The following is a 57,671-nucleotide window of genomic DNA, read 5'->3' as shown; positions in this document are numbered from 1 at the left end:
GCACTTGAAAACATGGATCCCGGGTCAAGCCCGGGATGACATTTACTGGCGCCCGGGATGACATTTACTGGCGCACGGGATGACATTAGGGAGTTGTCACCCCGCACAACAACTGTCACCCCGGCCCCCGAGCCGGGGTCCACTTCTTAGCCCTTGCGAAGCACATTTGTCACCCCGGACTCGAGCCGGGGTCCATTCTTTAGCCCTCGCGAAGCGCACTCGAAGTCATGGATCCCGGGTCAAGCCCGGGATGACATTTACTGGCGCCCGGGATGACATTTAATGGCGCACGGGATGACATTAGGGAGTTGTCACCCCGCACAACAACTGTCACCCCGGACTCGATCCGGGGTCCACTCTTTAGCCCTTGCGAAGCACATATGTCACCCCGGCCCCGATCCGGGGTCCATTCTTTAGCTCATGCTCACGCGCACGGCTTGGTCGACGAGGAGGTCTACTGAGCCGTTGCGGTCGAGGTCGAAGGCGGCGTAGTCGGTGGTGCTGGTTTGCACAGGCGTTGTGCCTTGTGTGAACAGTTCCAGCGTGTCGCCTGCGTTGCCTTTGACTTGCAGGGCTTGGCCGTTGGCGTTGGCTTGTTGCAGGACGTCGGTCAGCGACAGGCGCAGCGTGTTGTCGCCGGTGCCGGTCAGGTCCACTTGCGTCACTGTGGCGGAGGCGTTGTTCGCCACAAAGCGGCTCAGATCGACCACGGTGTCGGCCGCCTTGAAGCTCAGCACGCCGCCGTTGGCTTGCACCAGATCAGCCGCTTGCGAGGCCTCGTAGGCGAACGCCGCATCGGCCACCAGCATGTCGCTGCCATTGGCCAGCTGTGCGCTGCTGTGGCCCGACTCGGTCACGCCCGTCGCAGGCGTGCGCGCCACGCCATCGCTGCTCAGCTTGATCGAGCTGATGCCCATTTCGGCCAGATGCTTGACCTCGCCCGCATCGGTCACGCCGTTTTGGTTGGCGTCTTGCCAGACGGCCATCTCGCCGAACTGCGCATCCTTGGCATCGAGCACGCCGTCGTGGTTGCTGTCGAACTGCGCGGCCAGGCCTTGCAAGTCGGTCTCGCCGGCGTGGCGGGCAAAGGCGAACTGGCTGGTGCTGCGCACCGAGCCGTCGCCGTACACGTCGTGCACCAGCAAGCCGTCTTTCGAGCCCACCCAGGCGGTCGTGTCCAGAATGCCGTCGCTGTTCAAGTCCATCTTGATTTGGCTGTAGCCGATCTGCCCGTCGTGGTTCAGGTCCAGCGCAACCGGGGTCACGGTGGCATTGAAGGCAGCAGATGTCGCACTCACAGTGCCGGCGCCGTCGGTGGACTTGGCGGTGAAGCTGTGCGTGCCTGCGGCCAGGTTCAGGCCGTTGACCGTCCAGGTGCCATCGGCCGCCACGGTGGTCGAGCCGACCACGGTGGTGGTGCCGTTGTCGTACAGCTGGATCAGCGAGCCCGCTGTGCCGGTACCCGAAACCGAGTTGATCGGGTTCTTGGCAACACCGAAGTAAGTACGGTCAATCATCACGTTCGTGCCACCCCCTTCATACGCCAGCGCCAGACGGTACTGACCTGTGGGCAAGTCGCTGAGGAAATTCGTTTGGTAATTCACGAACGCATCCCCATAAGCCTGCGTGTCAGTGCGAGAGTTCAAGCGAATGGCTTCACCATAGGCGCTGGCATTTCTTTCGATTCGGCCAGGGCCTGAATACCAAGGGGTCACATCCGCTTGTTGGACACCGTTGGCATCCAACAAAACCCATTTGATCTGTGTGGCGTAAGAAAGAGTAGGAAGGGTTGGGTCAATGTTCTGGGCTCCAGCGTGGGCGTCAAAGGAGAACGTGTAGGCCTGCCCCTTGGTCAAGGTCATCAGGTTTTTACTGGCCATCTCGATCTTGCTACCCGGACCCGTTGGGTTTTGGGCATCAAACATGCCGCCTTCTTGCCCATAAGCCAAATTAATCCCGTAAATGGGGTTGACCGTCTTGGGGCCGGTGGTCAAATTACTGTCGCTCGTCAAGCCGTTAGGGCCGACATGGTCAATGTAAAAGGCGAAATCGGGGCTGGTGGCGGTATCCGATGCCGCGGTTTGCGACAAAAAGTTGCCGCTCGTCAAGGCTCCCGAAGCCACAGCATTGCCTTTGGAGTCGGTGACGCCTGTGATGGCTGGCGCTGCTTCCACCCCGTCGTACACCACATTGGTGGTGGCCGATGTGGTGCCCGAGGCCGTCACCAGTTTGGCTGTGTAGGTCCAGTTTGCGGTGTGCGCGGTGGTGTCGGTGAGGGTCCAGTTGGTGCCTGACACAGTGGCATTTCCGATCAGCACGCCATCGGCATACACCTCCACACGGTCGCCGCTCGACAAGGCGGTGGCAATGGTACCGGTGACGGTGCGGCCTGCTGCACCGTTGCTGGTGATGAAGTCACCGGCTGTGCCTGTGTCCAGCGTCATGCTGCTGATGGCTACGCCGTTGGATGAAACGGCCGTCTGTGTGTTACCGCCCACCAAGACCTGGGCCTTGGTGGTGCTGTGGTCAAACACTTGGTACGCCACACCACCGATGGTGACGGTGCCCTTGTCCTGCCATTCGCCAGGCAAGGTGCCGGTGTTGCTGCCCAAGGCGTCACTGGCCAGATGGCTCAGTTTGAGCTTGTCGGTAGCGGTGCCCTGCACCACAAACTGCACTTTGCCAGCGCTGGCTGTGTTGCTGCTGCTGAAGCTGTAGCCCGCCAAATCGGTGGCGCCCAGCGACAGCACATCGTTGGCCGACATCGTCAATGTGGACTGGCCTTGCATCTGGAAGATTTCGACTTCCTGTATGTTCTTGACCGTCTGGTTGCCGGTGATGGCGGTCAGGTCCAGCGTGGTGCCGGCTTGCAGCTTGAGGGTGTCCACACCCGAGCCACCGTTGATGCTGCCGCCAGCGGCCAACTGGGCCTGCACCGTGCTCACTTGGGCCGTGATCACATCGTCGCCACCGAGCCCCGACATCGCGCCGCCGTTGTAGGTCATGGCATCAACGCCTGACGTGCCCACCACGCCCAGTGGGGTGTTTGCCGTCAGTGTGTTGGTGTTACCCGGTGTCAAGCCCAAATTGCTGATGGTATAGGCCGTGGACACGCCAGCTGAAATTTCCATGCGGGCGGCCAATTGGCCGTTCAGGAAAGTCCCCGAATTGAACGTGTAGACCTGCGGTGATGTGTTGTTGATCGTCAACAACGAAGCAAAAAAGCCGTTTTGCGTCATCCCCAACAGATCGCCATTGGCATCGTAGAACCTGATCTGAGTTTTGTCAGCCGATGATTGAAGATCGGGTAACTGAGAGAATGTGATGGACACACTGGACATGCCGCCATCTTTGAAGAAGACGCGGAAGGTTTCATAACCAGGGCCGGAGTTGACGGCTTTGCCCGGATAGAAGTTCAAGGCTGTATTGGTCATGTTGCTTTGGGAAAAGGCCCATCCGCCCTCTTCTTCCAGCCTCACTGCGGCCAGCATGTTGCCCGCCGTGTTGACCTGACCCGCCGCCAACTTGAACAAGTTGGAGTTCGGGCTGATGTTGCCCAGCGCGTCGCGCTGCACCGCTGCAAAGGTGTGCGCACCAGAGGCCAGGGTCAGGCCGGTGATGGACCAAGCGCCGCCTGCAGCCACGGTGGCCGAGCCGATCAGGTTGGTGCTGCTGTTGTCGTACACATAGACCACATCGCCCGCCGTTCCTGTGCCGCTCACGGTGGTGATGACTTTGGCCGATGCGACGGTACCCGAACCATCGGTGATGGCCGTGGCCACACCAGATTCCGTCACCGAGCTGATCACTGCTGCGGTCTCGGTGTTGTCCAGCGTGATGCCCTGGCTGGCTTGCGGGCCCATGCCGCCGGCCACGTCCACTACCTTGGCGGTGTAGGTCCAGTTGGCGCTGTAGGCCGCAGGGTCAGTGATGGTCCACTGCGTGCCGCTGACGGTGGCGTTGCCGATTTCCACACCGTTGGCGTAGATCTTGAGCACATCGTTGGCGCCCAAAGGTGCGCTCACAGCGCCAGAGATCAAGCGACCGGCGCTGGCGTCGGCGGTGGTCCAGTCGGCGTTTGCACCGGCGATGCCGCTGTCCTTGGTCATGCTGGTGAAGGTGACGGTCTGTGCAGGTGGCGCTGAGTCGATGACCATAGGCTGGGTGTCGGTGCCGCGTGCGCCGTAAGAGGCGACGGCTGTGACGCCGTCGGTGGCCACGATGGTGGCTTTGATGACGTAGTTGCCGTCGGCCAAGGCTGCGGCTGCGGTGTCGTCCCATGTCCAGGTGGTGCTGCCCGCTGCAGGGCTGACTGCGTTGGAGCGCAGCAGGGTTGTGCCATTGGCCGCATAGATCTGCACCAACACTTTTTCGCCGGTGGCCAAGGCCTGAGGCAAGGTGCCGTTGTAGACGAGGGTGTTGTCGTTGGTGATGAAGTCACCCGCAGTGCCCGAGTCGGTGCTGATGGATGCGATGTCCAGTTGGCCTGCACCCAAAATTTTGACGGTGTAGGTGTTGGACGTGGCGACCACAGCGCTACCGGACGATTCGATCTTGGCCACGTAGGGGTGGGTGCCTACCGCCGCTGGCGTGGGTGACTCGAATGTCCAGGTCTTGGTGGCGGGGTCGACGATGGCATCGCCCAGATAAACCGTGCCCGTGGCATCGTAAATCTTGATGACTTCGCCCGCGTTGAGCGTGGTGGCGTAGGTGCCCGAGATCTTGTGCGTGGTGTCCGCCGTGGTGCCCAGGTGCGGCACGATCTCGTTGCTGGCGGCGGTCATGCTCAGATCGTCGATGAACCAGCGGTCGGCGTTGATCGTTCGGAACTCGAACGATGTGGCCGTGATGCCTGGTGGCAAGGTGACGTTGAGCATGTCGAGCTTGGTCGTGGAGTTCAGCGTCAGGAAGTCAACGCGGTGAACCACATTGCCATCGGCATCGCGGAACACAACCTGGGGGTAAGCCCATTGCGTGGGTGACGAGCCATAGGCGCTGTTGTTCAGACCAAAGGTCTTCATCGAGATGGACGTGAATGGACCCGCTGTGGAGGTGAAGTTGTACAGACGCGAGTCATTACCGCCGCCGCCTTCGTTGGCATCCAGACCCAGTTGCAGCTTGGCATCGGTGCCCAGCATGTTGTCCACAGCGTTGTTGTACGTGTTGTTGGTGGGCGCGGTGGCACCGCTGCGCAAGTACAACTCGTTGACCGGCACGAAGCTTTGGTTGGCTTGCCAGGAGTTCCAGATGTCTTCGGTGGTGATTTCCCATGCGCCGGTGGTGATCTTGGTGGCGGCGGTGTTGATCGCGGTGGTCGAGGTGTAGGTCGGTGGCGATGTGGCGTTGAGCAAGTTGGCCGACACGGTGCTGGTGCCGCCATTGAACTCTTCGCTATACACTGCGCCTGCACCGGTGTTCTCCACCTTGGTGATGACCACGGATTGGGTGGCGTTGACGTTGGCACTGGGGGTCACGGTGGCGCCACCGGCCACCAGCACTTGCGCGTCGGTGGTGCTGTGGTTGTACACGCTGTAGGTGGTGCTGCCAATGGTGGCGGTGCCCGCAGCGGACCAGGTACCGGCCAAGCCGGTGTTGCCCAGCATGCCGTTGGTGGTGACAGCGTCGGTGGTCAGTGGGGTCAGCACCAGGTTGTCGGTGCTGGTGGCGTCCACCACCAGCTGCACCTTGCCGCTGCTGCCGGCAAAGCTGTAGCCGGTCATGGTGGTGGCGTTGGCGCCGCCCAGGCTGAGCACGTCGTTGGCCGACAAGGTCAGGGTGGAGGTGCCTTGCAGTTTGAAGACCTCGACCTGTTGGATCGGTTGCACGGTCTGGTTGACCGTCAAGGCGTTCAGGTTGAGGGTGGTGCCTGCGTTCAAGACCAGGGTGTCCACGCCTGCGCCGCCGTCGATGTAGCTGCCACCGGTGGCCAGCAGCGACTGCAAGTTGGCGCCTGCGGCCGCCCCCAGGAAGTCGTTGCCGCCCAATGCGTCCATGGGGCCACCGTTGTAGGCGATGGGGGCTGCGCTGGTGCCGTCTGCGCTTTCGGTGAAGCCAGGGCGGGAGCCAGGCACCAAGCTGCCGTTGTTGGCTGTGGTGGCCGCAAAGCTGACGTTGTCCAGCGCAAAGTCACCGCCACTGCCCCAACCCATCGCCCCCAGTGTGAGGTCGATCTGACCGGTGCTGGTGGCCGTGTAGTTGATGGTGACCGAGCCGGTGCTTCTGTTTTGCGTGGCCATGACCTGTTGGCCATCGATCAAGGCACGGATGAAGGTGGTCTGTGCTGGGGAATACTGGCCGACAGCCGTGTTCCAGTAGTCAAACGAGAACTGGTAGGTCTGGCCCTTGACCACATCGACCTGCGAGCCCCAGAGGACACCCAACTGGCCCACGCCACCGTAGCTGTCAAAGCTGCCGTAGTAAATCTTGCCACTGGCCAGACTCAGGAAGGTGTTGTAACCCTTTTCATATTCTTCAAAGGCAACGCTGGTGTCAGGGGCGTAGGTTTTTTGGCTCCAGGTGTCGGTGCCATTCCAAGTGGTGGCGGCTGACTGCGTCAAGGTGGCCAACACGGTTTGGGGGTTGTTGTTGAGGTCGTAAGCGATCGGCTTGTCGAGCACTGCAAAACCAAAGCGCTGACGCACGTAGTTGAAGCTCGACGCGGCGGTCAACAAGGTCATGTCGGTGGCAAAACCCGTGTTGCCACCCGAGTCGAAGTTGCCGTTGAAGCCACCGCTGGCGGTGGTGGTCACGTTCCACAGGTTGGACAGGCTGCTTTCGTTGCCATGCACGTCGACCTGCTTGGCCGAGAAGGTGTTGGCCTTTGGCAAGACGCCAAAGCCAGAGACTTCCCAGTTGCCGTTGGCGTCGGCCATGGCACTGCCCACCAAGTTGGTGCTGGTGTTGTCGTACAGGTAGACCATGGCGTTGGCCGAGGCGGTGCCGCTGACCTGCTGGATCGGGTTGACCGTGCTGCCGTTGTTGGCGATGGTGGTTGCGCCAGCGGCTTCGGAGTCGAACACGCCGGTGATGACCGGAGCGGCTTCGGCGAAGTCGGTGGTGACAACTTGCGTGGCCAGAACGCCGCTGCTGTTGGTGCTGGTGTTGACCACTTTGGCTGTGTAAGTCCAGTTGGCGCTGGCGTTGTAGCCATTCAGGTCGGTGATATCCCAGGCTTGGCCCACCACGCGGGCGCTGCCGATTTCGGTCCCGTTGGCGTAGACCTTGACCACCTCGTTGGTGCCCAAGGCGGCGCTGATCGTGCCCGAGACCAAGCGGCCTGCGCTGGCATCCGACGTGAGCCAGTTATCGTTGTCGCCGACGACGACGGTGCCGGAGTCCTTGGTCATGGAACTGAAAGCCACCGTCTTGGTGATGACGTCGGCGATCACGATGTCGAAGGTGTCGCTGACGCTCAGGCCGCCAGCGTCGGTGCGGGTGACGGTGACGCTGGTGGTGCCCGCTGCGGTGGGCGTGCCGCTGAAGGTGCCGGTGGCGGCGTTGAAGGTGATGCCCGCTGGCAATGGCGATGCGGTGTAGGTGGCCGTCTCGCCGTTGGCGGTGCTGTCCACGTCGGCAAAGTTGCCCGCAACGCTGAAGCTGTTGATGGCGGTGCCGACCAACAAGCCTGTTTTGTCGGGCTCTGCCACCACCAAGGTGGGTGCGTCGTTGGCGCCTTGGATGGTGACCACCAGGTTGGCTGTTTTGGGGCCGGTGCCGTCATTGGCGGTGTAGGTGAACACCTCTGACAAGGTGTTGCTGGCCGTGCGCAGGCCTTGCACGGTGGCGTTGGCGTTGTCAACCGCGTAGCTGTAGCTGCCGTCTGCGCCCATGCGCAAAGTGCCGTACTGGCCGGTGATGGTGGTGCCCGTGCTGCTGGTGGTGCTTGCCGTCACGGCGGTGGCGCTGGCGTTGCTGATCAATTGCACGGCCGTGACCGTGGGCGATGCGCCCTGGTCGTTGCCGAGCACGTTGCCCGACGGGTTGGTGCCCGCGGTGGCGTTGACCGTGCCTCCGGCTTCAATGGCATTGGCGATGTCGTTGCTCAGGGCCAGGGCCAAGGCGGCTGGCGGGTCGATGTTCATGGTCACGTCCACATCGACCAGCACCTGTGCTTGGGTGGTGCTGTGGTTGTAGACCTTGTAGACCACGCTGTTGATGGTGACTTGGCCTTTGTAGTCCCAGAAGCCTTCCAGACCGGTGTTGCCTTGCGCGCCTGCGGTGGTCACGCCGTCAACGGCCAGTTTGTTCAGGTTGAGGGTGTCGCCCGATGCGCCGTGGATGACCATCTGCACCTTGTCCGCGCTGCTGGTGGTGCCTGTGGGCGTGACTGCTGTGGCGCCGCTGCCGATGGCGGTTTGCGTGGTGGCCGCAAAGCTGTAAGGCGCCATGGTGCTGGTGTTGCTGGCACTGGACGAACCGGTGTTGGTGGCCCCCAGAGACAGCACGTCGTTGGCCGTCATCGACAGGATCGAGTTGTTGCCCTGCATGGTGATGACTTCGACCTGCTCGATCGAGCGCACCGTTTGGTTGGTGGTCAGCGTGCCCAGGTTGAGCGTGGTGCCTGCGGCCAATTCCAAGGTATCCAAGCCAGCGCCGCCTTTGATCATGCCGCCTGCGGCCAAGATGGCTTGCAAGCCAGCGCTGGATGCCGTGATGGTGTCATCACCGGCCAAGGCATCCAGAACGCCTGATGTGTAAGTCATGGCTTCTGTGCTGCCGGTGCCACTCACGGTGGCCGTTGCATCGTCAGCGGCACTCAGCGTCACCAATCGGTTGGCCGACATGGGGCCGGTGTTGCTGGCTGCACCGACCACTTGGGCGGTGTAGGTCCAGTTGGCGCTGTAGCCACCCAGGTCGGTGATTTCCCACTTGGTGCCGTTGACGACGGCGTTGCCGACGAGCACGCCGTTGGCATACACCTTGACGACTTCGCCGGTGGCCAGTGGGGCGCTGATGTCGCCCGAGACGAGTCGGCCTGCCGAGGCGTCGTTGGTGGTCCAGTCGGCGTTGGCGGTGGTGCCGCTGTCCTTGGTCATGCTGCTGAAGCTGACGGTGGTGGCGATCACAGGCAAGGTGGTGACGATGTCGAAGGTGTCGGTGACCGACAGGCCACCCGCATCGGTGCGCGTGACGGTGACGGTGGTGGTGCCCGCTGCTGTGGGCGTGCCGCTGAAGGTGCCGGTGGCGGCATTGAAGCTGAGCCAGCCGGGCAGTGCTGTGCCGCCCACGGTGGCGGTGTAGGTGGCGGTTTCGCCGTTGGCGGTGCTGTCCACATCGGCAAAGTTGTTGGCAATGCTGAACGGGGTCAGCGCATTGCCGACCGTGGCGGTTTTGTCCGCTTCTTGGACCACCACGGTGGGGGCGTCGTTGGCGCCTTGAATGGTCACGGCCAAGCTGGCGGTTTTGCTGCCAGAGCTGTCGGTGGCGGTGTAGGTGAAAACTTCGGTCAGCGTGTTGCTGGTGGTGCGCAGGGCCTGGACGTTGGCATTGGCGTTGTCTACGGTGTAGACATAGCTGCCGTCGGCGCCTATTTTGAGGGTGCCGTACTGCCCGGTGATGGGTGTGCCGCTGGTGCTGTTGGTGCCCGCGTTGACGGCCGTGGCGGTGCTGGCGCTGAGCAGTTGAATGCCGGTCACGGTGGGGCTTGTGCCGGTGTCATTGCCCAGCACGCTGCCAGTGGGGTTGGTGCCTGCCGTGCCGTTGACGATGCCCGACGCTTCCAGCGCGGTGGTGGTGTCGTTGGTCAAATTCAATGCCGTCACCACGGCGGTGTTGACGCTCAGGGTGACGATGTTGTTGGTCTCCACCACATGGCCCGATACGCTGTCTGCGCTCGCGTTGTAGGTGTCCAGGTTTTGGTTGTTGGCGCCATCGTGGAACTTGCCGGCGGCCACGGCAATGGTGGCGGGGGTGGTGCTGTTGGTGGCGGGCGTGAAGACGGCGGTGTAGATGTCTTCGCCTGCGGCGTTGACGCCCACATGGTTGAGCGCACTTAGGTTGCCACCTGTGACCACAACATCACCCGTGCTGCCGTTCCATGCAAAGTCGCTGGTGGCCTCGCTCACCGTGAAGGTGATGGTGGCGGTCTGGCCGGTGGTCAGGCTGGCTTGGTTGCTGTTGATGGCAATTGTGGGCGGTGTGGCGTCCACCACGGGGTTGACGATGATGTCAAAGGTGTCGGTTGCGGTCAGGCCTGCGGCATCGGTGCGGGTGACGGTGATGCCGGTGGTGCCCGCTGTGGTGGGCGTGCCGCTGAAGGTGCCGGTGGCGGCGTCAAAGGTCACGCCACTGGGCAAAGCCGAGGTGGTGTAAGTGGCCGTCTCACCGTTGCCTGTGCTGTCCACGTCGGCAAAGTTGCCCAGGATGCTGAAGGGCGTGAGCGCGTTGCCCGCGGTGACGGTTTTGTCGGCTTCTGCAATGACGAGCGTGGGCGCGTCGTTGGCGCCCTGCACGGTCACGACCAGGTTGGCCGTCTTGGTGCCCGATGCATCGGCAGCGGTGTAGGTGAACACGTCGGTCAGCGTGTTGGCCGTGGTGCGCAAGGCCTGCACGGTGGCGTTGTCGTTGTTGACGGTGTAGACGTAGCTGCCGTCGGCGCCCATGACCAAGGTGCCGTATTGGCCGGCGATGGATGTACCACCCGTGCCGCCGGTGCTGCCCGCTGTGACCGCCGTGGCGGTGGTGTCGCTGATTTTCTGGATGCCGGTCACAGTGGGTGTGGCACCCGTGTCATTGCCCAGCACGCCGCTGGTGGCCGCGATGGCGGGGTTGGTGCCTGCTGTGCCGTTGGCGGTGCCGCCCGCTTCCACGGCGGTGGCGGTGTCGTTGCTCAGGGCCAGGCTGGCGCTCACACGGGTGTCAAACGCAAAGCTCTGGATGTTGTTGCCGTCATTCACATAGCCCGATGCAGGGCTGGACACGTAGGTGTCTTTGTTCAGGTTGCCTGCGGTGTCGCTGAACTTGTCAAACGTCACGCCCACGGTGGCGGTGCCGTTGCTGCCCGCGGTGGGTGTGAAGGTGGCGGTGTAGTGGGTGGCGTCCACCTTGGTCCAGTTGCTCAGGGTGCCGCCGGTCACGTCCACATTGGCCGCTGCAAAGTCGGGGCTGGCTTCGCTGAGCGTGAAGGTGATCACCTCGCTGGTGGTGACGGTGCCCGAGCCTGCACGGGTGACGGCCACGGTGATGGCAGTGGTGTCCAGCGCTGCGCTGTCGCTCACTGTGGCGGTGCCCACGTTGCCTGCGATGTCGGTCAGCTTGGCGGTCACGGTTTGCGTGGCGCCTTCGGCCGGCTTGGCAAATGTGGCCTCCACGAAGCCCGCGGCCACCATGGCCGCAGTCAAGGTGATGGGGGTGCTGGTCGTGCCGTCGCTGAGCGTGATGACCATGCCGGGTTTGGCCAGCGTCGGGTCAAAGGTGGCGCGGCTGGTGAAGGTGGTGGCTGCGCCGAGTTCGGTCGTGTTGACGAACGCGTTGTTGTTGGCATCGGTGGTGATGCTCACAGCCAGGTTGATCTCGGCGGGTGTGCCCACCGAGGTGTCGATGACCACGGGCTGGATGTCGTAGCCGCCGTTGGTGCCGTTGACCGGCGCGGCGGTGTTGATGGCCGTGGTGCCGGTGGCGCTGACGATTGTTGCTTTGAGGATGTACGTGCCGGGGTTGCGCGAGGCGTCTGTCCAGGTCCAGGCGCCGGTGCTGTTGGGCGTGGCAAAGGCGGTGGTGACCGAGCCGGTGAGCGGGTCGGTGAATTCGAGCATGACGCGGTCACCCAGACCGGGCACCCAGCCGGTCACGGTGCCGGCGTAGCTCAGGGTTTGGTCGTTGGTGATGAAGTCACTGCTGCTGATGCCACTGTCGGTGGTGGCCGAGACGATGTCGATGGTCGCCGTGCTGTTGTTGACCGCTGGCACGTCAATGGCGCCGTTGATGCTGATGACAATCGTCTGGGTGCTGGTCAGCCCTGCCGCGTCTTTGACGGTGTAGGTGAAGGTGTCGGTCAGCGGTGTGCTGGTGGGCAGCAGGGCCTCGACGGCGGCATCGCTTTGGTTGACGGTGTAGCTGTAGCTGCCGTCGGTGCCGATCTTGAGCGTGCCGTGCGCGCCGGTGATGCCGGTGGTGTCGGCGGCGGCGTTGGCCGCCGTGACAGGGCTGGGGGTACCTGCGATGCCCGCCATGATGGCGCTGACGGCTTTGGTGTCGCCCAGGTCCACGTCGGTGTCGTTGGTGAGCACATTGCCGGTGGGGTTGACGCCCGGTGTGCCGTTGGCCACGCCACCGGCTTCGGTGGCGCTGGCCACATCGGCCACCGCCACAGGGGCGTCGTTGGCGCCTTGCACGGTGACCACCAGGTTGGCGGTCTTGGCTCCTGTGCCGTCGTTGGCGGTGTAGGTGAAGACTTCTGTCAGCGTGTTGGTGCTGCCTTTGAGGCTTTGCACCGTCGCGTTGTTGTTGTCGATGGTGTAGATGTAGCTGCCGTCTGCGCCCATGACCAGGGTGCCGTACTGGCCCGTGATGGACGTGCCGGTGCTGCTGGTGGTGTTGGCACTGACCGTTGTGGCAGTGGTGTCGGTGATCTTCTGGACACCTGTCACCTTCGGTGTGGCGCCCACATCGTTGGTGAGCACGCTGCCGCTGGCGTTGTTGCCCACGGTGCCGTTGGCAGTGCCACCGGCTTCCAGGGCGGAGGCGCTGTCGTTGGCCAGCACCAGTGCAGCAGCCACAGTGGTGGTGTTGACGCTCAAGGTGACGATGTTGTTGGTCTCCACCAGGTGGCCCGAGACGTTGTCGGCGGTGGCGTTGTAGGTGTCCAGGTTTTGGTTGCCCGAGGCGTCACGGAACTTGCCTGCGGCCACGGCGATGGTGGCGGGGGTGGTGCTGTTGGCGGCGGGTGTGAAGACGGCGGTGTAGATGTCTTCGCCTGCGGCGTTGACGCCGACGTGGGTGAGTGTGCCCAGCGCGCCGCCGGTGACGGCGATGTCGGTGTTGTCGAAGTCGGTGGTCGCTTCGCTCACGGTGAAGGTGATCGTGGCGGTCTGGCCAGTGGTCAGGCTGGCTTGGTTGCTGCTGATGGCGATCTTGGGCGGTGTGGTGTCCACCGCGGGGTTGACCGTGATCAGGAAGGTGTCGGTGGCGGTCAGGCCCAGCGCGTCGGTGCGGGTGACGTCCACGCTGGTGGTGCCTGCTGTGGGCGGTGTGCCGGTGAAGAGGCCTGTGGCTGGGTTGAAGGTCAACCAGCTGGGCCAAGTGCCGCCGCCGGTGATGGCGGCGCTGTAGGTGGCGGTTTCGCCGTTGGCGCCACTGTCCACATCGGCAAAGTTGTTGATGACGCTGAACGGTGTGAGTGCAATGCCTACAGTGCCTGTCTTGTCGGCCTCTGCAATGACAACGGTGGGCGCATCGTTGGCGCCTTGCACGGTGACGACCAGATTGGCGGTTTTGTTGCCGGATGCGTCGCTGGCGGTGTAGGTGAAGACGTCGGTGACGGTGTTGGCCGAGGTGCGCAGGGCTTGCACGGCGGCGTCGGTGTTGTTGACGGTGTAGGTGTAGCTGCCGTCAGCGCCGATCTTGAGCGTGCCGTATTGGCCCACGATGGACGTGCCGGTGCCGCTGGTGGTGCCTGCCGTGACGGGGCTGGCTGTGCTGTCACTGATTTTTTGGATGCCGGTGACGGTGGGGCTGGTGCCGGTGTCGTTGCTGAGCACGCCGCTGGCCGCTGCCATGGTGGGGTTGGTGCCTGCGGTGGCGCCGCCCGTGGCGCTGTAGGCGCCGCCTGCTTCGAGGGCGGTGGCTTTGTCGCTGGTGAGGTTCAGGGTCGAAGCGACGGTGCTGGTGTTGACCGTCAGGGTGACGATGTTGTTGGTCTCGACGATGTGACCGGTGACGTTGTCGGCGGTGGCGTTGTAGGTGTCCAGGTTTTGGTTGCCCGAGGCGTCACGGAACTTGCCTGCGGCCACGGCGATGGTGGCGGGGGTAGTGCTGTTGGCGGCGGGTGTGAAGACGGCGGTGTAGATGTCTTCGCCTGCGGCGTTGACGCCGACGTGGGTGAGTGTGCCCAGCGCGCCGCCGGTGACGGCGATGTCGGTGTTGTCGAAGTCGGTGGTCGCTTCGCTCACGGTGAAGGTGATGGTGGCGGTCTGGCCAGTGGTCAGGCTGGCTTGGTTGCTGCTGATGGCGATCTTGGGCGCGGTCAGGTCGGTGCCGTTGTTGGTGATGAAGTCAACGGTGTTGTTGGCATCGGCGCCGTCTTGGTTGTAGTTGACGGCGGCATCGCTGAAGGCGTTGCTGTCGACGTGTACGCTGCCGGTGCTTTGACCGCCTGCGGTGGCAGTGTAGGTAGCGGTGTAGGTGGTGGCGTTGACGCGGGTCCAGTTGCTCAGGCTGCCACCGGTGGTGGTGACATCACTTTGCACGAAGTCGGTGCTGGCTTCACTGAGGGTGAAGGTGATGGTGGCGGTTTGACCGGCTGCCAGCGTGGTTTTGTCCGCGGAGATGGCGATCTTGGGTGGTGTGGTGTCGACGCTGTTGGTGGCGTCGATGGGCAGCACGACCTGGTTGTTGGTTTCGACGATGTGGCCCGTGACGGTGTCGGCGGTGGCGTTGTAGGTGTCGAGGTTGTTGTTGCCTGCGGTGTCTGCAAACTTGCCGGCGGCCACGCCGATGCTGCCCGTGCCGGCGCTGCCGGTGGCGGGTGTGTAGGTGGCGGTGTATTGGGTGTACACGCCGGTGGCGGTTTTGCTGCTTTCGACCGGGACCAGGTTGCTCATGCTGCCGTTGGTGGCGTCGATGTCGCTCAGGGTGAAGCTGCTGGTGGCCACGCCTTCGCTGAAGGTGAAGACGATGGCTTCGCCTGCGCTGCCGACGTTGCCGGTGCCTGTGCGACTGACGATGACGGTCGGTGGTGCGCTGTCCACACTGCCGGTGGTGGTGAGCTGGACCCAGTTGTTGGTCTCAGCGGTGGTGCTTGAGACGGCGGTGGTGCCGGTGGCGCTGCCTTTGTAGGTGTCGGCGTTGAAGTTGCCGGCGGCGTCGCTGAAGGTGGTTTCGGCCACGCCAATCAGCACGTTGCCTGCGTTGGCGCCTGCGGTGTAGGTGGCGGTGTATTGGGTGCCGTTGCTGCCGGGGACGGCTTGCAGGTTGGTGACGGTGCCGCCACCGCTGATGACGGTGATGTCAGACAGGGTGAAGTCGGTGGACGCCTCGGACAGGATGAAGCTGAGGGTGCCCGTTTGGCCCGATGCCAGCGAGGTTTTGTCGATGCTGACCTGGATGTTGGGTTTGTCGTTGTCAACGGTGTTGGTGTTGCGGGTGTCGTAGGCGACGCTGACGCTGTTGTTGACCTCGGTGGTGGCGCCTGTGGGTGCGGGGCTCAGGTAGGTGTCTTGGTTGAGGTTGCCTGCGTTGTCGGCAAATTTACCGCTGGCCACGCCGATATTGGCGGTGCCGTTGGTGCCTGCTGTCGGCGTGAAGACAGCGGTGTATTGGGTGTAGCCGGTGGATGCGGTGCCGCTGGTGGGCACGGCGGCAAAGCCGGTGATGGTGCCGCTGCCACCAAAGACGACGATGTCGTTGGCGTCAAAGGTGGTGCTGGCCTCGCTGAGGGTGAAGACCAGGGTTTCTTTGCCGTTGGCGTCGAGTGTGGTGGTGGCGCTGTTGGTGCGCGCCACGACGATGGTGGGCGGGGTCTTGTCGACCAGTCCTGGGTTGATGTTGGGGTCCACGCCGTAGTCCTGCACGGCCTTGGCCACGGTGCCACCGGTGCCGGTGACGGTGCCGTCCACGGCAGTGTCGCTGTCGGCGATCAAGCTGGCTGCGGGCACGGGGATGCTGTAGCTGCCGTCGGCAGCGGCGGTGCCCGAGTAGGTGACGCCCGCCACAGTGAGCTTGACCACGTCGCCAGCGGAGAACTTGCCGGTGACGCGGCCGGTGATGGCGATGCTGCCCGTCGATTCGCTGCTGCCGATGATGTTGTCAGCGGTGACGGGGTCGATGGCGAGCGCGGTCTGGGTGACGGCGTTGGTGGTCTCGAGTGTGTAGTCCTGCGCAGCCGTGGCGTATTGGCCTGCGGTGCCGGTGACCGAACCTTCGATCTTGGTGTCGCTGTCGGCCTTGATGTCGGCCATGGGCACAACCGTGCTGTAGGTGCCGTCGGCCAGAACGGTGGCGTAGAACGGTTTGTCGTTCAGGCGCAAGGTGACCAGATCGCCCGCAGCAAAAGTGCCTGTGACCTTGCCGGTGACGGTGTAGGTGGTGGCGCCGGATTCGGCCAAGGTGACAACGTTGTCGCCGGTGATGGGGTCAATGGTCAGCGCGGTCTTCAGGCTGGCGGGGGGCTGGGGCGCTGGGACGGGCGTGATGCTGCCGGTCCACAGGTTGTTGGCATCGGCGCCGTCTTTGTTGAGGTTGCCTGCGGCGTCGGCGAACTTGTCGCTGGCGATGCTGACCGTGGCGGTGCTGGCGGTCGTGGTGCCAGGGGTGGCCGTGAAAGTGGCGGTGTAGACCTTGGGGTCGATCGCGCTTTGCTGCAGGGCACTGAGGGTGCCGCCGGCCACCACGAAGTCGCCGCCAGTAAGGTCGTTGCTGGCTTCGCTCAGGGTGAAGGTGAGCGTGGTGCTTTGGCCTGCGGCCAAGGTGTTGGTGGTGCCGGTGATGGCCACGGTGGGTGGCGTGGTGTCGATGGTGAACGGCGTGATGTTGGTCGGTGTGGTGACGCCGTTGGTGGTGACGTTGAGCACCGGGGTGTAGGTGCCGTCGGGCAGGTTGGTCGGCTGCGTGAAAGTCCAGCTGCCGTCAGGGGCCACGGTGACGGGGTAGGTCTGGCCGTTGATGGTGACGGTGGCCGTGGAGCCTGCGGGCACTTTGCCGGTCAGCTCGGGGGTGGCGTCGTTGGTTTTGTGGTCGTTGGGCGTGCCGGTGCTGTTGTCGCTGGCCGCTGAGAGCTGGCCGCTGACTGTGGCGTTGGTGGTCAGCGTGACGCTGTTGTTGGCCTCGTAAGTGGCGCCTGCAGGTGCCGGGCTGATGAGCGTGTCTTTGTTGAAGTTGGCTGCCGCATCAGAAAACTTGTCACTGGCCACACCGATGGTGGCCAGAGCGTTCGCGCTGGTGCCTGTTGGCGTGAAGACGGCGGTGTAGACCTTGGGGTCGGTGGCGCTTTGCACCAGGTTGCTCAGGGTGCCACCGGCAACGGTGATGTCTCCGTTGCTGAAGTCGCTGACGACTTCACTGAGGGTGAAGGTGATGTTGGCGGTTTGGCCGCTGGCCAGACTGCTGCTGCCGCTGGTGACGATGACCGTGGGCGGTGTGGTGTCGATGGTGAACGGCGTGATGGGCGTGGTGGTGGTCACGCCGTTGGTGGTGACGTTCAGCTGCGGCGTGTAGGTGCCGTCGGGCAAGTTGGTCGGGTTGGTGAATGACCAAGTGCCATCGGGGTTGACGGTCACGGGGTAAGTCTGGCCGTTGATGGTGACGGTGGCGGTGGAGCCGCTGGGCACTTTGCCGTTCAGGGTGGGCGTGGTGTCGTTGGTGGTGTTGTCACCCACCACACCGCTGTCGTTGGGGGCGATGGCTGTGAGCGCGCCGGTGATGGTGGCGTTGGTCTTGAAGCTGACGGTGTTGTTGGCTTCTGCGCCGTCGGTGTTGCGGTTGGCAGCGGCGTCGGCGAATTTGTCGCTGGCCACGCTGACGGTGGCGCTGGTGCCGGTGCTGGACGGTGTGAACGTGGCGGTGTAGACCTTGGGGTCGGTGGCGCTTTGCTGGAAGTTGGACAAGGTGCCGCCGGTGACGGCGACGTCGTCAGCGGTGAAGTCGGTGCTTTTTTCGCTGAGCGTGAAGGTGATCGTGGCGGTCTCGCCCGTGGCCAATGCAGACGCGTTGCTGATGACGGCCACCGTGGGGGGCGTGGTGTCGATGGTGAAGGGCGTGATGTTGGTGGGCGTGGTCACGCCGCCGGTGGTGACGTTGAGCACCGGGTAATAAGTGCCGTCAGGCAAGTTGGTCGGTTGCGTGAAGGACCAGGTGCCGTCGGGGTTGACGGTGACCGGGTAGGTCTGTCCGTTGATGGTGACCGTGGCGCTTGAACCCGTTGGCACTTTGCCGCTCAAGCTCGGGGTGTTGTCGTTGGTGGTGTTGTCACCGACCACACCGCTGTCGTTGGGTGCGGTGGGTGTGAGTGCGCCGGTGCTGGTGTTGTTGGGGTTGATGTTGGGGTCCACGCCGTAGTCCTGCACGGCCTTGGCCACGGTGCCACCGGTGCCGGTGACAGTGCCGTCCACCTGGGTATCGCTGTCGGCCAGCAAACTCGCTGCGGGCACGGGGATGCTGTAGCTGCCGTCGGCGGCGGCTGTGCCGCTGTAGGTGACGCCAGCCACCGTGAGCTTGACCACATCGCCTGCAGAGAACTTGCCGGTGACCTTGCCGGTCAAGGCGATGTTGCCGGTGGACTCGGTGCTGCCCATGATGTTGTCGGCCGTGACCGGGTCGATGGACAGCGCCGTTTGGGTGGCCACGTTGCCAGATTCGACGGTGTAGTCCTGCGCTGCCGTAGCGGGGTCGCCGCCAGTTGGGGTGATGCTGCCTTCGATCTTGGTGTCGGGGTCGGCCTTGAGGTCAGCCATGCTGACCAGGGTGCTGTAGGTGCCGTCTGCGCTGACCACCGCTGGGTAGGTTTTGCCATTGAGCGAAAGGAAGACCACATCGCCAGCGGCGAAGGCGCCGGTGACTTTGCCGGTGACGGTGTAGGTGGTGGCACCCGACTCGTTGGCCAGCAGCACGTTGTCTGCGGCAATCGGGTCAATCGTCAGCGCAGTCTTCAGGCTGGCCGGTGGCGCGGGGTTGACGTTCGCGTCCACACCGTAGTCTTGGATGGCCTTGGCCAGCGTGCCGCCCGTGCCGGTGACGGTGCCGTCCACGCGGGTGTCTGCGTCTGCCTTCAGATCGGCCGCAGGCACAGCGATGCTGTAGCTGCCGTCGGCTGTAACCTGACCGGTGAAGGTCTTGTTGTTGACCGTGAGGGTGACGGTGTCGCCAGCAGAGAACTTGCCGGTGACTTTGCCGGTGATGGCGATGCTGCCTGTGCCCTCAGCGCTGTTGATGATGTTGTCGGCCGTGACCGGATCGATGGACAGCGCCGTTTGGGTGGCCACATTGCCCGATTCAACCGTGTAGTCCTGCGCAGCCGTGGCGGGGTCCCCACCGGTGGGCGTGATGCTGCCTTCGATCTTGGTGTCGGGGTCGGCCTTGAGGTCAGCCATGCTGACCAGGGTGCTGTAGGTGCCGTCTGCGCTGACCACAGCTGGGTAGGTCTTGCCATTGAGCGAAAGGAAGACCACATCGCCAGCGGCGAAGGCGCCGGTGACTTTGCCGGTGACGGTGTAGGTGGTGGCACCCGACTCGTTGGCCAGCAGCACGTTGTCTGCGGCGATCGGGTCGATCGTCAGTGCGGTCTTGAGGCTGCTGTTGGCGTTGACAGGGTTGCCCGTGCCGGTGGCGGTGTTGCCTGCCGCATCGGTGGCTGTGGCCGTGATGGCACCTGCAGGCAGTGGAGCGCTGGGGGTGAAGCTCCAGTTGCCCGCGCTGTTGGCGGTGGCGGTGCCAATCACCTGGCCATTGACGTCTTTGACCACAATGGTGTCACCGGGCTCTGCAGTGCCACTGATGGGGTTGAGGGTCCCGACCTGGCCGGCGCTGCCGATATCCACACGGGTGAAGGTGTCCACCGTGAACGGTGTGAGGTTGGTGGTCGTGGTCACGCCGTTGGTCGTGACATTGAGCACCGGGGTGTACGTGCCGTCGGGCAGGTTGTTCGGCTGTGTGAACTTCCAGGTGCCGTCGGCGTTGACCGTGACGGGATAAGTCTGGCCGTTGATGGTCACGGTGGCGGTCGAGCCTGCGGGCACGGTGCCGCTGAGCGTTGGCGTGGCGTCGTTGGTGATGTTGTCGCCCAGAACGCCGCTGTCGTTGGGGGCGGTGGCATCGAGCTTGCCGGTGGTGGTGGTCGTGGTGGTGTCGTTGTTCTTGGCCGCAGCGGCCACAGCAGCTGCGCCGCCCAGCAAGCCCAAAGCGCCCAAGAGCGGGAACGCGGCCACAGCAATCGCAGCGCCTGCAGGGGACACTTCAGCGCCGCCCAGCGCCTGCGTGACGGCTGTGACGTTGTCCTTGAGTTGGGGGATCAGGCCGGGGTCTGTTGGGTCTTCGGTCAGGTACTCGTAGTAGCTGCCGTTTTCTGCCTTACCGATCACGCCGTTGTAGCCCTCGGGCATGACGTCGTAGTAGTCCTCGATGATGACGTCGGCCACCGTGTCGGTCTCAAACATCAGGTGCAGGTGCTTGCCCACGCGCTTGGCCTTGATGTTGTCAGGGGCCAAGTCATTGCCCCTGCCCTTGCCTTGCTCGACCAGTTGGTACTTGGCGCCCGCTTTGGCCTTGATGATCAGCGGGCGGCCACGCTGGCCTGCGCCCTGTTCTGCCAAGAGGGTTTGCGCGGCTTCATCTTTACCGGCGTTGACGAGGACTTTGAATTGCTGGGCCATGGTGGTGCTTCCCTGAATGCTTGGTGCCGCTGGCGGCTGATGTGTTCGGTAGGTGTGAGGTCTGTGAGCGGTGCTCAGCTGAGGTCAGCTGTGATCAGCGACGCGCGCCTGCGATGTCAATCACCACGCGGCGGTTGGGCGCGTGGCAGGCGATGGCCTGCGGTGTGGCCACACGACCGCACTGGGTGGCCACGGGCTCGCGGTCACCACGGCCTTCGCTGCTCATGCGCACGCTGCCCAGGCCCGCTTGGGCCAGGTATTGCTGCACGGTATTGGCCCGGTCCATGGACAGGCGCTCGTTGGGGCCGGGCTGACCGAGCGGGTCGGCGTGGCCGATGATGTGCATGCGGTCCAGCTGGATGTATTCGCTGCGCAGGCGGGCCACCAGCGCGTCGAGCGAGGCGCGGCCTGTGGGCGACATGGCGCCCAGGTCCGAGCGGCCAAAGGCAAACAAGGCGTCGGCTGCCAAGGTGATGGTTTGCGGTGCGGGGGCAGGGTTGCGGTTGATGCTGCACTCGACAGCGCCAGTCACGCGCGAGATGGTGTGGGTTTGCTCGCGTGCGCCGTCGATCTCGCGCAGGGCCTCGGCCGCTTGCACGGGCTGCAGTACCTGGCGGCCACGGCCCGTGTCTTGCACCCTGAAAAATTGGGTCTGAGCGGAGGCGCTTCGCATCACCGTGATGGTGTCCAGGTTGTCTTTGACGTTGCGACCGACTTCCACCGATTTGAGGCCCAGCTCAATGCTGCCCGGGGGCATGCACAGCTCGCTGTAGCCACCGGGGATGATGGAGGCGTGGTAGGCGCCGTTGACGTAGATGCTGGCAGCGCCGGGCACAGAAGAGGACTGGCGGGTGCGGTAGAAGACCATGCGCGACTGGCTGTCGACCACTTGGGCGGCTTGGGCGTAGCGCTGGCCAAAGGTGCGGATGGGGCTGCCCGGGGCGGTGTAGTAGTTCTGAGCCAATGCACCGAAGGACAGGCACAGCAGCAAGGGGGCGAGCAGGCCTCGCGCGCATGAGGACGCGACAAAAGCGATAGAAGAAGCACTCAAAGAAGAAGCGCCAGCCAAGCGGGATCCAAAGGCAGCGAGGCTCGTTTGTGGGTCCGAGCGGCGCAGAAATGTCGTGGATGTCATAAATTTCCTTGAGTTGCGCGTGTGCAAGGGCACGCGCGGTAACGTCACTTTTGTCGTATTTGTGCCAATTGGCATTTATGACAAAAGTATCCAGGAAAAATATGAAATTTAAATACGCCAATTGGCGTACATCAAAAACGCCATCAGATGCGCGTTTAAATGGTCTTCATGTTGCAAAAATAATAATTAATTGCCCAAATAAAGATGTCAAAGTTGACAAAATCAGGAGTGGCAGGAATTCAAGAAGGCATTTGAACAGATGCCTTAGACAACACTTTGAGGTCGGAATGTTTATGCAGGGAAAAACTGGCTCAGCGCTTCGCAGGTCGCACCGGGCAATTCCTCAGGGATGAAGTGCCCTGCGGGCATGACTTGACCGGTCACTTGCCCTGCGCACTGCGCTTGCCACAGCTCAAGCGGCTTGAACATGCGGTTGACCACGCCGCGCTCGCCCCACAAGACCAGGGTGTCGCACGCGATTTTGTGCGCTTTTGCACGGCTTTCGCGGTCGTGCTGCAGATCGATGCCTGCGCTGGCGCGGTAGTCTTCGGCCGCGCTGTGGATCGCGGCTGACCAGCCTTGCGCATTGAGGGCCGGGTTGCAAAATGCGCGTTCGTATTCGGCCAAGGCTTCGGGCTCGATGTAGCCCAAACCTTGGCTGCCCCAGCCGCCCAGCTTGGCGTGCAGATAAGCCTTGGGGTTGCCGCCGATCATGAGCTCCGGCAGCGGCGCGGCTTGCGTCAGGTGGAACCAGTGGTAGTAGGCCTGGGCAAAGGCAAAGTACGGGTCGTCCACCGGGCCGACAACCTCGGGCGTTTTGCCCCAGTGGCCGCTGTACATGTCGAGGGTGGGCGCGATGTCGATCACGCACAGCTTCTTGACACGCGCAGCATGGTCCAGCGCCAGCCGGTGCGCGACACGACCGCCACGGTCATGGCCGCACAAGTAGAAGTCACTCACGCCCAGAGCATCGAGCAAACCGATCACCTCTTGAGCCATGGCGCGCTTGCTGTAATGGGCGTGCTCGGCATCACCGCGCTCATGTGACGAGTCGCCGTAACCGCGCAGATCGGGTATCACCAGACGGTAGCGCCCGCGCAGCAGCTGGGCCACGCGGTGCCACATGACGTGGGTTTGCGGGAACCCGTGCAGCAAAACCAGCACCGGCAGGTGCGCTTGGGCAGCCCAATCCGATGATTGTCGACAGGCTACAGGCAGGCCCTGAATCGTCAAGGCCCGGCGCTCAAACCCGTCAAACCAGGCCATCAATCCACCTTGGCGCCAGAGACTTTGACAACTTCGGCCCACTTTTTGTGCTCGCTGTCGATCAGCGCAGCAAATTGAGCAGGTGTGTTGCCGCTGGGAATGGCGCCCAAGGTGGCCAGGCGCTCTTTCAAGGCGGGGCTGGCCAGCGACTTGGCGACTTCTTGCTGGATGCGGGAGACCACATCGGGCGGTGTGCCTGCGGGGGCCAACAGGCCGAACCAGCTGCTGGCTTCAAAACCTTTGAGGCCAGCCGCTTCTTCGATGGTGGGCAGCTCGGGCATGGCCGCAGAGCGTTGCGCGCTGGTCACGGCCAGAGCCTTGAGTTTGCCGCCTTTGATCAGCGGGATGGCGGAGGGCAGGTTGTCAAACATCACGTCCATGTTGCCGCCCGACAAGTCCAGCAGGGCGGGACCCGAACCCCGATAAGGAATGTGGGCCATGAAAATACCGGTCTTGGACTTGAACAATTCGCCCGCCAGGTGAATGGAGGTGCCATTGCCACTGGAGGCCATGTTGAGCTTGCCGGGGTTGGCTTTGGCGTACTTGACGAAGTCGTTGACGTTGTTGATCTTGTTGGCGACGGCTTTTTCGGCATTGATCACCATCACGTTGGGCACACCCGCGACAAGCGTGATGGGCGCGAAGTCCTTGAAGGGGTCGTAGGGCAGCTTGGCATACAAGGCGCGGTTGATGCCGTGCGTGCCCACGGTGCCCATGAGCAGGGTGTAGCCGTCGCCTGCCGACTTGGCCACGATTTCGGCGCCCAGGTTGCCGCCTGCGCCGCCTTTGTTTTCAATGACGAACTGTTGGCCAAAGGCTTTGGACAGGTCAGGGGCGATGGCTCGGGCCAGGATGTCGGTGGTGCCACCGGGCGCAAAGGGCACCACGATCTTGACGGGTTTGGTGGGCCAGGTGGTCTGGGCAGATGCCATGAAGCTGCCGAGCGACAAGGCCAGTGCGGCAACAGCGCTCAAGACGGGGCGGCGATTGAGGGGGGGCATGTTTGACTCCATTTGTTGATTTAATGGGTCACATGATGCCATGCGACTGGCCAAAAGCATGTCACCCTTGCAATCCAGCACATCAGGGATTGCGAGCATGCTCGCCGCCTCAAAAGACTTCTTTTGTAGACTCTACAATGGAAAGCCACAAATCTTCTAACGCCATCTGTTGCCCCGGAGCTTGCACACATGACCCTCTTTGACTCACCGATCGACCTGGCTCAGGATTTGATGGAGGATGTGCGCAGCTTGGGGCTGGTCAGCCAGAACCCCACCACACTGAAGGCTTTTTCGCACCGTATACTGGCCAGTGCGAAGACCCTGGATGCCCAGGTACAGATCGACAAATACAACGGCAACGAGTTTCTGAGTCTGATCAGCCGGCTCAACCAAGCCGTCGCGCCTTACCTGGAGCAGCAAGCCAAGCCGACGGACAAGCTGGGCCCGATTCACATTTGGGTGATCGACGAAGCGGAGCGACTTTCTGCGGAGCAACAATCGATCATTTTCCGACTGATTGAGTTGTTCCCTGCCCTGCCCTTCCGGGTGATCTGGCTGAGCAATCGCCCACTGCAAGCGTGGGAAGACCATGCCAACAGCGAAAGCCTCTTGCTGGATCTGGATGCAACGCCGCGGCAAGGTGCCGCAGTCGATGAGCCCAACATGACGCCAGACCCCCTGGACAACGCACTCACTGAGACCCGCGACATGCCTCAGGCCGCCAGCGCGGCGATGCATTGGCCGGCATATGGCACAAGTCAGAACATGAAGGTCGCTGCAGGCTTGGCGGGGGCCGTTGTTTTGGCCGCACTGGCTTGGTGGTCGACATCCACCTCTGCCCCGTCAGCACCGGACACCCGCGCGCCTGAACAGGCCGCGGCAAGTGCTGCATCTGAGAGCGCCGCTGCACCTGCTGCGCAAGCATCTGCTGCTGTGGCTTCGGCTCCTTTGGCTACTGCCGTGGCGGCCAGTGAAGCCGCTGCCCTTGCAGCACCCGCCAGCCCAGCGGCTACTGCGCCGGAAGTGGCCAAGGAAGTGGCCAAGCCAGAGGCTCCTCCAAAGGCAAGCGCAGCGCCCCAACCCGCACCGGCCCCAATGGCCGCGCCCGCGGCTGTCCGCAAGGCACTGCCCGAGGTGGCACGCACAGGCGCCCGCTGGCTCAAGGCACTGCCCGCCGACACGCTGGTGGTTGAGCACGGCACGTTCAGCACCGCAGACCAGGCCCAAAAACTCAAGGCCAAGCACAAGGAGCTGGGGACGGCACGCATCATCGCCGTGCGCAAAGCGCCCAACGCAGACGAATGGCAATACAGCGTGGTGACGGGTCCGTTCCGCTCGGAAGATCGGGCCAAGAACTATGTGTCGCGCCTGGACTGGCGCGCCAGTACGCGCATCCGCGGCACCGACAAACTCAAGCCACTGGTGGCCTCCGCGCCCTGAAGGCATTGAGGCAAAATGGACCGGCGCTTCAGCGACGCCGTCCATTGAATCCGGGCCGGCCTCACAACGGGGCCTGACCTGAAGCCTTCACCATGCTGAAACTCCCCTCCTGGTCCACACGCGGCCTGCGCCCCATCGGCGTGTTCACCGACATCGACGACACCCTGACCACCGAAGGCGCCATCACGCCCGATGCCTTGCAGGCACTGGCCGATCTGAAAGCCGCTGGCTTGCAGGTGGTGCCGATCACCGGTCGGCCGGTGGGCTGGAGCGCGCCTTTTGTGAACCGCTGGCCGGTGGACGCGATCGTGGCCGAGAACGGCGCTGTGGGTTTGCTGGCCACACCGGCGCATGGGCTGCGCAAGATTTACCAACAAGACGCCGCCACACGTGAGCGCAACTTGGCGCGCATGCAGGCTGTTGGCCAACGCGTGCTGCGCGAGGTGCCCGGTGCACAGCTGTCGCAAGACCATCCGGGCCGCGAGACCGACATCGCCGTCGACCACAGCGAGTTCGCGCACCTGCCGCAAAGCGCCATCGACGCGGTGGTGCAGATCATGCGCAGCGAAGGCATGAGCGCCACCGTGAGCAGCATCCACATCAACGGCTGGTTTGGCGCGCACAGCAAGCTCTCGGGCGCCCGCTGGATCGTGCGCGAGCTGTGGGGCCGCGATCTGGACGCCGAGATCGAGCGCTGGGTTTATGTGGGAGACTCCACCAATGACCAAGTGATGTTTGAACGCTTCCCGCACAGCGTGGGCGTGGCCAACATCCGGCGCTTTGAAGCGCAGCTGACACACCCTCCCCGCTACATCACCACCGGTGAACGTGGCGCGGGCTTTGCCGAATTGGCACAACACCTGCTGAACGGCATCTCGTGAACATGAACACCCCCACCCTTTTGACTTGGTCTGAAAAAGACAGCGAACGCTCGGCTCTGTGGCGCTCGGACCAGAACCTGCCCGCCCGCGTGGTGCTGGCCGACGACACCCTGACCGCCGATGCGGCTTACCGCCTGGCTTGCGAGGGCACGGGCTTGCTGTGGCGCGGCGACTTTCAAAACGCCCGCCAATTGCTGCAAGCGATGGCACGGCGCATCGACAAGCCACAAAAAGTCAAACGCAAAAAAGCCGATGCAACCGCGCCTGTGCCCGGTGCGGCTTTTCACACCCACCGCCAGGCGCAAGCCCAGCGCACGCGTGTGCTGAACCAGATCCTGATCGAGTTGAACGGCGACTACGGCATCACGCTGCGCCGCGCGCCCGATGCCAAGCAAGCGTGTGCGCAAGCCTTTGGCCCCGCCAATGGGCAGTCTTCGGTGATCTCGCTGCGCGCCTTGCAGGGCGTGATCGGTGCTTTTGAGTGGCGCAAAAATGGCGTCGAAGTGCCCGCATTGGGCGAAGGCCTGCGCATCCACCCTCATTACGGCGTGTTCTCGCCGGTGCGCGGCGAGTATGTGGCCTTGGTGACCCAAGCGCCACTGCCTGCGGCCCTGAAAGAACACTCGGTGGCTTTTGACATTGGCGTGGGCACCGGCGTACTGTCGGCCGTGCTGGCCCGGCGGGGGGCAAGCCAAGTGGTGGCCACCGACATGGCCGAGCGTGCGCTGGCCTGCGCCCGCGACAACCTGCAACGTCTGGGCCTGCAAAACCAGGTGCAGCTGCTGCAAGCCGATTTGTTCCCGCCCGGCCAGGCCGCGCTGGTGGTGTGCAACCCACCGTGGTTGCCGGCCCGCCCCACCTCGGTGCTGGAGCAGGCGGTCTACGACGAAGGCAGCCAGATGCTCAAGGGCTTTTTGGGCGGCTTGAAAGCACACCTGTGCGAAGGCGGTGAAGGCTGGCTGATCCTGTCGGACCTGGCCGAGCATTTGGGCTTGCGCACCCGCGAAGCCTTGCTGAGCTGGATCGCCGATGCAGGCCTGCAGGTGCTGGGCCGCATGGACGTGAAGCCGGTGCACGGCAAAGCGCAGGACGCGTCAGACCCGCTGCATGCGGCACGGGCGGCGGAGGTGACTTCGCTGTGGCGCTTGGGAAGCCTGTAGTCCAGCGGGCATGGATCCCGGATCACGTCCGGGATGACACAAGGGGACAGACATGGATCCCGGATCACGTCCGGGATGACGTAAGCGGGCATGGATCCCGGGTCAAGCCCGGGATGACATTTGAAATGGAACGGCAAAGCGCATAGCTTGTCACCCCGGGCTTGACCCGGGGTCCATCTTGGCGGCCCTCACATGCCATCAAGCCCTCGCCAGCACCGGCGCCAGCGCCTTGCCGGTGTGGGTGCCCAAAAGCACCAAGGCTTCTGGCGTGGTGGCGGCGACGATGCGGCCGCCTGCGTTGCCGCCTTCGGGGCCGAGGTCAATCACCCAGTCCGCTTCGGCGATCACGTCCAGGTCGTGTTCGATCACGACCACGCTGTGACCGGCGTTGACCAGGCGGTGCAGCACGCTGATGAGCTTGTCCACGTCGGCCATGTGCAGGCCCACGGTGGGCTCGTCCAGCACATAGAGCGTGTGCGGCGCCTTGTTGCCGCGCTTGCCCACTTCGTCACGCACTTTGGTGAGTTCGGTCACCAGCTTGATGCGCTGCGCCTCGCCACCGCTGAGCGTGGGTGAAGGCTGGCCCAGCGTGAGGTAACCCAAGCCCACGTCTTTGAGCAGCTGCAGCGGGTGCGCGATGCTGGGCATGGTGGCGAAGAAGTCCACCGCCTCGTCCACTTCCATCTGCAGCACGTCGCCAATGCTCTTGCCGCGCCAAGTCACGGCCAAGGTCTCGGGGCTGAAGCGGGCGCCACGGCAGGTTTCGCAAGGCACTTTCACGTCGGGCAAAAAGCTCATCTCGATGGTGCGCATGCCCTGGCCTTCGCAGCTGGGGCAGCGGCCTTCGCCGGTGTTGAAGCTGAAGCGCCCGGCGGCATAACCCCGGGCTTTGGCTTCGAGTGTTTCGGCAAACAGTTTGCGGATCGTGTCCCAAAAGCCGATGTAGGTGGCCGGGCACGAACGCGGTGTTTTGCCAATCGGGGTCTGGTCGACTTCGAGCACGCGGTCAATCGTCTCAAAGCCTTGCACATCGGCGCAGGCGTTCAAAGCCACGCGTTGGCCTGCGTCTTGCGCAGTACGGCCTGCGAAGGTGGAGCGCTGGCTGACCAGCGCTTGCACATTGGCCAGCAAGACATCGCGGGCCAAGGTAGATTTGCCGGAGCCACTGACACCGGTGACGGCGACCAAGCGTTTGAGGGGCACTTGCACATCGACCTGACGCAGGTTGTGCAGGTTGGCGCCGTTGAGGGTGAGCCATTGCAGTTCAGGCGTTTGCGGTGCTTCGGGCATGGATGGCCGCGTCGCTGCGCTCCTCGCCATGACGGCACCCACTTTGTCATCGCGAAGGGTTTTGGATTTGTCATCGCGAGCGAAGCGTGGCGATCCAGTGACTTCGCGCCGCACCTGCAAAGGGTGCTTCATCGCGTGCAACAAATAGCGGCCGGTTTGCGACTCGGCCGAGGCCGTGATGTCGGCCACCGAGCCTTCTGCCACCAGACGGCCACCGCGTTTGCCCGCACTGGGGCCAATGTCGATGATGTGGTCGGCGCGGCGGATGGTGTCTTCGTCGTGCTCCACCACCACCAAGGTGTTGCCCTTGTCGCCCAATTTGTGCAGGGCATTCAGCAAGATCTGGTTGTCGCGGGCGTGCAGGCCAATGGTGGGTTCGTCCAGCACGTAACACACGCCTTGCAGGTTGCTGCCCAGCTGCGCGGCCAGGCGGATGCGTTGCGCCTCGCCACCCGAGAGTGTGGGCGCACCCCGGTCGAGCGTGAGGTAGCCCAGACCGACCTCTTCCAGAAACTCCAAACGGCTCTTGATCTCGGGCACCAAGTCGCGGGCGATGTCGGCATCGCGGCCCACGAGCTGGAGTTTTTCCACCCACTGGCGCACGTCGCTGACGGACAGGCTGGCGATGTCGGTGATGCGCCAAGCCTGGCCATTGGCCGAGCTCAGGCGCACGGCACGTGCCGTGGCGTTCAGGCGCGTCCCCTCGCAGCTCGGGCAGGCCACGTTGGCCAAGTCTTCGATCTCGGGCTCGGCAAAGGTTTGTTCGCGGCCTTTTTCTTTCTCGTCACGCACCGAGTCGTCGAACACTTTGCGCTCGTCCTTGCTGAGCTTGACGCCCGTGCCCACGCAGTCGGTGCACCAGCCGTGCTTGCTGTTGTACGAGAACAGGCGCGGGTCGAGTTCGGCATAAGACGTGGCGCAAGCGGGGCAGGCACGCAGCGTGGAAAACACCCGGTGCTGGCCAATGCGGGCGGTGGATTCGCCGTTGAACATGGCTTCGCGCAGATTGCCCAAATCGCTCAGCACATGCATCACGCCTTTGCCATGCTCCAGCGCTTTGCCCAGCGCCTGGCGCAAGGCGGTTTCATTGCCCGGCACCACATCGAGGCTGGCCACAGGCAGCTCGATGTTGTGTTCCTTGAAACGGTCGATGCGCGGAAAGCCTTGCGTCGGCAAAAACTCGCCGTCGACGCGCAGGTGGGTGTAGCCGCGTGGGCGCGCCCAGTCGGCCAGCTCGGTGTACACGCCTTTGCGGTTGACCACCAGCGGCGACAAGAGGCCAATGTGCTGCCCTCGGAACTGCGTCATCAACTGCGCAGCGATGCTGTCGGGCGTTTGCGGTTGCACCGGGGTGTCGTCGTGCACACAGTGCTGAATGCCCAGCTTGACGTACAGCAGGCGCAAGAAATGCCAGACCTCGGTGGTGGTGCCCACGGTGGATTTGCGGCCACCGCGAGACAGGCGCTGCTCGATCGCCACCGTAGGCGGGATGCCATAGACCGCATCCACCTCGGGGCGGCCTGCGGGCTGCACGATGCTTCGGGCGTAGGCGTTCAGGCTTTCCAGATAACGGCGCTGGCCTTCGTTGAACAGGATGTCAAACGCCAACGTGGACTTGCCCGAGCCGCTGACGCCCGTGACCACGTTGAACTTGCCGCGTGGAATGTCCACGCTCAGGTTTTTGAGGTTGTGCTCTTTGGCGTTGACGATCTGGATGTTGTTGTTGAGCGCCTTGCGAGGCGTATCTTTGCCCCCGTCATCGCGAGGAGCGAAGCGAGGTGGCGATCCAGACATGGACTGCCGCGCTTCGCTCGCAGTGACGGACCATGGGTAGTCAACCCCCTTCTCCCGCACCACCCCCACCTCCCCCATGGCCTCGGCATATTCACGCAACGCCAAACCGGTGTGGGAGGTCGCGTGTTGCCGCACGTCTTCGGGCGTGCCCTGGGCCACGATCAGGCCACCGGCATAGCCGCCTTCGGGGCCCAGGTCGATCAACCAGTCGCTGGCGCGGATCACATCGAGGTTGTGCTCAATGACGATGAGCGAATGCCCGGCTTCGAGCAACTTGCGCAGGGCGCGCATGAGCTTGGCGATGTCGTCAAAGTGCAGGCCAGTGGTCGGCTCGTCGAACAAAAACAGCGTGCCTTTGCGGGCCAAGCTCTGGCGACTCTTGGACGCACTTTTGGCCGCCTCGGCCAAAAAGCCTGCGAGCTTGAGCCGTTGCGCTTCGCCGCCCGAGAGCGTGGGCACAGGCTGGCCCAGGCGCACGTATTCGAGGCCCACATCGACGATGGGCTGCAAGGCGCGGATCACGTCGCGGTCTTGCGCGAACAAGGCGGCGGCTTCGCTCACGGTGAGGTCCAGGATGTCCGCCACATTCAGCAGGCGGGGCTGGCCACCGATGGCCTGACGCTCGATGGTGATTTCCAGAATTTCGGGACGGTAGCGCTTGCCATCGCAGTCGGGGCAGCGCAAATACACATCGCTCAAAAATTGCATCTCGACGTGCTCAAAGCCCGAGCCGCCGCAGGTGGGGCAACGGCCATCGCCGCTGTTGAAGCTGAACTTGCTGGCGGTGTAGCCGCGCTGACGCGCCTCTGGCGCGGTGGCAAAAATCTCGCGGATCGCGTCCCACGCGCCCACATAACTCACCGGGTTGGAGCGGGCTGTTTTGCCGATGGGCGACTGGTCGACAAACACCACATCGCTCAGGTGGTCGGCGCCCAGCAGGCGGTCGTGCGCGCCGGGCGTTTCGGTGGCTTTGCCAAAGTGGCGCATCAGTGCGGGGGCCAGCACGTCCTGGATCAAACTCGACTTGCCCGAACCGCTGACACCTGTGATGGTGACCAGGCGTTGCAGCGGAAAGTCCACGCTGATGTTTTGCAGGTTGTGCTCGCGGGCGCCTTCCAAAATCAAACGCGGCGTACTGTCGGTCACCATGCGTTTGAAGCCCAGGCCCACTTGCTTGCGCCCGCCCAAATAAGCGCCCGTCAGCGTGTCGGCCTTGCGCAGGTCGGCTGTGCTGCCATCGAACACGATCTGGCCGCCGCGCTCACCCGGGCCGGGGCCCATGTCGATCATGCGGTCAGCCGCCATCATCACGGCCGGGTCGTGCTCGACCACCACCAGCGTGTTGCCCGCGTCGCGCAGGCGGTGCATGGCCTGGGTGATGCGGTTCATGTCACGCGGGTGCAGACCGATGCTGGGCTCATCCAGCACGAACAAGGTGTTCACCAAGCTGGTGCCCAAAGCCGTGGTCAGGTTGATGCGCTGCACCTCACCGCCGCTGAGCGTGCGGCTTTGGCGATCGAGGGTGAGGTAGCCAATACCCACGTCGCACAGGTATTTGAGGCGGGTGGTGATTTCTTCGAGCAGCAGTTTGAGCGCTTGTGCTTCGGCGTCTTGCGAGGCCTCGGCCACCGCGGTGGCGCTCATGCGGTCAAAGAAAGTGCGCAGCTGGTCGATCGGCATGATCATCATGTCGTGCAGGCTCAGGCCCGGCAGGGCTTCGAGCTGGGCACGGCTCCACTTCACGCCTGCGGGCATGAAGCGCTTGGCACCGGGCAGCACCGCGTTCGCGTCGTTCAGCGAGCCCATGCGCCAGAGCAGGCTTTCGGTCTTCAAGCGTGCGCCATTGCAGGTGGGGCATTCGGTGTAGCTGCGGTATTTGGACAAGAGCACGCGGATGTGCATCTTGTAGGCCTTGCTTTCCAGGTACTCAAAGAAGCGCGTGATACCGTACCACTGCTGGTTCCACTTGCCCTTCCACAAGGGCGAGCCATGGATGACCCAGTGTTTGTGCTCTTCAGACAGCTGCGCCCAGGCCGTGTCACGCGGGATGCCTTCGGTCTCGGCATGGCGCATCAGGTCGTCTTGGCACTCTTTCCAGGCGGGGGTCTGGATGGTCTTGATGGCGCCGGCCCGCAAAGTGAGCTTGTCGTTGGGGATGACCAGGCCATAGTCCACACCAATCACGCGACCAAAGCCGCGGCAGGTCTCGCACGCGCCCACGGCGGAGTTGAAGGAGAACATCGACGGGATCGGGTCGGTGTAACGCTGGTCACTGTCTGGGCAATGCAGGCCGGTGGAAAAGCGCCAAATGATCGGCCCCATGCCATCACGAAGAACGACATCACGTGACGGTTCAGGACTGGATTGCCGCGCTTCGCTCGCAATGACAGGCAAGTCCACATACACATTGAGGCGACCACTGCCGCGCTTGAGCGCGACTTCAATCGCTTCGATCACGCGGATCTTTTCGGCCGAGCCCAAACGGAAACGGTCGGCCACCACATCGAGCACTTTGCGCGGTCCGGTGGGCGTGGCCACTTCACGTTCGGCCTGCACCTTGGTGAAGCCGCTGGCCGAGAGCCATTGCTCGACCTGCTCGGCGCTGGTGCTCGCAGGCAGCTCGACCGGGAAGGTCAGGTACAGGCGCGGGTCTTGGGCTTGCGCCGCACGCAGCGCCAGCTCGGCGTAAACCGTCTCGGGGCTGTCGTGGCGCACGGGCTGCGCGGTGTCCTTGTCAAACAGCTGCCCCAAACGCGCAAACGACAACTTGAGGTGGTCGTTCAGCTCGGTCATGGTGCCCACGGTGGAGCGGGAGCTGCGCACCGGGTTGGTCTGGTCGATCGCAATCGCGGGGGGCACGCCTTCGACCTTGTCGACTGCCGGTTTGTCCATGCGGTCGAGGAACTGTCGGGCATAGGCGCTGAAGGTCTCTACGTAGCGGCGCTGGCCTTCGGCGTACAAGGTGTCAAACACCAGGCTCGATTTGCCCGAGCCGCTGGGGCCGGTGACCACCGTCAACTCGCCGGTGCGGATGTCCAGGTCAAGGTTTTTGAGGTTGTGCTGGCGGGCGCCACGGATGCGGATGAGACCTTGGGACATGGGTTGGCTTTATCGGGTGAAGGCCAAACATTCTAGGGCGCGGGCCGTGACATTTCAGGCGCCCAAAAGAAAAGCCACGCGAAGGCGTGGCTTTGTGTCCAACGCCCCTTGAGGGCGCTCAACCGTTGCGCTTATTTGGCAGCGCTGGCAGCAGGTGCAGGTGCAGCGGCAGGCGCGGCATCGGCCTTGGCGGGCTCGGTGTGCACAGCGTCAGCGCCGTGTTTCTCGCCACTCATGTCCAGGCTGTCGCCACCTTTACCGATCACGTACAAAGCGATGGCGGCAAACACCACAAATCCAACAGCAATTTTCCACATAGTTCATCTCCAATAATGAAAAAGGCCCTCCACAGAGGGAAGGCCCAGAATGTAGCACCCGAGCCCCCTCGGGTTGCTTACAAGTGAAGATCAGTCTTCAGCGTAGATGTCCACGTCTTTGGTTTCTTTGATGAACAAGCCACCGATCACGACGGTTGCACCGGCGATGATGATGGGGTACCACAGACCGTTGTACATGTTACCGGTCTGCGCCACGATCGCGAAAGCAGTCGTAGGCAACAGGCCACCGAACCAGCCGTTACCGATGTGGTAAGGCAAGGACATCGATGTGTAACGGATACGGGTGGGGAACATCTCGACCAACATGGCGGCGATAGGACCGTACACCATGGTCACCAACAACACCAAGTAGGTGAGGATGGCGATGACGGACACTTTGTCGAACTTGGCCATGTCAGCTTTGGCAGGATAGCCAGCAGCCTTCAAAGCAGCACCCAGGTTGGAGCCCAACAGGGTCGCACCAGCGGTCTTCTCGTTGCCCAGGTCTTTGACAGACTTGGTGGCAGCTTCGATGGCCTTGGCATCTTTGGGTTCAGCAGCATTCAGAGCGGCCAGCTTTTCCTCGGCCTTGGCCTTGGCAGCAGCGACGTCTTCAGCAGAGTACTTGACTTGCACCGTGGTCTCGCCAACCTTGATGATGGCGGGTGTACCAGCAGCGGCCACTTCGTTGGAGTAGCTCACCGAAGCGCCAGCCAAACGTTGCTTGGCGATGTCGCAAGAAGAGGTGAACTTCTTGGTGCCTGTGGGGTTGAACTGGAACGAGCACTCGGCTGGATCAGCGATCACCACCACTTGGGCTTTTTCCTGAGCAGCGGCCAGGTCTGGGTTAGCAGCCTTGGTCAGTGCCTTGAACACTGGGAAGTAGGTCAAAGCGGCCAACAAGCAACCTGCCAAGATGATCGGCTTGCGGCCAATCTTGTCAGACAGTGCACCGAAGACGATGAAGAACGGTGTGCCGATGATCAAGGAGATCGCCACCATGATGTTGGCGGTAGCGCCGTCCACTTTCAACGCTTGGGTCAAGAAGAACAAAGCGTAGAACTGACCGGAGTACCAGACCACAGCTTGACCAGCGGTCAAACCGACCAAGGCCAAGATCACGATCTTCAGGTTTTTCCACTGGCCGAAAGCTTCGGTCAGAGGGGCCTTGGAGGTCTTGCCTTCGGCTTTCATTTTCACGAAAGCAGGCGATTCGTTCATGCTCAAACGGATGTAGACCGAGATGATCAACATGATGATGGAGACGATGAACGGCACGCGCCAGCCCCAATCAGCGAAGGCTTCTTCACCGATGGCGGTACGTGTACCCAGAATCACCATCAACGACAGGAACAAGCCCAAAGTCGCGGTGGTCTGGATCCAAGCGGTGTAGGCACCGCGCTTGCCGTGAGGAGCGTGCTCGGCCACGTAAGTGGCTGCACCACCGTACTCACCACCCAAAGCCAAACCTTGCAACAAGCGCAGGCAGATCAGGATGACGGGAGCGGCCACGCCAATGCTGGCGTAGTTGGGCAAGATACCGACGATGAAAGTCGATGCGCCCATGATCAGGATGGTCACCAGGAAGGTGTACTTGCGACCGATCATGTCACCCAGACGACCGAACACCAGCGCGCCGAAAGGACGCACGATGAAACCGGCAGCAAACGCCAACAGCGCGAAGATGAAAGCAGAGCCTTCGTCCAGACCGCTGAAGAATTGCTTGGCAATGATCGCTGCCAAAGAACCGTACAAGTAGAAGTCATACCATTCGAAAACGGTACCCAGAGAAGAGGCAAAAATCACCTTCTTCTCTTCCGCCGACATCGGGCGGGGTGCTGCTGTAGCCATAAAGCTGTCTCCAAAAAAGAGTCTCCGACACGGAAACTTGTCGCGATTCTTGGAGGTCCCACTTTCCGTGTTCTGACAACTTGCCAACAAAGGCTTACAACCCGGGGGCAAACCCTTTGTTTTCATCTCGCATGGTGAGAAATGACCCTTTTCCACGGGTAATCCCTAGCGATCTTTCCACGGATAATCTTTTCACCACATACGCCTGAAGCACGCCAAACCACCGTGAACACCCGCCGAGCCCTCGTTTTGCGTCAAAGAATCCGACACACCACCTGGGTGCTCATGTCGGTGTGGGCATTGGTGAGTTTTGCCTGGCTGCCTTTTGCACGAGATTTGAACTTCAACTTCTTCGCTTGGAAGTTCAATTTCTGGATGGCCGCACAAGGCAGTGTTTTGATATTTCTGCTGATGACCATTGTGAATGCCTGGCTGATGAACCACTGGGAAAAAGAGCTGGCCACACTGGAAGAGACGACCGACTCGCCTCAGAGCTGACACGCGTCAGACGGTCACAGCCACCAAGTGCTCGAACGGCAAAGCTTGCTTGACCAAAATCACCGTGCAAGAAGCCTCCATCGCCACCTTGATCGGCACCGTGGCCACAAAGCGCTGCATCTGCACACCATGCGTGGCCGCGCCCATGATGACCATATTGACCTGATTGCCCTGGGCATAGGCGAGCAAGGCACTGGCCACGTCACCCGACTCCAGCACATGGAAGGAGGTCTGGTGGTCTGCCAGGTCCAAGGGCTGCGCCCATTGCTGCAGGCGGCTCAGATGCCAGCTGTGGACACGGGTTTCACTTTTTTCAGACTCGGTACTGCTGGTTTGGCTGGGTGAAATCACGGTGACGCAGGCCAGGCGTGCACCCGGCCGGATCCCCAGCGATCGCGCCACGGCTTCGCGCAATGAGTACAACGTGGCATCGCTCACATCGTGATGCGGCACCGCCACCATGATGATGGGCACTTGCTCAATCTGCTGCGAGGGCACTGGGCTGGGCTGGTAGGACATGCCAGCGGCTCGAACCCAGCGCTTGAAATGTGCCCAAAAACCCGTCCCCACCGTCCTTCGCCCGCGCGCAGTCACCTTGACCTGATCAGGATGACTGAGGTCAAACGCCAAATGCGAGGCCGACGGATAGCGCTGGTCAGCAACCGCCTCCAGACAGCGCAAGATCACTTCCTGCAGCCATTCGGGCACGTCGGCCCTGTGTTGGCGCGGCGGGACTGGATCCATCCACAAACGCTGCCGCAAGCCGCCTGCCGTGGCAGGTTCACCAAATGGCAATTCGCCGGTTACCAACTCATAGAGCATGACCCCCATGGCAAAAATATCACTGCGAGGATCGCCCCGCACGCCCACCACCTGCTCAGGTGAAATCCAGACCGGTGAACCCACCGCCTTGCGCAACTCTTCGGCCAGCAAGTCGGGATAGTTGGCGTGGCAAGACAAGCCAAAATCCAGCATCACCGCACTGCCATCGGGGCGAATCAGCACGTTGGCGGGCTTGAGATCGAGGTGACACACGTTTTGCTGATGCAAGCTGTGCGCGGCTCGGGCCATGGCTTCGCCCAAACGGGCCACCTCGTTGAAAGTCAGGCTTTCTCGACGATCCAGCCAATGCTGCAAGGTTTGTCCGGCCACATACTCCATGACCAGGTAGGGCACGCGCAACAAATCACCCGCAGCAACAAAACGGGGCACATGTGTCCCCTTGAGTTCGCTCAGGATCTGCTGCTCGACTTCAAAGCTGATGATGTTTTCAGCACCGTCGCCCGCCGTCATGCGCGGAATTTTCATGGCCATTGGAAACTCGCTGGTCCTGCGCGTGCCGTCTTCGGCAGCGGCATAAGCCACTTTGTAGATATGCGCCATGCCACCGGCATGCAAGCAAGCTTCGATTTCGAAGCCATCGATCTCGTGACCAGGGTCCAGCAGTTTCAACGTCCACGCTCCAATCGTTGGGCAAATGATTCGGGCAGCGCTGCCTGTCGAATGGCTGCAGCCGCTTCGGCATGGTTGTAGGGCACACGGTGAAAAGTGATTTTTCGTGCACCCCCGTCATACACCGTGTACATGGCGCGGGGGTCGCCATCTCGGGGCTGGCCACACGAACCCACACAGGCCACCAACGGCCTGTGCGGTGACATGGGCACGGCCATGCCGGGCTTGGGCTCGAACCTCATCAGCAGCCGGCCTGCGCCTTGGTAATACAAGGTCTGGTGGTGCACATGCCCCACCAACACATGCGATGCGCCTTGTGCCTGCGCGGCATCCAGGCAATGGCCAGCGGCACGCTCGCTGTCGACATAACGCCAGGCCTCGGGCTTGTCGGCGCTGGCATGCACCAGCAGCAAGGCTTCGCGCTGGATCGTCACAGGCAATGCCGCCAAAAACGTGCGATGCGCCGTGCTGAGTTGGTCGTGCGTCCACTGCGCGCCCTGAGCGCCTTGTGTGGCTTCACCGCCTGGTGCGGGTGGGTTGAGGGCCATCGCGTCGTGGTTGCCTTTCAGGACCCAAGCCCCTTGCGCGGCCAAATCCATCACTTGATCGAGCACCGCCACAGGCTCGCCGCCATAGCCCACCAGATCGCCCAAAAAAGCCCACTGGTCCACCCCTTGCTGGCGCGCGTGCGCCAAGCAGGCCTGCAAAGCCTGCCGGTTGGCGTGGATGTCCGAAATCAGGGCCAGTCGCATGTTTGTCTCCTGCCCCATGATGGCAGGACTGGCTGATGGGCAGCTTGCAATAGATCAAACTTCACGGGATCGCCACGCTTCGCTCGCAACGACAAAAAGTCGAAATGTCGCGGCTGGCGCTTTGCAGCGCTTAAGGCATCAGGCCTTGCGCTGCACGCCCACGGGCAGCTGCGCCACACCCGTCCAGTCGGGCGACTGGAACCACGGATCGCCTTGCAGGCAGGCGCGCAACATGGGCAGCGCGTCGTTGCCCCAAAACACCTGGCCATCGACCACGAAGCTGGGCACGCCGAACAGGTTCAGGGCGATGGCCTCGTCGGTGTGGGCCTTGAGTTGTTGTTTGACTTCAGCGCTGGCCACATCGGCCACCGGTTGGAGGTCTGCGCTCAATGCCGCCAGACGCGCTGCATCTGCCGCCTCTTGCCCGCTGCACCAAACATGGCGGAAGATTTTTTCGCACGCGAAGCGATTGGGTGTGCCCTCGGCATCGCAGGCGGTGGCCAGCCGCAACAAAGCGAGCGAATTGAACGGATGACTGGCAGGCAATTGCAAGGGCGTGCCTTGTGCACGCGCCTGCCACTGCACCTGCCGGTAGGTCCAGTCGCGCTTGGCCGGGATCTCAGCGGGGCCCAACTGCCCATGGTGTTTGAGCATGGCGCCAAACACCACCGGTTTGTGCACCACGCGGTGGCTGATGCCTTCCAGGGCCTTGGGCAGGGCGTCAAAGGCCAACCAGGCATAAGGCGAGATGAAGTCCAGATAAAAGTGGATGGTTTTCATGTTCAGCCTTCCAGGGCTTGGCGTTGGCGCAAGCGCTCGGGGATGAGTTCCCACACGCACCGTTTTTCTTCGTCGGTGGCGCGGCTCCAGCTGCCGATCTCGGGCAGTGTGCGCAAGCAACCGTCGCACCAGCCAGCGCTGGGGTGCATCAGGCACAGCGACACACAGGGCGACGGCACCGAGTTGGGCGCAGGCGGCGTGGGCTGGGCCAACACTTGCGCTGCGCGCTCGGCCAATTTCTTCCAGTAAAACTGGCTCATGCGGACACCTCGGACATGGCTTGGGCCACATCGGCCACAGGCGCACCGGTGAGGCGCTTCAGATCGTCAGGTTTCAACTGGAACACGCCATGCGGGTGCCCGGCTGCGGCCCAGATGTCGTCAAATCGCCAGAGGTCCTGGTCGAGCAAGGTCAGAGGCGCATTCAGGTGCGCCACGGGCGAGACACCGCCGATGGCAAAGCCCGTTTGCGCTTTGACGAAGTCGGCATCGGCGCGACCGATCTTGCCGACCAGGGCCGAGACTTTTTTCTCGTCCACGCGGCGGTCGCCCGAGGCCACCACCAACACGGCCACGCCGTCTTGCTTGCGCTTGAAGATCACGCTCTTGGCGATCTGGCCCAGCTGCACACCCAGGCCGTCAGCGGCCTCTTGCGCGGTGCGGGCGGCGCCGTCGAGCATGACCGGCGTGTGCGGATGTGCCGCATCTTGCAGCGCACGCGCCACGCGTTGCACGCCTTCCGGCAAGGCATGGAGTTCAGCGCCGCACATGGCTCAGCCTGCCCGCTTGTTGAGGATGGCTTTGGCCACGTTGGAGTTGGGTTTGCGACCCAAAAAATCGCTGATGAACGCACCCGCATCGACCAGCTTGTCCAAATCAATGCCGGTGGCGATGCCCATGCCGTGCAACATGTAGACCACGTCTTCGGTGGACACGTTGCCGGTGGCGCCCTTGGCATAAGGGCAGCCGCCCAGACCCGCCACCGATGACTGAAAGTTCCACACGCCCATTTGCAGCGAAGCCAGCGTATTGGCCAGCGCCTGACCATAGGTGTCATGGAAGTGCCCGCAGATGTGGTCCACATCGAAGTACGGCAAGGTGGCCTCGATGGCCTTTTGCACCTTGAGCGGGGTGCCGGCACCAATCGTGTCGGCCACGTCCACGCGCTGCACGCCGATCTGCTTCATCAAGCCCGCCAGATACGCCACGCGCTCGGGGGCGATGTCGCCCTCGTAAGGGCAGCCCACGGTGCAGCTCATGGCGCCGCGCACCGCGATGCCAGCGGTCAGCGCGGCCTGCACCACCGGCGCAAAACGCTCGATGCTTTCGGCGATGGAGCAGTTGATGTTCTTCTGGCTGAAGGCTTCGCTGGCCGCGCCAAACACCACGATCTCGTCGGGCTTCGTCAGGCGGGCGGCTTCAAAGCCCTGCGCGTTAGGCGTGAGCACCGAATAGCGCACACCGGCTTGGCGCTGGATGCCGTTCATGACCTCGGCGTTGTCGGCCATTTGCGGCACCCATTTGGGGCTCACAAAGCTCGTGACTTCGATCTCGGTCAGGCCTGCGGCTTGCAGGCGGTGCACCAGTTCGATCTTGACCGAGGCAGGCACCGGCTGCTTTTCGTTTTGCAAGCCGTCGCGGGGGCCGACGTCGATGAGTTGAACGCGTGAGGGCAATGACATAGGAACTTTCAATAACCGCGCTGAGGATCGACCACACCGTTGATCGCTTCGCCGCGCTGCAAGGCCTGGATTTTGCCCACGATTTGCGCGATGCTTTCTTCGCGCAAGGTGCGGGCCGAGGTGTGCGGCGTGACGGTGATTTTGGGGTGTTGCCAGAAAGGGTGATCGGCAGGCAGCGGCTCGGTGCGGAACACGTCGAGCGTCGCACCGGCAAGGTGGCCCTTGTCGATCAGGGTGATCAGGTCTTCTTCGACCAAGTGTTTGCCGCGTGCCACGTTGATGAGGTAGCCGCCTTGGGGCAGCTGCGACAAGGTGGCGTGGTTCAGGATGTTTTCGGTCTCGGGCGTGAGCGGCATCAGGTTGACCAGCACACGCGTGGCGGCCAGAAAATCAGGCAGGCCTTGTGCTCCGCTGAAACAGCGGATGCCGGGCAGATCTTTCGCGCTGCGGCTGTAGCCGTTGACCGGGAACTCAAACACCTGCAGCGCTTTGGCCACGCGCTCACCCAGCACGCCCAGGCCCATGACGCCCACCGCAAAGTCGGCGCGGCTGCGCGGCTTGCGGTAGGACCATTTGCCCGCCTGGGTGTCGGTGTCGTAGCCGTCGAATTCGCGGAAGTGACGGATCACCGCATGGCACACGTATTCGGCCATCTGCACCGACATGCCGGCATCGTCAAGCCGCACCACCTTGAGGCTGGGCGGCAGCTTCAGCTGGAGCAAGGCATCGACGCCCGCGCCGATGTTGAACAGGGTTTGCAGGCCGGGCTGCTCGTCGATGAACTGCTGGGGCGGGGCCCAGACGATGGCGTGGTCGGCCTGCGGCGCGCCGGGGGCCCAGGCCGAGACAGAGGCCTCAGGGAAAGCTTGTTGCAAGCCCTGCACCCAAGGCGTCGGGTCGAGCTTTTCAAAGCAGATGGTGATGTTCATGAAGGCGATTTTGTCAGCAAGGCCAAGCCCCTGCTGTCACTCAGGGTGCCACGAAGTCATGACAAGGCGCCCATTGCAGCCACTTGCGTCATGGCGAGGAACGAAGTGACGTGACCATCCAGCAACGATGCCCATGCAGGCACTGGATCGCCACGCTGCGCTTGCGATGACGGCAGAGGCGCTTGACTCGCGCCAACATGCCCATCACGCCGCGAGCTTGAGCAGCTCGGCCCCTTCGGTCACTTGGTCGCCAGGCGCGTACAGCAGCTCGGCCACGGTGCCGTCTTTGGGCGCACTGATGGTGTGTTCCATCTTCATGGCTTCCATGACCGCCAGCGGCTGACCGGCTTTGACCTTGTCGCCCGCCTTGACAGCAAAGGACACGACCTTGCCTGGCATGGGCGCGGTCAGTCGCCCGCCTTCTTGGGCGGCTTCGCCAGCGTGGGCCAGTGGGTCAAGCAGGCTGATGCGGGCCGCGCCTTGCGGGGTGAACACATGGCGAAGTTCGCCTTGCGCGTGGACTGTGCTGTGGATGCGCTGGCCATTGAACTGCACCCACAAACCATCGCCCTGGGGCGTGAACTGCAGGGCTGCTTCAGCACCCTCACCCACTTGCAACAACAGCTCAGGGCCATAGGTCAAAACCGCACGCACGGGCTGGCCGTCGTATTCGAGTTCAAAACGGCGGCGTGTGGTGCCGTGTGACTGCCAACCGTCACGGCGACTGAACGGGTCGGCCCCTTGCGCAGCGGCTTCCGAGCGCAAGGCGTCGGCAATCACGGCAGCGGCAGCAGCCTGCAGGCCCACCGGGTCTTGCTTGAACAGCACGGCGCTTTCGCGCTGGATCAGTGCGGTGTCGAGCTGGGCCTTGGCAAACGCGTACGAGCGCACCACATGGCGCAAGAACTGCACATTGGTGTTCAGGCCCACGATGTGGGTCTGGGCCAGCGCGGTGTCCAGGCGCGCCAGCGCTTGCTCGCGGGTGTCGCCATGCACGATCAGCTTGGCCACCATGGAGTCGTAAAACGGGCTGATGGTGTCACCCTCGCGCACGCCATCGTCGATGCGGGTGGTGCCACGCTCGAAGCTGGCCGCTTGTGGCTTACGGTAAACCTGCAAGGTGCCGGTGGCGGGCAAGAAGTTGTTGTCGGGGTTCTCGGCGCAGATGCGCGCTTCGATGGCATGGCCCTGAATGCGGATCTGATCTTGACCCAAAGGCAGCGGCTCGCCGCTGGCCACACGCAATTGCCACTCCACTAGGTCGAGACCGGTGATGGCTTCGGTCACCGGGTGCTCCACCTGCAATCGGGTGTTCATTTCCATGAAATAGAACTTCATCGACTCGGGCTGGTCGTAGGCCGTTTGCTCGACGATGAATTCCACCGTACCGGCACCCACGTAGTTCACCGCCTTGGCCGCGGCCACAGCGGCTGCGCCCATTTGTGCACGCAGGGCTTCGGTCATGCCGGGGGCCGGAGCTTCCTCCAGCACCTTCTGGTGGCGGCGCTGCACCGAGCAGTCGCGCTCAAACAGGTACACGCAGTTGCCTTGCGTGTCGCCAAACACCTGGATCTCGATGTGGCGTGGGCGCTGCACGTACTTTTCGATCAGCACCGCATCGCTGCCAAAGCTGTTGATGGCTTCACGCTTGCAACTGGCGAGCGCCGCAGCAAAGTCTTCAGACTTCTCGACCACGCGCATGCCTTTGCCACCGCCACCCGCGCTGGCTTTGATCAAGGCCGGATAACCGATGCGATCGGCCTCGCCTTGCAGCAGCGCCGGGTCTTGGTCAGCCCCGTGGTAACCAGGCACCAGCGGCACACCAGCCGATTCCATCAAGCGCTTGGATTCGGCTTTGAGGCCCATGGCGAGAATGGCCGATGCGGGCGGGCCGATGAACACCAGACCGGCTGCGGCGCAGGCTTTGGCAAAGTCTTCGTTCTCGCTCAAAAAGCCATAGCCAGGGTGCACCGCCTCTGCGCCTGTGGCCTTGGCGGCTTCCAGAATCCGCTCCCAACGCAGGTAGCTGTCTTTGGGCGCAGAGCCACCCACGTGCACCGCTTCGTCGCAGGCCTGGACATGCTTGGCACCGGCGTCTGCGTCGGAATACACGGCAACGGTCTGGATGCCCATGCGGCGTGCGGTGACTGCCACGCGGCAAGCAATTTCGCCACGGTTGGCGATGAGGATTTTCTTGAACATGTTATGAACTCCTTCAGGCCAACCAGCCCGGTTGACGTTTGTCGAGGAAGGCCGAGAGGCCATCCTGCGCTTCAGGCGTGGCGCGCAGACCGGCGATGCGTTGCGCGGTGTCTTCCACCACGGCGTCGTTGATCGGCTTGTTGTCGACGGCGCGGATCAAATCTTTGGCAGCGGCTTGCGAGAGTGGGCCGCCCTGAATCAACGCATCCACAATCTCTTGCACCTTGGCTTCGAGCTGTTCAGGCTCGACCGCTTCGTGCACCAGACCCAGCTCACGGGCGCGCACGGCGTCGATGCGCTCGGCCGACTGAAAGTAACGGTAGCTTTGGCGTGCACCAATGGCCCGCACCACATAGGGGCTGATGGCGGCAGGGATGATGCCGAACTTGACCTCGGAAGTGGCAAACACCGCCTTGGTCGAAGCGACGGCAATGTCGCACGCGGCTGTGAGGCCCGTGCCGCCGCCCAGCGCAGCACCCTGCACGCGGGCAATGGTGGGCTTCTTCATCTCGGCCAACACACGCAGCATGCGGGCCAGGGCGCGGGCGTCACGCAGGTTGTCGTCCACACCGTTTTGTGCGGCGCGCTTCATCCAGTTCAGGTCAGCGCCGGCCGAAAAGCTCTTGCCGCGACCGGCCAGCACCACCACGCGCACGCTGTCGTCGGCATCCAGCGCTTCGCAAGCGGCCGTGAGTTCGGCGATCAGGGCTTCGTCAAAAGCGTTGTGCACATCGGGGCGGTTCATCCACACGGTGGCAACGCGGTTGTGGCGTTCAATTTCGAGGGTTTGGTACATGGTGCTTGGGCTCGGTTGAAGGTTTTTTCAGGTGGTTGGGTGTGGCCAGGTGTGCAGCCCGCCCAATGTTTGGAGTGATTCAAAGTCCGCATCGCGGTGCAGCAAAGTGTGGCCGTTCGTGATGCAGTAGCTGGCCAGCAGCACGTCGATGGGGCTGCGCACGGTACGGCCTGATTGCCGCAGCTTCCGGTAGCGCTCGGCAGCCTTCAGCGCAGGGGCTGTGCCTCCGATCTCGACCTGGGGCAATGCGCTGAGCAGTGTTTGGGCTTGTCGCATCAATGTGCCTTCACGAAAGCCACGCATCACCTCGAACAGCACCAAATCGGCCATGCCGACTTCGATGCTGGAGTCGCCCAGGCATCGGGCCAAGGTCTGGCTTTGCGCGCTTCGTCCATCACGGAAGAAGTCGATCCAGACGCTGGAGTCCACCAGGATCATTTGGCTTTGCTCCGTGCTGCTTTCGCAGGCTTTTTGGCTTGGGTGGTGCGCGCTTTGGCAGCCGCCTTTTTGGGCACCGAATAGGCGGCTTTGGGCTCTTGCACGGCCATGGCGGGCGCTTCGTCGGTACGGGCCTGTGCCCATGCAGCGTCCGAGTCGTCCCATTGCAACTTGCCGCGCAAGGCCAACAAACCGTTGTAGACCTGACGGCGACGCACCAAGCGCAAGCCCTCTTCGACCGCTTCTTTCTTGGTCTTGAAGCCGCCCGCCGCCATGGCTGAGGCCATCAAGTCGTCGTCAATTTCAATGTTGGTTCGCATGTGCACAGCCCCTTAATGTGTATGAATTTATAAAATCATACACATCACATGCGGAAAAGTCCAAATTTCGTCTCGGGGATCGGCGCATTGAGCGATGCGCTCAGGCCCAGCGCCAGCACGCGGCGGGTGTCGGCGGGGTCGATCACGCCGTCGTCCCACAGGCGGGCGGTGGCGTAGTAAGGGTGGCCTTGTACTTCGTATTGCTCTTTGATGGGGGCCTTGAAAGCGGCTTCTTCGTCGGCGCTCCACTGGCCGCCCTTGGCTTCGATGCCGTCGCGCTTGACCGTGGCCAGCACACTGGCGGCCTGCTCGCCGCCCATGACGGAGATGCGGGCGTTGGGCCACATCCACAAGAAACGTGGCGAGTAAGCACGGCCGCACATGCCGTAGTTGCCCGCGCCAAAGCTGCCGCCAATGATGATGGTGAACTTGGGCACAGCGGCCGTGGCCACAGCCGTGACCATCTTGGCGCCGTTGCGCGCGATGCCTTCGTTTTCGTATTTGCGGCCCACCATGAAGCCGGTGATGTTCTGCAAGAAGACCAGCGGGATCTTGCGCTGGCAGCACAGCTCGATGAAGTGCGCACCTTTGAGGGCCGACTCGCTGAACAAGATGCCGTTGTTGGCGATGATGCCCACCGGCATGCCTTCGATGCGGGCAAAGCCGCAGATCAAGGTGGTGCCAAAGCGCGATTTGAATTCGTCGAACTCCGAGCCGTCGACGATGCGGGCGATGATCTCGCGCACATCGAAGGGCTTGCGCGTGTCGGTCGGGATCACGCCGTACAGCTCTTTGGCCTCGTACTTGGGTGGCACGGGCGCATGCGTGGCGATGTTGGGGGCTTTTTGCGCATTCAGGTTTTTGACGGCCTGACGTGCCAAGGACAAGGCATGCAGGTCGTTTTGCGCCAGGTGGTCGGCCACACCCGACAGGCGGGTGTGCACATCACCGCCGCCCAGATCTTCGGCACTCACCACCTCGCCGGTGGCGGCTTTGACCAGCGGCGGCCCACCCAAAAAGATGGTGCCCTGGTTTTTGACGATGATGGTCTCGTCGCTCATGGCGGGCACATAGGCACCACCGGCCGTGCACGAGCCCATGACCACCGCGATTTGCGCAATGCCCAGCGCGCTCATGTTGGCCTGGTTGAAGAAGATGCGGCCAAAGTGGTCGCGGTCCGGAAAGACCTCGTCTTGGTTGGGCAAGTTGGCACCGCCCGAGTCGACCAGATAGATACAGGGCAAGCGGTTTTGCTGCGCGATCTCTTGTGCGCGCAAATGCTTTTTGACGGTCATGGGGTAATAGGTACCGCCCTTCACCGTCGCGTCGTTGCAGACGATCATGCAGTCCACCCCGGCCACGCGGCCAATGCCCACGATGACGCCCGAGCTGGGCGCGTCGTTGTTGTACATGTTGAGTGCTGCCAGCGGCGCGACTTCGAGAAAAGGCGTACCGGGGTCGAGCAGCATTTGCACGCGGTCACGCGGCAGCAGCTTGCCGCGAGCGGTGTGCTTGGCGCGGGCGGCTTCGCCACCGCCTTGGGCCACGCGCTCGAGGTGGGCGCGCAGGTCGTCGACAACGGCCTGCATGGCGGCGGCGTTGGCCACGAATTCGGCCGAACGGGGGTTGAGTTGGGTTTGCAAAACGGTCATGGTTTTTCCAGTGGAATCGCTTGTAGCCGCCAGCATAAGTCGCCAGACCTTGGTGCGCATGCCAAGCAGGTTGCAAATCCTGCCAAAATACAGCCCTCATGAACGCCGCAGCCCCGAGCACCCGCGCAGAAACCCCCATCGCTTTCATTCAAGCGATGGTCAAGGCCTATTTGCGGCGCAATATGGACCCCGCAGAGGCGCTGAAGAAGGCACAAATTGCGCCAAACTTACTGCACCAAGCCGATGCCCGCGTGACCGCCTTGCAGATGGAGTGGATGAGCGAGGCAGCCATGCGCGAGCTGGACGACGAGGCGCTGGGCTGGTTTCGCCGCCGCCTGCCTTGGGGCAGCTACGGCATGCTGGTGCGCGCCTCGCTGACCGCCCCCAACCTGGGCGTGGCGTTGGCCCGCTGGTGCCGCCACCACAACCTGTTGACCGACGACATTCGGCTGGCCCTGAGCACATCGAATGGGCAAGCCCACATCGAACTGCACGAAGCGCATGACCTGAAAGACCTGCGCGAGTTCTGCACCGTGTCGGTGCTGCGCAACGCACTGGGCGTGGCCTGTTGGTTGACCGACTCGCGCATCCCGCTGAGTGCCACCGATCTGCAATTTGCGCCACCGCGCCATGCCGACAGCTACCGCGTGCTGTTTGACGGGCCGGTGCGCTTTGAGGCTCCGCACAGCCAGCTGAGCTTTGACGCGGGCTACCTGCAGCTGCCCATTCGCCGCGACGAGGCGGCGCTGCAACGCATGCTGCAGCGCGCCCTGCTGCTGACGGTGCGCCCCTACCGGCGCGACCGCCTGCTGGTCGAAAAGGTGCGCCAAACCCTGGCTGAACACCCCGATCGCAGCCGCAACGCGGAGGACCTGGCCGCGTGGCTGAACCTGTCGCCGCGCACGCTGCACCGGCAACTGAAAGAAGAAGGTGCCAGCCTGCAGCAACTCAAAGACGCCGTACGCCGCGACCTGGCCATGGACCTGTTGCTGCGAACAGGCCGCCCCATCAAACAGATCGCTGCCGAGGTGGGGTTTCAGAACGAGAAAAGCTTCATGCGGGCGTTCAAGGGGTGGACGGGCGCATCACCCGAAACAATTCGTAAAAATTCTTAACCAACATCAAGAGTACAAACCCTTAAGTAAGCCGAAGGTCAGTCCCCTCTGCGACATTAGCCATCAGGCAGACATACAACTCACTCAGATTAAAAAATCGGGTGACTTGGGTGTCTGCCTTTTTTGTTTTTTAAGCAGGACATAACAATGATTGACCCCGTGATCGCCAAGATCCAAAGTCACCCGAAGTACGCTCAACTGCGCAAGCAGCGCAATACTTTTGGCTGGCTCCTGACCGTGCTGACCCTCGTCGTTTACTACGGCTTCATCGCACTGATCGCCTTCAACAAGCCTTTTCTCGCACAGCCTCTGGGCGCGGGTGTGACCTCGATTGGCATTCCGCTCGGCATGGGCGTGATTGTGTTCACCATCGTGATCACCGGCATCTACGTCAACCGCGCCAACAAGCGCTATGACGCGCTGACGCAGGCCATCTTGAAGGACGCCACAAAATGAACAAGGCGATGCAATTTTTCCTGGGCGCTTTGGCCCTGATCGCGGGCAACGCCGCGCTGGCTGCCGGTGCCGACATTGGCGACGCCGCCAAGCAGTCCACCAACTGGACCGCCATTTTGATGTTTGGCACCTTCGTGGTCGGCACGCTGTGGATCACCAAATGGGCTGCGGCCAAAACCAAATCGGCCGCTGACTTCTACACCGCTGGTGGCGGCATCACTGGTTTCCAAAACGGTCTGGCGATTGCGGGCGACTACATGTCGGCCGCGTCTTTCCTGGGCATTTCGGCAGCCGTGATGGCTTCGGGCTATGACGGCCTGATTTACTCCATCGGCTTTTTGGTCGGCTGGCCCGTCATCACCTTCTTGCTGGCCGAGCGTCTGCGCAACCTGGGCAAGTTCACCTTTGCCGACGTGGCCGGTTACCGCTTCAAGCAAGCGCCCATCCGTGCGTTTGCCGCTTCGGGCACGCTGGTGGTGGTGGCCTTCTATCTGATCGCCCAAATGGTCGGTGCAGGTCAACTGATCAAGCTGCTGTTTGGCTTGGAGTACTGGATGGCCGTGGTCATTGTGGGTGCGCTCATGATGGTGTACGTGCTGTTTGGCGGCATGACCGCCACCACCTGGGTGCAGATCATCAAGGCCTGCCTGCTGCTGTGCGGCGGCACCTTCATGGCCATCATGGTGTTGGCGCAGTTCGGCTTCAGCCCAGAGGCGCTGTTTGCCAAAGGCGTTGCGGTGAAGACCGCGATTGCCGAAGCCGGTGGCAAAACACCGGAAGAAGCCGCCAAAGCAGGCTTGTCCATCATGGGCCCTGGCGGCTTCATCAAGGACCCGATATCGGCCATCTCGTTTGGCATGGCGCTGATGTTCGGCACGGCCGGTTTGCCCCATGTGCTGATGCGCTTTTTCACGGTGCCTGACGCCAAGGAAGCACGCAAGTCGGTGTTCTGGGCGACCACCTGGGTGGGCTACTTCTTCATCCTGATCTTCATCATCGGCTTCGGCGCGATCACCTTGGTGCTGACCAACCCCGAGTTGGCCGACACCGCCAAGGGCGTGATCAAGGGCGGCGCAGGCACGGCCAACATGGCGGCCGTTTTGGTGGCCAAGACCGTGGGCGGCGATGTGTTTTACGGCTTCATCTCGGCCGTGGCATTTGCCACCATCTTGGCCGTGGTGGCGGGCCTGACGCTGTCGGGTGCATCGGCCGTGTCGCACGACCTGTATTCGACCGTGTTCAAGAAGGGCAAAGCCGACAGCGCGGCTGAGCTGCGTGTCTCGCGCATCACCACCTTGGTTTTGGGGGTGGTGGCGGTGGGCCTGGGCATCGCGTTTGAAAAGCAAAACATCGCCTTCATGGTGTCGCTGGCTTTTGCGATCGCGGCTTCGGCCAACTTTCCGGTGCTGTTCTTGTCGGTGCTGTGGAAAGACTGCACCACACGCGGCGCGGTCATTGGTGGCTTCCTGGGCCTGATCTCTTCGGTGGGCCTCACGGTGGTGTCGCCTGCGGTGTGGGAAGTGACCTTGGGCAACCCCAAGGGCTCGGCCTGGTTCCAGTACAGCTCGCCCGCTTTGTTCTCGATGACCATCGGTTTCGTGGGCATCTGGCTGTTCTCCATCTTGGACAAGAGCGAACAAGCCAAGAAAGAACGCGCCGCCTTCCCGGCGCAGCAAGTGCGCTCTGAAACCGGCTACGGCGCTGCCGCGGCTTCGGACCACTGATTTTTCAGTTCCAACTGAAAAAACCCAAGGGCGCTTCGGCGCCCTTTTTCATGGTCGATCGGGATGTTCACGCACGTCGCCGTTGCGCGCTTTTTCGGCTTTTCTCAAAGAAGTCAGGCGGCTTGCGCTGGACCCAGGCCACGAACTTCAGCACATCCGGGTGCGCCAGCAAGGCTTGCGGCGTGTTGAACTGCCGCGCCAATTCGGTCTCGGACAAGAGCGCATGGACTTGCCGGTGGCAGATGCGGTGCAGCAACTGGGTCTCGCGCCCGCCTTTGGACTTGGGCACGAAGTGGTGGGCGTCTTGCTCGGCAGGCGGGATCTCGCGCCCACACAAAGGGCACACCGGCAGCGCGGAGGGCTCGGGTGCCAAATCAAGCGCCCATCTTTGCTGTCGTTTGATTTTGCCCAACACGCGCAGCCCCTTGCGGCAGGGCTCAGGCCGCAGGCATCTGACGGCGCTTGGCCGCACTGCGGCAAGCGTCCGAGCAGTATTTGACCTCGTCCCAGTTCTTGGCCCAGGCTTTGCGCCATGTCATGGTGCGCTGGCAGGCTTGGCAGGTTTTGCTGGGCAGCTGCGCTTTGTTGCCCTTGAAAGAAGCGGTCATCGCGCCCGCCTCAGGCGCGCCATGTGGACGCGGGTGCCGCCATGAATTGCGACAACTGAAACACCGAGTTGGGCGCTTCGGGTCGCCATTGGGGCGCCATGGGCTTGAAGCCGAAATCCCAAACCTTGGCTTTGCGCGGCAGCGATGTGGACAGGGTTTCACTGACGTGGTCGCCGATGAAAGTCTCGCTCAAAAAAGCCTGGAGTTCGCGCTCCAGCGACTGCCCAAGCGCTTGCTCCAGATCGATTTGCAATTCACCTTGCAACACGGGGGGCTCGGGGTAAGGGTCCAAGGCGGTCACCACAGACCAGACACTCATGCTGTCGGCACTCCGGGCCAGGTCGTAACCACCGCCTGGGCCACGGGTGGCGCGGACAAAACCATGCTCACGCAGCGCTTTGAGCAGGCTTTCTACGTAGGACACCGACAAGCCCACCTGAGCAGCCAAATCGGCGGTGGTGATGGTGCTGCCGACTGGCAGACACGCCATGACCACCAGGGCATTGACGGCATGAAACACTTTTTTGCTCAACATACAGGGATGTCCTCCACTTCTGAGCGCTGAATCTATCATCCATCACCCCAATATCTACTCAATTTTTAATTTATACATAAAATTCAGTTCAATATCTACTCAAAACATCCGCCATGAGCTCACCCATTGCCAACCACCGCATCGGCGCCATCTCGGCCCTCAGTGGCGTGCCTGTCTCCACCTTGCGCGTTTGGGAGGCGCGGCACGGCGCATTCACACCGGGCAAGTCGGAAGGCCGGCACCGGCTTTACTCCGACGAAGATGCGCTGCGGGCGTCCTTGATCCGGCAACTGACCGAATGCGGGCACAGCATCAGCACTTTGGCCAAGCTGTCCGCCACGCAACTCAATGCATTGCTGCAGCAACAACGCAGCGCCGGCCAGCGCAGCCGCACGGCAGCGCCCTCGCAGGCCCCGGTCACCGTGGCGGTGGTGGGTGTGGGCATGGCCGCACGCGTCGCCTCGGGCCAATTGGCGCTGGCTTTGCCCGACAAGCCGATCCAGATCACCGAGATCCTGGAAGACCTGGACGAGGCCGCCAACGCCCCCATGCCCTCGCGCCCGCAGGTGTTGTTGGTGCGGGTGAACTCCTTGCACGTGCTGGCGGGCAACGACATCCAGCGCCTGGTGCACGCCCACCCGTTTCAACAGGCCATCGTGCTCTACAACTTCGGGCAAGAGCCCGTCATCGCGGGCCTCAAGCTGGCGGGCATCAAGGTGCGCAGGGAGCCGATCTCGAATGCGGAGCTGGGCGAGTTGATCAACTCGCTCTTGTGGCTGGACCACAACCCCGAGGCGAGCGATGTGCAGCGCAGCGGTTTGGTGCCGCCGCGCAAATACAGCGACGAGACCTTGCACCGCGTGGCCAACAGCCCCAACAAAGTGCTGTGCGAATGCCCACGCCATGTGGCCGAGTTGATCTCGCAACTGGCCAGCTTTGAGCAGTACAGCCAGGAGTGCCTGAACAAAAGCGCAGAGGATGCGCATTTGCACGCCTACCTGAGCTCGGTATCTGGCTCGGCCCGCGCCTTGTTTGAAAAGGCTTTGGAGATGGTGGCGCAACACGAAAACATCACCTTGCCGCAAATCCCCTCGTGGGGCGCACAAGCGTCCTGACTTCAGGCGCGCTTGAACCATGAAACGACACGTTGCCCTGACCGTGCTGGCCTTCACCGCGCTGTGTGTGGCCCTGAGTCATCTGCGGTGGATGCCCACCGACAACGGCCACCTGCTGGCCATCGACGGGCGTGCGGTGGACGTGCAAGGCTGGTTGGCCGACACCAGCAACCGCCTGCGCCGTGACTGCACAGCGGTGCACACACTGAGCGAACAAGACGTTTTGCACGCACAAGCCTTGGCCGCGGTGCGGGCCTACAGCCCCCCAGCTTCACGCTCGGCCCGCTTGCAGGCGGCAAGGCGCGCGGGCCCATGGATCTTGGTCGAGGTGCAATTCGATGACTTGCTGCCCTCGGTGGTGCTGATGCGCGCCGTGGCGGGCCGTTTGCAGATCGAACCGCAAGGCATCTGGAGTGGGCAGACACACCCCTGGCGCGCGGCACCTTTGATCCGCTCTTATCTGGCGCGCCAAGTGCCATCGGCGCCGCCTGAGCTGCTGGCTTGCTTCGAGCCCCAGCTGGTGCATTGAGCAGCAGACGCACAACATGGGCACACAACTGGTCTGGTTCAAGCGCGATTTGCGCGTGCACGACCACGCCGCCTTGGCGCAGGCGGCCGCGCAAGGGCCAGTGCTGTGCGTGTACATCATCGAGCCCTCGTATTGGTGCGCCCCCGATGCCTCGCAAAGGCAGTTCGACTTTGTGCGTGAATGCCTGCGCGACCTGTACCGGCAACTCAAGGCCTGCGGCCAGGTGCTGCATGTGGTGACCGGCGAAGTGACCGAGGTGTTGGAACAACTGCACCAAGTGCAGCCCTTCAGCCACCTGCACTCGCACCAGGAAACCGGCAATGGCCTGACCTACCAGCGCGACCTGGCGGTGGCCACGTGGTGCACATCGCATGGCGTGGTGTGGCAAGAGCAGCGCCAACACGGCGTGGTCCGCCGCCTGCAAAGCCGCGACCAGTGGAGTGAGCACTGGCAGCAGCTGATGGACGCGCCGCAAGAGCCCACGCCCGCCCTGCAAAGCGCCGACTGGCCCTGGGCTGCGCAAACCTTTCCCGAGTGGCAAGCTTGGGGACGCCCCACAGACGAAGCCCCAGAGCGCCAAACCGGTGGCCGCAGCGAAGGCCTGCGCACGCTGCACAGTTTTTTGCGCGAGCGCAGCAGCCAATACCGGGGCGGCATTTCATCACCGCTGAGCGCCAGCAGTGCTTGCTCCAGACTCTCGCCCTATTTGAGCTGGGGGTGCCTGAGCCTGCGCGAGGTCGTGCAAGCCACCGAAGAAAACCTGCGCCAAGTCCATCTGGACAGTTGGACACGCAAAGGGCTGAGCGCTTTCATGAGCCGCCTGCACTGGCATTGCCATTTCATGCAAAAGCTCGAAAGCGAACCCGCCATCGAAACGCGCAACATGCACCGGGGCTATGACGGCCTGCGCGAGAACGACTGGAACGCGGCGCACTTTGAACGGCTGCGCACCGCCACCACCGGCTGGCCCCTGGTCGATGCCTGCGTGACCATGCTGCAACAAACCGGCTGGCTCAATTTCAGGATGCGGGCCATGCTGGTCTCGGTGGCGGCCTATCCGCTGTGGCTGCACTGGGACCAAGTGGGCCACTGGCTGGCCTCGCAGTTTGTGGATTACGAACCCGGCATCCACTGGAGCCAGATGCAAATGCAGTCGGGCACCACCGGCATCAACACCACCCGCGTGTACAACCCGATCAAACAAGCCCAAGACCAAGACCCGCAAGGCATCTTTGTGCGGCGCTGGCTGCCTGTGCTGCGGCAAGTGCCCGACAGCTGGTTGTTCGAGCCTTGGAAAATGCCGCCTTCGGTGCAGGCGCAGTGCGGCGTGGTGGTGGGACGCGACTGGCCCCTACCCGTGGTCGATCTTGCCGAAGCCACGCGCAAGGCCAAGGCCTTGCTGCACGCCAGGCGCAACACCTCACTGGTGCGTCAGGCCAAGCAAGCCGTCATCGACAAACACGCTTCGCGCAAGCGCCCCGAAGGCAACCGCAAACGCCGCCCACCACCCGCGCAAGAAGCACAAACCACACTGGACTTTTGACATGCAACACCCCTCCCCGCCGATTCGGCACCTGGTTCTGGTGCTGGGCGACCAGCTGGACCTGAACGCCAGTGCGTTGCAAAATTTTGACCCGCAGCACGATGTGGTCTGGATGGGCGAGGTCATGGAAGAGTCCACCCATGTGCCCTCGTCCAAACAACGCACGGCTTTGTTTTTGAGTGCCATGCGGCACTTTGCACAGGCCCTGCGCGCACAAGGCTGGACGGTGCATTACACCGAGCTGGACGATGCGGACAACACAGGCACCTTGGCAGGCGAGCTGACCCGCGCCATCGCCCATTGGCGACCCGAAGCCCTGTGCATGACCGCGCCGGGCGACTGGCGCGTCTTGCAGGCCATTCAGGCGACGGCCAAGGCGCAGCAAAAGCCCCTGATGCTGCACGACGACACCAGCTTTTTCACCACGGTGCGCGATTTTGCAGCGCATGCCAAGGGCCGCAAACAGTTGCGCATGGAGTATTGGTACCGCGAACAACGCCAACGCTTTGGCGTGCTGATGGACGGCGGCAAACCCGTGGGCGGGCAGTGGAATTTCGACGCCGACAACCGCGAATCCTTCGGCAAACAAGGCCCGCAAAACCTGCCCGCGCCACAACGCTTTGCACCCGACGAGACCACGCAAGAGGTGCTGGCCTTGGTGTCACGCGCGCTGCCCCATGCACCCGGGCAACTGCAAGACTTTGCCTGGCCCGTCACGCGGGCGCAGGCGCTGCAGGCTTTGGACGACTTCATCACCCACCGGCTGCCGCTCTTCGGTCAGTACGAAGACGCCATGTGGGCGGGCGAGCCATGGCTGTACCACTCGCAATTGTCGGCCTGCATGAACCTCAAGCTCTTGTCTGCGCATGAGGTGGTGCAAGCCGCCGAACAAGCCTGGGCGCGTGGCCATGCACCATTGCCCGCCGTGGAAGGTTTTGTGCGGCAAATTTTGGGCTGGCGCGAATACGTGCGCGGCATGTACTGGACGCAGATGCCCCGCTACATCGAGCTCAATGCGCTGGACGCGCAAGAAGCCTTGCCCGAATTTTTCTGGACGGGCGAGACCGACATGGCTTGCCTGCGCGATGCCTTAAAGCAAACACTGCGGCATGGCTACGCGCACCACATCCAGCGGCTGATGGTGCTGGGGCTGTATGGCTTGCTGCGCGGTGTGCACCCGCAGCAGATGCACAGCTGGTTTTTGAGTGTGTATGTGGATGCGGTGGAATGGGTGGAGTTGCCCAACACCTTGGGCATGTCGCAGTTTGGCGATGGCGGCCTGATGGCCAGCAAGCCTTATGTGGCTACGGGCAAATACATCCAGCGCATGAGCAACCACTGCCAGGGCTGCAAGTTTGATCCGGCGCAGTCGACGGGGCCGAAAGCTTGCCCTTACACCACGCTGTATTGGGATTTTTTGATGCGCCACGAAGCGATGCTCAAGACCAACCCACGCATGGCGATGCAGCTGAAAAATTTGGGGCGGCTTTCAACAGAGCAACGCGAGGCCATTGGGCAAGCCGCCACGCTGCACCGACAGTTTTGAGCGTGGGCTTCAAGTCAGCAGCCACTGAGCCACCTTCGTATAAAAGGCAATCCCCAACAAAATGTTGAAGGGGAACGTCAGCCCCAAAGACAGGCCCACGTACAAGGACGGGTTCGCTTCGGGGATGGCGTAACGCAGCACAGCGGGCACCGCGATGTAAGACGCACTGGCGCCCAGCACCATGAGCAGCACGGCATCGCCCACGGGCACGGCCAGAAGCCAGCACAAACCCAGCGCCACAGCCGAATGGCACAGCGGGGCCAACAGGCCATAGGCCACCAGCCACACCGACTGCCCCCGCAGACCAGGCAAGTTGCGGGCGGCCATCAAGCCCATGTCAAGCAAAAAAAAGGACAGCATGCCTTTGAACAGGTCCACCGAAAAGGGTTGCATGGCAGCGCGGCCGGACTCGCCGCTGAACATGCCGATCAGCATGGCGCCTAAGAGCAGCAGTTGAGCTCCATCGGTGAAGGACTCGTGCAGGATCTTGCCCATCGAGACGCGGCTTGTGGCGGGCTTGGCGTGCGCCGCCATTGCGGTCTCGGTCTGCTTGCGCAAGCGGTTGGCCATCAGCACCGCAAAGATGATGGCCGGCGACTCCATCAAGGCCATGGCGGCGGCCATGTGCCCGCCGTAGCTCATGCCATGGCTTTCCAAGTGGTTCATGGCCGTGATGAAGGTCACGGCACTGACCGAGCCATAAGTGGCCGCCAAGGCCGCAGCATCAAAGCCGCCCAAGAACCGGCGCAGCACGGTGTAGCTCACCCAGGGCACGGCCATGGCCAGGCCCACCGCCAGACTCAGGCTGATGGCGACCTGGGACGTCAGGCCCGACTGGGCCAGGGCAAAGCCACCTTTGAGGCCCAAGGCCATGAGCAGGTACAGCGATAAAAAGCGGGAAATGGCAGGGGGAATTTCCAGATTGGATTTGACCAGTCCGGCAAACACACCGAACACAAAAAACAAAATAGCGGGATCAACAAGGGCGGGCATCAGACATCTTTTTTGGGTTTTCAGTGAGCGCGATTTTGGCCAAATAGACTCATAAAGTAAAATCGATTTTTAAATACATGAACATCAGTGAAAGTCTATGAATATCACTTTCCGTCAATTACGCCTGTTGGCATTCCCCCAAATCAGTAGACACTTTTCATAGCGCAGTTTGACGCTGGCGCTCGAACTCATGGGGGCTGAGTTGATCGAGATGCTTGTGGCGTCGCACTCGATTGTAGAAACCCTCGATGTAA

General features: G+C 62.6%; 34 protein-coding genes. 11 read left to right on the top strand and 23 right to left on the bottom strand.

Features of this window, described 5'->3' with window-relative positions; translation table 11 throughout:
* Window positions 1–413: 413 nt before the first annotated feature.
* The 4 genes from B9Z43_RS14885 to B9Z43_RS14870 all read right to left on the bottom strand — a co-directional run bounded on the left by B9Z43_RS14885 (window position 414) and on the right by B9Z43_RS14870 (window position 23,921).
* A complete protein-coding gene (locus tag B9Z43_RS14885; protein ID WP_108326742.1) occupies window positions 414–20,519 on the bottom strand; it encodes an S-layer family protein in 20,106 nt (6,701 codons plus the stop codon).
* 94 nt (window positions 20,520–20,613) lie between these two features.
* The gene (locus B9Z43_RS14880; RefSeq protein WP_158270127.1) at window positions 20,614–21,654 is read right to left on the bottom strand and encodes an OmpA family protein; all 1,041 of its coding nucleotides are present in this window, start codon (window positions 21,652–21,654) and stop codon (window positions 20,614–20,616) included.
* Between the two features lie 291 nt (window positions 21,655–21,945).
* Window positions 21,946–22,920: an alpha/beta fold hydrolase gene (locus B9Z43_RS14875; protein WP_108326740.1), complete on the bottom strand. Its 975-nt coding sequence runs from the start codon at window positions 22,918–22,920 to the stop codon at window positions 21,946–21,948.
* Window positions 22,920–23,921 carry a tripartite tricarboxylate transporter substrate binding protein gene (locus tag B9Z43_RS14870; protein ID WP_108326806.1) on the bottom strand — a complete coding sequence of 334 codons (1,002 nt, stop codon included), beginning with the start codon at window positions 23,919–23,921 and terminating at the stop codon, window positions 22,920–22,922. Before B9Z43_RS14870 ends, B9Z43_RS14875 begins: the two co-directional genes overlap by 1 nt.
* 189 nt (window positions 23,922–24,110) lie before the next feature.
* On the opposite strand from B9Z43_RS14870, the gene B9Z43_RS14865 reads away from it, so the two are divergent.
* The 3 genes from B9Z43_RS14865 to B9Z43_RS14855 all read left to right on the top strand — a co-directional run bounded on the left by B9Z43_RS14865 (window position 24,111) and on the right by B9Z43_RS14855 (window position 27,402).
* Window positions 24,111–25,361, top strand: coding sequence for an SPOR domain-containing protein (locus B9Z43_RS14865; protein WP_108326739.1), 1,251 nt, complete (start codon window positions 24,111–24,113; stop codon window positions 25,359–25,361).
* A gap of 92 nt (window positions 25,362–25,453) precedes the next feature.
* Complete coding sequence (locus B9Z43_RS14860) at window positions 25,454–26,242, top strand: HAD family hydrolase (protein ID WP_108326738.1); 789 nt, start codon at window positions 25,454–25,456, stop codon at window positions 26,240–26,242.
* Window positions 26,243–26,244: 2 nt separating this feature from the next.
* On the top strand, window positions 26,245–27,402 hold the full coding sequence (locus B9Z43_RS14855) for a class I SAM-dependent methyltransferase (protein ID WP_108326737.1): 1,158 nt from the start codon (window positions 26,245–26,247) through the stop codon (window positions 27,400–27,402).
* Window positions 27,403–27,600: 198 nt separating this feature from the next.
* Here the strand turns inward: B9Z43_RS14855 and uvrA are convergent, their stop codons facing one another.
* The 3 genes from uvrA to B9Z43_RS14840 all read right to left on the bottom strand — a co-directional run bounded on the left by uvrA (window position 27,601) and on the right by B9Z43_RS14840 (window position 35,753).
* Window positions 27,601–33,585, bottom strand: coding sequence for an excinuclease ABC subunit UvrA (gene uvrA / locus B9Z43_RS14850; RefSeq protein ID WP_108326736.1), 5,985 nt, complete (start codon window positions 33,583–33,585; stop codon window positions 27,601–27,603).
* A gap of 131 nt (window positions 33,586–33,716) precedes the next feature.
* Window positions 33,717–33,902, bottom strand: a complete 186-nt coding sequence (locus B9Z43_RS14845) for a hypothetical protein (protein ID WP_108326735.1) — start codon at window positions 33,900–33,902, stop codon at window positions 33,717–33,719.
* 90 nt (window positions 33,903–33,992) lie between these two features.
* On the bottom strand, window positions 33,993–35,753 hold the full coding sequence (locus tag B9Z43_RS14840) for an MFS transporter (protein ID WP_108326734.1): 1,761 nt from the start codon (window positions 35,751–35,753) through the stop codon (window positions 33,993–33,995).
* A gap of 225 nt (window positions 35,754–35,978) precedes the next feature.
* Between B9Z43_RS14840 and B9Z43_RS14835 the strand changes: the two genes are divergently transcribed.
* On the top strand, window positions 35,979–36,251 hold the full coding sequence (locus B9Z43_RS14835; protein WP_233250101.1) for a DUF4212 domain-containing protein: 273 nt from the start codon (window positions 35,979–35,981) through the stop codon (window positions 36,249–36,251).
* Window positions 36,252–36,257: 6 nt separating this feature from the next.
* Here B9Z43_RS14835 and B9Z43_RS14830 read toward each other — a convergent pair whose 3' ends face one another.
* The 12 genes from B9Z43_RS14830 to B9Z43_RS14775 form a co-directional block, all read right to left on the bottom strand.
* The gene (locus B9Z43_RS14830) at window positions 36,258–37,703 is read right to left on the bottom strand and encodes a bifunctional serine/threonine-protein kinase/universal stress protein (protein WP_108326732.1); all 1,446 of its coding nucleotides are present in this window, start codon (window positions 37,701–37,703) and stop codon (window positions 36,258–36,260) included.
* Window positions 37,700–38,455, bottom strand: coding sequence for a metallophosphoesterase (locus tag B9Z43_RS14825; RefSeq protein ID WP_108326805.1), 756 nt, complete (start codon window positions 38,453–38,455; stop codon window positions 37,700–37,702). The genes B9Z43_RS14830 and B9Z43_RS14825 overlap by 4 nt, the downstream gene beginning before the upstream one ends.
* Before the next feature lie 138 nt (window positions 38,456–38,593).
* Window positions 38,594–39,235: a 2-hydroxychromene-2-carboxylate isomerase gene (locus B9Z43_RS14820; protein ID WP_108326731.1), complete on the bottom strand. Its 642-nt coding sequence runs from the start codon at window positions 39,233–39,235 to the stop codon at window positions 38,594–38,596.
* Window positions 39,236–39,237: 2 nt separating this feature from the next.
* On the bottom strand, window positions 39,238–39,495 hold the full coding sequence (locus tag B9Z43_RS14815) for a DUF1289 domain-containing protein (protein ID WP_108326730.1): 258 nt from the start codon (window positions 39,493–39,495) through the stop codon (window positions 39,238–39,240).
* Window positions 39,492–40,004, bottom strand: a complete 513-nt coding sequence (locus B9Z43_RS14810; RefSeq protein WP_108326729.1) for a YbaK/EbsC family protein — start codon at window positions 40,002–40,004, stop codon at window positions 39,492–39,494. The genes B9Z43_RS14815 and B9Z43_RS14810 overlap by 4 nt, the downstream gene beginning before the upstream one ends.
* Before the next feature lie 3 nt (window positions 40,005–40,007).
* The gene (locus B9Z43_RS14805; protein ID WP_108326728.1) at window positions 40,008–40,916 is read right to left on the bottom strand and encodes a hydroxymethylglutaryl-CoA lyase; all 909 of its coding nucleotides are present in this window, start codon (window positions 40,914–40,916) and stop codon (window positions 40,008–40,010) included.
* Window positions 40,917–40,924: 8 nt separating this feature from the next.
* The gene (locus B9Z43_RS14800; protein WP_108326727.1) at window positions 40,925–41,845 is read right to left on the bottom strand and encodes a glyoxylate/hydroxypyruvate reductase A; all 921 of its coding nucleotides are present in this window, start codon (window positions 41,843–41,845) and stop codon (window positions 40,925–40,927) included.
* A gap of 204 nt (window positions 41,846–42,049) precedes the next feature.
* Entirely contained in the window at window positions 42,050–44,047 is a 1,998-nt protein-coding gene (locus tag B9Z43_RS14795; protein ID WP_108326726.1) for an acetyl/propionyl/methylcrotonyl-CoA carboxylase subunit alpha, read from the bottom strand.
* Window positions 44,048–44,060: 13 nt separating this feature from the next.
* Window positions 44,061–44,843, bottom strand: coding sequence for an enoyl-CoA hydratase/isomerase family protein (locus tag B9Z43_RS14790; RefSeq protein WP_108326725.1), 783 nt, complete (start codon window positions 44,841–44,843; stop codon window positions 44,061–44,063).
* A 27-nt stretch (window positions 44,844–44,870) separates the two neighbouring features.
* Window positions 44,871–45,281: a PIN domain nuclease gene (locus tag B9Z43_RS14785; protein WP_108326724.1), complete on the bottom strand. Its 411-nt coding sequence runs from the start codon at window positions 45,279–45,281 to the stop codon at window positions 44,871–44,873.
* Window positions 45,278–45,601 carry a type II toxin-antitoxin system VapB family antitoxin gene (locus B9Z43_RS14780; RefSeq protein ID WP_108326723.1) on the bottom strand — a complete coding sequence of 108 codons (324 nt, stop codon included), beginning with the start codon at window positions 45,599–45,601 and terminating at the stop codon, window positions 45,278–45,280. Before B9Z43_RS14780 ends, B9Z43_RS14785 begins: the two co-directional genes overlap by 4 nt.
* Before the next feature lie 44 nt (window positions 45,602–45,645).
* The gene (locus tag B9Z43_RS14775; RefSeq protein ID WP_108326722.1) at window positions 45,646–47,253 is read right to left on the bottom strand and encodes a carboxyl transferase domain-containing protein; all 1,608 of its coding nucleotides are present in this window, start codon (window positions 47,251–47,253) and stop codon (window positions 45,646–45,648) included.
* Window positions 47,254–47,351: 98 nt separating this feature from the next.
* Here B9Z43_RS14775 and B9Z43_RS14770 point away from each other — a divergent pair, with 98 nt between their 5' ends.
* From B9Z43_RS14770 to B9Z43_RS14760, 3 genes are all read left to right on the top strand, one after another.
* On the top strand, window positions 47,352–48,368 hold the full coding sequence (locus B9Z43_RS14770) for an AraC family transcriptional regulator (RefSeq protein ID WP_108326721.1): 1,017 nt from the start codon (window positions 47,352–47,354) through the stop codon (window positions 48,366–48,368).
* A 147-nt stretch (window positions 48,369–48,515) separates the two neighbouring features.
* Window positions 48,516–48,824, top strand: a complete 309-nt coding sequence (locus B9Z43_RS14765; RefSeq protein WP_108326720.1) for a DUF485 domain-containing protein — start codon at window positions 48,516–48,518, stop codon at window positions 48,822–48,824.
* Complete coding sequence (locus B9Z43_RS14760; RefSeq protein ID WP_108326719.1) at window positions 48,821–50,548, top strand: cation acetate symporter; 1,728 nt, start codon at window positions 48,821–48,823, stop codon at window positions 50,546–50,548. The genes B9Z43_RS14765 and B9Z43_RS14760 overlap by 4 nt, the downstream gene beginning before the upstream one ends.
* A gap of 67 nt (window positions 50,549–50,615) precedes the next feature.
* Here the strand turns inward: B9Z43_RS14760 and B9Z43_RS14755 are convergent, their stop codons facing one another.
* Genes B9Z43_RS14755 through B9Z43_RS14745 form a run of 3 tightly spaced genes read right to left on the bottom strand, consistent with a single transcriptional unit; the run spans window position 50,616 to window position 51,691 of the window.
* A complete protein-coding gene (locus B9Z43_RS14755; RefSeq protein ID WP_199222324.1) occupies window positions 50,616–50,963 on the bottom strand; it encodes an HNH endonuclease in 348 nt (115 codons plus the stop codon).
* A gap of 22 nt (window positions 50,964–50,985) precedes the next feature.
* On the bottom strand, window positions 50,986–51,156 hold the full coding sequence (locus B9Z43_RS14750; protein WP_108326718.1) for a DUF2256 domain-containing protein: 171 nt from the start codon (window positions 51,154–51,156) through the stop codon (window positions 50,986–50,988).
* A 10-nt stretch (window positions 51,157–51,166) separates the two neighbouring features.
* A complete protein-coding gene (locus B9Z43_RS14745; RefSeq protein WP_158270126.1) occupies window positions 51,167–51,691 on the bottom strand; it encodes an Rrf2 family transcriptional regulator in 525 nt (174 codons plus the stop codon).
* 113 nt (window positions 51,692–51,804) lie between these two features.
* Here B9Z43_RS14745 and B9Z43_RS14740 point away from each other — a divergent pair, with 113 nt between their 5' ends.
* From B9Z43_RS14740 to B9Z43_RS14725, 4 genes are read left to right on the top strand one after another with little or no spacing between them, the layout of a single operon-like run.
* Window positions 51,805–52,806: a MerR family transcriptional regulator gene (locus B9Z43_RS14740; RefSeq protein WP_108326716.1), complete on the top strand. Its 1,002-nt coding sequence runs from the start codon at window positions 51,805–51,807 to the stop codon at window positions 52,804–52,806.
* 19 nt (window positions 52,807–52,825) lie between these two features.
* Window positions 52,826–53,335, top strand: a complete 510-nt coding sequence (locus B9Z43_RS14735; protein ID WP_108326715.1) for a hypothetical protein — start codon at window positions 52,826–52,828, stop codon at window positions 53,333–53,335.
* Window positions 53,336–53,351: 16 nt separating this feature from the next.
* A complete protein-coding gene (locus B9Z43_RS14730) occupies window positions 53,352–54,878 on the top strand; it encodes a cryptochrome/deoxyribodipyrimidine photo-lyase family protein (RefSeq protein ID WP_108326714.1) in 1,527 nt (508 codons plus the stop codon).
* A 1-nt stretch (window position 54,879) separates the two neighbouring features.
* On the top strand, window positions 54,880–56,424 hold the full coding sequence (locus B9Z43_RS14725; RefSeq protein WP_108326713.1) for a cryptochrome/photolyase family protein: 1,545 nt from the start codon (window positions 54,880–54,882) through the stop codon (window positions 56,422–56,424).
* 9 nt (window positions 56,425–56,433) lie between these two features.
* Here B9Z43_RS14725 and B9Z43_RS14720 read toward each other — a convergent pair whose 3' ends face one another.
* Window positions 56,434–57,417 carry a sodium-dependent bicarbonate transport family permease gene (locus B9Z43_RS14720; RefSeq protein ID WP_108326712.1) on the bottom strand — a complete coding sequence of 328 codons (984 nt, stop codon included), beginning with the start codon at window positions 57,415–57,417 and terminating at the stop codon, window positions 56,434–56,436.
* Between the last annotated feature and the right edge of the window lie 254 nt (window positions 57,418–57,671).

Source organism: Limnohabitans sp. MMS-10A-192 (assembly GCF_003063335.1).
Classification (GTDB): domain Bacteria; phylum Pseudomonadota; class Gammaproteobacteria; order Burkholderiales; family Burkholderiaceae_C; genus Limnohabitans_A.
This window is presented reverse-complemented; position numbering and strand designations above follow the sequence as displayed.

Coding starts and splice junctions, on each gene's coding strand:
- B9Z43_RS14885 (WP_108326742.1), bottom strand. CDS start 20,519: ATGGCCCAGCAATTCAAAGTCCTCGTCAACGCCGGTAAAGATGAAGCC.
- B9Z43_RS14880 (WP_158270127.1), bottom strand. CDS start 21,654: ATGACATCCACGACATTTCTGCGCCGCTCGGACCCACAAACGAGCCTC.
- B9Z43_RS14875 (WP_108326740.1), bottom strand. CDS start 22,920: ATGGCCTGGTTTGACGGGTTTGAGCGCCGGGCCTTGACGATTCAGGGC.
- B9Z43_RS14870 (WP_108326806.1), bottom strand. CDS start 23,921: ATGCCCCCCCTCAATCGCCGCCCCGTCTTGAGCGCTGTTGCCGCACTG.
- B9Z43_RS14865 (WP_108326739.1), top strand. CDS start 24,111: ATGACCCTCTTTGACTCACCGATCGACCTGGCTCAGGATTTGATGGAG.
- B9Z43_RS14860 (WP_108326738.1), top strand. CDS start 25,454: ATGCTGAAACTCCCCTCCTGGTCCACACGCGGCCTGCGCCCCATCGGC.
- B9Z43_RS14855 (WP_108326737.1), top strand. CDS start 26,245: ATGAACACCCCCACCCTTTTGACTTGGTCTGAAAAAGACAGCGAACGC.
- uvrA (WP_108326736.1), bottom strand. CDS start 33,585: ATGTCCCAAGGTCTCATCCGCATCCGTGGCGCCCGCCAGCACAACCTC.
- B9Z43_RS14845 (WP_108326735.1), bottom strand. CDS start 33,902: ATGTGGAAAATTGCTGTTGGATTTGTGGTGTTTGCCGCCATCGCTTTG.
- B9Z43_RS14840 (WP_108326734.1), bottom strand. CDS start 35,753: ATGGCTACAGCAGCACCCCGCCCGATGTCGGCGGAAGAGAAGAAGGTG.
- B9Z43_RS14825 (WP_108326805.1), bottom strand. CDS start 38,455: ATGCGACTGGCCCTGATTTCGGACATCCACGCCAACCGGCAGGCTTTG.
- B9Z43_RS14820 (WP_108326731.1), bottom strand. CDS start 39,235: ATGAAAACCATCCACTTTTATCTGGACTTCATCTCGCCTTATGCCTGG.
- B9Z43_RS14815 (WP_108326730.1), bottom strand. CDS start 39,495: ATGAGCCAGTTTTACTGGAAGAAATTGGCCGAGCGCGCAGCGCAAGTG.
- B9Z43_RS14810 (WP_108326729.1), bottom strand. CDS start 40,004: ATGTGCGGCGCTGAACTCCATGCCTTGCCGGAAGGCGTGCAACGCGTG.
- B9Z43_RS14805 (WP_108326728.1), bottom strand. CDS start 40,916: ATGTCATTGCCCTCACGCGTTCAACTCATCGACGTCGGCCCCCGCGAC.
- B9Z43_RS14800 (WP_108326727.1), bottom strand. CDS start 41,845: ATGAACATCACCATCTGCTTTGAAAAGCTCGACCCGACGCCTTGGGTG.
- B9Z43_RS14795 (WP_108326726.1), bottom strand. CDS start 44,047: ATGTTCAAGAAAATCCTCATCGCCAACCGTGGCGAAATTGCTTGCCGC.
- B9Z43_RS14790 (WP_108326725.1), bottom strand. CDS start 44,843: ATGTACCAAACCCTCGAAATTGAACGCCACAACCGCGTTGCCACCGTG.
- B9Z43_RS14785 (WP_108326724.1), bottom strand. CDS start 45,281: ATGATCCTGGTGGACTCCAGCGTCTGGATCGACTTCTTCCGTGATGGA.
- B9Z43_RS14780 (WP_108326723.1), bottom strand. CDS start 45,601: ATGCGAACCAACATTGAAATTGACGACGACTTGATGGCCTCAGCCATG.
- B9Z43_RS14775 (WP_108326722.1), bottom strand. CDS start 47,253: ATGACCGTTTTGCAAACCCAACTCAACCCCCGTTCGGCCGAATTCGTG.
- B9Z43_RS14770 (WP_108326721.1), top strand. CDS start 47,352: ATGAACGCCGCAGCCCCGAGCACCCGCGCAGAAACCCCCATCGCTTTC.
- B9Z43_RS14765 (WP_108326720.1), top strand. CDS start 48,516: ATGATTGACCCCGTGATCGCCAAGATCCAAAGTCACCCGAAGTACGCT.
- B9Z43_RS14760 (WP_108326719.1), top strand. CDS start 48,821: ATGAACAAGGCGATGCAATTTTTCCTGGGCGCTTTGGCCCTGATCGCG.
- B9Z43_RS14750 (WP_108326718.1), bottom strand. CDS start 51,156: ATGACCGCTTCTTTCAAGGGCAACAAAGCGCAGCTGCCCAGCAAAACC.
- B9Z43_RS14745 (WP_158270126.1), bottom strand. CDS start 51,691: ATGTTGAGCAAAAAAGTGTTTCATGCCGTCAATGCCCTGGTGGTCATG.
- B9Z43_RS14740 (WP_108326716.1), top strand. CDS start 51,805: ATGAGCTCACCCATTGCCAACCACCGCATCGGCGCCATCTCGGCCCTC.
- B9Z43_RS14735 (WP_108326715.1), top strand. CDS start 52,826: ATGAAACGACACGTTGCCCTGACCGTGCTGGCCTTCACCGCGCTGTGT.
- B9Z43_RS14730 (WP_108326714.1), top strand. CDS start 53,352: ATGGGCACACAACTGGTCTGGTTCAAGCGCGATTTGCGCGTGCACGAC.
- B9Z43_RS14725 (WP_108326713.1), top strand. CDS start 54,880: ATGCAACACCCCTCCCCGCCGATTCGGCACCTGGTTCTGGTGCTGGGC.
- B9Z43_RS14720 (WP_108326712.1), bottom strand. CDS start 57,417: ATGCCCGCCCTTGTTGATCCCGCTATTTTGTTTTTTGTGTTCGGTGTG.